This is a genomic window from Pseudomonas sp. TR47 (genome assembly GCF_044143025.1).
In the GTDB taxonomy this organism is placed as follows: Bacteria; Pseudomonadota; Gammaproteobacteria; order Pseudomonadales; family Pseudomonadaceae; genus Aquipseudomonas; species Aquipseudomonas putida_E.
Genome location: NZ_JBHFCS010000029.1, coordinates 1 through 54,312, shown reverse-complemented (window position 1 = coordinate 54,312; position 54,312 = coordinate 1). Strand labels below are relative to the sequence as shown.

The window sequence follows — 54,312 nt, the reverse complement described above, 5'->3', positions numbered from 1 at the left end:
GTACCCCGCTGCTCTCAAGCTCAGCTCAAACCCCAGTGGAAGCCGGCTTGCCGGCGAACGGGCTGCAGGGCAGCCCTCTGCCAGATCACTATCAGAAGATGCTGATCGGGTACTCGACGAATACGCGGACTTCGTTGCCGTCGTCGAAGTAGCCGTTCTGGCGAACGCTTTCCGATGTGCGCAGCCAGGAACCACGCAGCTTGACCGACAGGTCCTTGGCCGGCCCGTCCTGAACTACATAGCGAAGCTGGTTGAAGATTTCACGCTCCTTACCTTCGCCGTAGCCGTGAGTGTTGATGTTGTCACCACGCACGTAAGCGATCTTGTAGGTCAGGCCCGGAACGCCGTAGGCGCCAAAGTCCAGACCATAGGCAACCTGCCAGGAACGCTCGTCTTCGGCGTTGAAGTCAGACCAGTAGGAGTTGGCCAGGTAGATGGTCGAACCGCCATCACCCACGCCACCTCGGTCCTGGTACCAGCCATAGTTGTAGCCAGTGCTGCCGGTGCTGCGCTGGTGCGCCAAGGTCACCGAGTGCGGGCCGAACGCATAGGTGGCCGCAAGGCTCCAGATCGTGTTGTCGTCACCAGTCAGGTCGGCTTTTTGCACGTACTTGCTGTTGATATCCGACTTGTAGCCGTTGAAGTCCAAGGTCAGGGATTGGTCTGCCGCGATCGGGAAGACGTAGTTCAGGCCCAGGTAGTGCTTCTTCATCACGTCTTCGATGTTGGACGTGTAGGCGGAGGCCGTGAAGTTGTCGGTGAATTTGTAGCTGCCACCGAACACATCAATCGATTTCAGGTGGCCGCTGTCACGCCCCTCGGCACTCTTGCGCGCCTCTTGGGTGAAATGACCGGCATTCAGTTCCAGGCCCTCGATCTCCTTGGAGGTGATGAAGGTACCGGTGTAGCTCTCAGGCAGCAGGCGGCTGTCGTCGTACTGCAGCACCGGCAGAGCAGGCATCATGTCACCGTACTTGAGTACAGTGTTGGATACGCGGAACTTGATCGCGGCGCCAGCACGCGCCAAATTGTGCGGCGAGTTCTTCGGCGCGGTGTCACTGGCCTTGAAGAAGTCGACGCCGGCAGCGCCGTTACGGCCTTTGCCACCGTCCAGGCGCACGGCATACAGGCCGAAAGCGTCAACGCCGACGCCCACGGTGCCCTGGGTGAAGCCGGAGGAGAAGTTGCCGATGAAAGCCTGGCCCCACTCGCTCTGGTCCTTGGTGCCGTGTTTCTTGTCGCGATCCATGTAAGCGTTACGCAGAAGAACGTTTGCGTGGCTGTCTTCGATAAAGCCCTTGCTCTCGGCCTGCTCATTGGCCTGGGCCTGGGTCGCGGCGATCATCGCCAAAGCGACCAGGCTGATCCTGGTTTTCAACATCTTGTTTTCCTTATTTCGTAATCAAAAACGCTCTGCAATATGACGCCAGGAACCAACGCCCCTTCGTAGGTTCGACGCTATGCGGATCCGAACTGAAAGGCCCGCCAATGGTCGTGTGGCGGGCCTTGTGCAGCAGCATGGCCAGGTCATGGCCAGCAGGCGTTGGCCGAATCCTAGCCGCGTGCGATTACAAATGTCAAAAACTCGTGAAATGCAGGTCGATATAACCAAAATAATGCCGTGACACAGGGCATTTCCATTCGCCTTACCAAGAACGACGGATAATTTTTCTGAAAGTAGCTAAGTCTTAGCACCGTGTAGGGTGTTTCAGCGAATGCGAGGCCGCGCCAATGACTAGTTACAAAGCGATACACATGTAAAGGCGAGCCTTTACAAATAGGTGAGCAAAGGCAAATAGCAAGCATTACCATTCGCACCACCTTATCAACTGCCTTAGGTCCGGATGCCTTCATGCTTGCCCCCTGCCGCCTTTCACCCCTGACGCTTGGCCTTTCGTTGCTGTTCAGCGCCAGCCTGGCCAGCGCCACAACCACCACCCTGCCCGAGTTGACGGTGACCGCAGACAGCGAGCGCGAAGAAGACAACCCTCGGATCAAGGAAGTGAGCACCGCCACCCGCACTTCCACCCCCGTGCGCTACGTTCCCCAAGCTATCGACACAGTGAAGACCGCCAATGTTTTGGACTATGGCAGCGACTCGCTGGGCAAGGCCCTTGAAGGCATACCCAACGTCAGCAGTGGCGCCGATACGCGCTTTGACAGCGTGCGCATCCGTGGCTTCGAGGCAAGCAACGATTTCTACCTGGACGGCATTCGCGACGACAGCCAGTACACGCGCGACCTGCACAACATTGAGCGTGTCGAAGTGCTCAAGGGGCCGGCAGCAGTGCTGTATGGCCGTGGCAGCCAGGGTGGCATCGTCAACCGGGTGAGCAAGGCGCCGGAACGTGGCCGCCGCTCCTCCATCCAAGCCCAGGGCGGTAGCGAAGACCTGCGCAGCCTGTATGCCGACCTTAGCGCCGACCCCAGCGACAACATCAGCCTGCGCCTGAACATGGGCAACCAGGACAACAACAGCTTCCGTGACGGCATCGATGGCAACCGCCAACTGTTCGCGCCGTCGATGAGCTGGCAGCTCAGCCCCGACCTCGACTGGCTGGTGCAGTACGAGTACAGCCGTTACAACCGTACCCCCGACCGCGGCATCCCCGGCGTGAATGGGCGCCCGGCGGATGTCAGCCGCAGCACCACCTACGGCGATACCCAGCGCGACTACATCGATGATCGTGCGCAGTCTTTGCATTCACGGCTCAACTACCAGCTCAACGACACCTGGCAACTGCGCCATACCCTGGGCCTGTTCAAGCTCGACAGCGAGTTCGACAACACCTACCTCACCGGCTACAACGCCAGCAACAACACGGTGACCCGCCAACGCTGGCAACAAGACCTGAACACCCGCAACCTGTTCAACAACCTTGAAGCCGAAGGCGATTTCGCCACCTGGGGCGTGGAGCACAAACTGCTGCTGGGCCTGGAGTTCGGCAACCAGCGCCGCGACCCAACCCTGTACACGGCTGCCGCCGCATCGGCCGGCGGCCGTCCGGTACCGGGCCTGGACCTGAACAACCCCAACCGCGCCCTGCAGCACACCGGGCCGATGGTGCTGTCGAGCAACAACCATACCGTGGTCGACAGCCGTGGCCTGTACCTGCAGGACCAGATTCGCCTCAACGATCAATGGCAGATCCTGGCGGGGGTGCGCTTTGACCAGTTCGAGGTAAAGACCACCAACAAGATACGCAACCTGTCAGAACAACAGGACAGCAACACCACCAGCCCGCGCCTGGGCGTGGTCTATACGCCGTGGCGCGACCACTCGTTCTACGCGTCGTGGAGCAAGACCTTCTCGCCCGTCGGCGGAGGCCTGATCGGTATCACGCCGGGCGCAGCCGGCAATACCAACGACACCAGCCCGGAGCTGACGCGGCAGAAGGAGCTTGGGGTAAAAAGCGACTGGCTCGACGAGCGCCTGACCACCACCCTCGCTGTTTACGAACTGGAGTTGTACAACCGCCGCACACGTGACCCGAACAACCCGGAAATCACCTTGCTGAGCGGGCTGCAACGCTCGCGTGGCATCGAACTGACTGCGACAGGCAACGTCGTCGGCAACTGGTACGTTCGCGGTGGCATCGGCTTGCAGGACGCGACCATCGTCAAAGACAACAACAACCTTGAAGGTAACCGCATCAACGACGTGGCCAAACGCAATGCCAGCCTGTTCGTAACCTGGAAACCGGAGTTGGGCTGGTACGCCGAAACAGGGCTGACGCTGGTGGGTGAGCGTTATGCCGACAACCAGAACACCACGGTAATGCCAGGATATGGGCGCTGGGATGCGCTGGTGGGGTTGCGCACCCGTGACTGGGACGTACGTGCGGCGCTGAGCAACATCACTGACAAGACTTACTACAGTTCGGCGACCAGTGCGGCGCAGATTCAGATCGGCGACCCACGCAGCCTGGTGGTCACCGGGACTTACAGCTTCTGAGGCTTCAAGGCCTGCAAATGAAAACGCCACCGCAAGCACGGTGGCGTTTCTCGGTGCGGGCTCCTGCCCTGTTCAGTGCCACACGCCCAGCAGCGCTTCCAGCTCCGCATCGCTGATCAGGCCCTGCGGGTAGCGGCCATCCAGCAAACGTCGTGGGTCGGTCGTCCTGACCCGATTGCTTCCATGGTGTTTCAACCAATGTGCCAAGGTTTTCAGCGCTTGGTGATTTACTGCCGATGGGCGCAAAGCCGTCTCACTTGCTGTGTTCATGTCTACACGTACTCCTTACCCCGTGAGCGGCTAATCTACGTCTTGATTGTTACAGAACGGAGTGACCGTACTGCTGAGTTAACTCCCTGAAAACAATACAAAACATATGCCATTTCGACATGCCGGACGTCGCGGCCCAAAAAAAACCCGTCAGGCGACGGGCTTTTTCTGCAGCGTTGCTTCAGCGCTTGACCGGCGCCGGTTGCTGCTGAGTCAGGCAGTGGATGTTGCCACCGCCCAGCAGCAGCTCACGCCCGGGGATCATCACCACTTCGTGGTCCGGGAAGACCTTGGCCAGAATGGCTCTGGCTTGGGCATCTGCCGGGTCATTGAAGCTTGGCGCGATGATGCCGCCGTTGACGATCAGGAAGTTCACGTAGGACCCGGCCAGGCGTACCGACGGGTCTCGCTCCTGGCTACCGACCACGTGATCGACACCGGCGCACTCTTCTTCAGTGGCGAACAGCGGGCCAGGAATGGGCATCTTGTGCACCACAAACTCGCGGCCTTTGGCATCACGGCTGTTTTTCAGCACGTCATAGGCAGCATGGCAGCGCGCATAGTTGGGGTCGTTGGAATCATCGGTCCAGGCCAGTAACACTTCGCCTGGGCTGACGTAACAGCAGAAGTTGTCGACGTGGCCATCGGTTTCGTCGTTGTACAGGCCATCGGGCAGCCAGACGATGGTCTCCACCGCCAGGTGCTCACGCAGGATCTCTTCGATCTGCTCACGGTTCAGGTGCGGGTTGCGGTTGCGGTTGAGCAGGCACTCTTCGGTAGTGATCAGGGTGCCCTCACCGTCCACATGGATCGAGCCGCCCTCAAGCACGAAGCCTTCGGTCTGGTAGCGCTGGCAACGCTCCATCTCCAGCACCTTGGCTGCCAGCTCCTCGTCGCGGTTCCACGGCGCGTACAGGCCGCCGTCGAAGCCGCCCCAGGCGTTGAAGCCCCAATCCACACCGCGCACCTCGCCCGAATCGTTGATGACGAAGGTCGGGCCGGTATCACGCACCCAGGCGTCGTCGTTGCTGATTTCCACCACACGGATGTTGGGCAGGTCGAGTTGACGGCGGGCGTTTTCGTACTGGCCGGCAGAAACAGCCACGGTAACCGGCTCGAAGCGGGCGATGGCCTTGGCCAGGGTGACGTGGGCAGCCTGGGCAGGCTTGCCTCCCAGGCGCCAGTTGTCCGAACGCTCGGGCCAGACCATCCACACCTGGCTTTGCGGCGCCCATTCGGCGGGCATGTGGAAACCGTCGGCGCGGGGGGTGGAGTTGAGGGTTTTCATGGGTAACCTCTGCAAAGGCCCTAGGCCGATGGTCAATTTGGATGCCGATTTTATAACCGATATATATCGGTATTAAAAGAATGAAAACGCTGAACGGCTGATAAAAATGCCGCTCAGGCCGATAACAATCGACATGAGCGGCATCGCTGATACTTACAACCCTTCGGACAGGATGCGGTCCACACTGTTCACAAAGTAGTCCACGCTGGCGCGCGTGGTGCACATCGGCGGCTTGATCTTGAGGATGTTCAGGTAGTCGCCGGTCGGCTGCATGAAGATCCCCAGGTCACGCAGGCGGTCGCACAGCACCATGGTTTCCTCAGTGGCCGGCTCCAGCGTCTGGCGGTCACGCACCAGCTCCAGCCCCAGATAGAAACCCGAACCATGCGTGGCACCGGCAAGCGGATGTTTATCGACCAACGCTTGCAGGCGCGCTTTGAAATACCGCCCGGTTTCGCGGGTGTTCTGCCACAACCCCTCCTCGTCCATCACGTCCAGCACCGCCATGCCGATACGGCAACTCACCGGGCTGCCGCCAGCCGAGGAGAAGAAGTAGCCCTGCGCCTCCAGCGCCTCGGCAATCTCGCGCCGGGTAATCACCGCCCCCAGTGGCTGGCCGTTGCCCATACCCTTGGCCATGGTGATGATGTCGGGCACCACACCCTGCTCCTCGAAGCCCCAGAAGTACTCACCCAGGCGGCCATAGCCCACCTGCACTTCATCGGCGATGCACACACCGCCGCGGGCACGGACCTTGGCATACGCCTCTTTCAAGTAACCCGCAGGCAGCGAGATACCACCGGCGTTGCCGTAAACCGGCTCGCAGATCATGCCGGCCAGCTGACGGCCACGGGCATCGAGGTCGGCAAGCTTGGCATCGACGTCACGCATGTAGTCGCCGGCACTGTCTGCGCCACGGTAGCGGCCACGGAAGGTATTCGGCGCCTCGACCGGGTGCACCCAGTCGGGCCGGGTTTCCAGGGCTTGCGGGTTGTCGGCAATGGACGTGGAAATGGCATCGGTCGCCACCGACCAGCCATGGTAGGCCTCCAGCACGCTGAGCAGGTCGCGCCCGCCGCTGTAGGCCCAGGCCAGGCGAATGGCCAGGTCGTTGGCCTCGGTACCACTGTTGACCAAGAACACTCGGTCAAAGCCCGCCGGCGCCAACTTGAGCAGGCGCTCGGAAAACTCGGCAATGGCCGCGTAATGGAAGCGCGAGTTGGTATTGAGCAACGACCATTGCCGTGCCGACTCGGCCACCATGCGAGGGTGACCATGGCCGAGTACCGCGACGTTGTTGAGCATGTCGAGGTAGGAGCGGCCTTGCATGTCGATCAGGTAGTTGCGCCAGCCGCGCTCGATGTGTGGTGGCTGTGCATAGTAGTGCTTCTGCGAGCGGGCAAAGCTGGCGTCGCGGCGGGCCAGCAATGCCTGGGGGTCGACCAGCGGCTCGGCATCGCAGTCGAAACCCAGCAAAGCTGCAGGCGAGGGGCACAGCGCCAGCCAGGCGGCAGCCTGGGAAGGTGCAGCGAACAGTGGCGGCTGGATGCCGGCGTCCAGGCACAGCTGCACACTGAGAAAACCACAGCTGCTGCCCAGCGCCTGTCCCTTGGCCACGGCCTGCCCGTCTGCGGGGGTATCTTCCAGGCCACTGAGCCACAAGGCCCACTGTGCCGTGCGCAAGCAGCCACGGCCATCGCCGTGGCGCTGCCAGGTCCCGGCTTGCGGGGCCTGTACCGCACTGCCGTTGGGCACATGCAATTCGACGCCCAGGGCGCAGGTGGCCGGCTCGTCAGGGCGGTCGATATGGGTTTGCGACAGGCGATACTGGCCATGCAGGCTGCAAGCAGGCGCGGGCTGGGCCGTCAGCTGACGCTGATCGAAGCCGGGCTGCTCCCAGTTACCGGCCTGGCAGTGGGGGCTGAGCACACCCAGGTCGACGCGCGTTACCGCCTCGCGGGCGAGGTCCGGCAGCAACAGGGCACAATCGGCGAGGTCCGGTCGGCTCGGTTCGATGCCGGCGGCCTGCAGAATGGCCGCTTCCATCAGGGCAAAAGGCACGGCGGTAGCGGTATCGAAGATCTCCCACTCATGGGCGATGTTGTCACGGATGTACTGGTTGCCCGGGTCCACGGCCAGTTGTTGCTCACTGCTGAGCACCAGCACCGCAGCGCGGTTGAGCACAAGCGGCCACAGGGCGCGCAACTCGGTTTCGCTCAGCGGGTTGAGGGCCTGGTAAGCGCGCACGGCCGGCAGGATGCGCAGCGGGTCGCCTTCGGCATGGTGCAGCAAGGCCGCGCAGGTCACCGACAAGTCGGCAATGCGCCAGGTACGCACCAGGTCACCGAAATCGATGATGCCCTGCAGTTGCCACTGGCGCTGCTCATCGCGGGCCCAGACGGCATTGTCATCGGTGATGTCCAGGTGCACGGCCTGGCTCGGCAAGGCGTCCACCAGCGGTGCCAGGTGTGCGGCGGCCAGGCCAGTGGCCTGCTCCAGGCAGGCGCGCTGCCCGGCATCCTGCAGCACTGGCAACAAATGCTCGATCAGCGCCTGGGCGTGTTGCGGGTCCCATTGCAGGGTGCGCACCAGGCCTGGGTGGTCGAAATCGGCCAAGGCTTTGTCGACCCGGGCGCACAGCGCGCCCAGTTCGGCCATCAGGCGAGGCTGCATGTGCTTGAGGCGGGTCAGCGGCTGCCCTTCTATATAATCGAGCAGGCGGGCGCGCAGCGGTTGGCCATCGATGTCCAGTGCCAACAACGACTGGCCGTCGCGTGCCGGGCGTACGGCAGGTACCGGCAACCCTTGCCCGCGCAGGTAAGCCAGCGCCGCATGCTGCGCCTCCAGTTCCATCTGGGCATAATTGCCGTGGCAAACCTTGAGCACAAACCGCTCCTGCCCCGTATCCAGACGCAAGTTCAGGTCTTGCTGGCTGCCAAGCGTAGTCAGGCTGCCGGCCAGGTCGTAATGCGCCTGAAGCAAGGCATGCGCCTGGGCTTCGCTGAGCGAAGGGCTTGGCAGGCTGGAACGCTGGATCAGGGTGCTGAGGGGCATGAAGATGGAACCTCTTTTACTTTTCGCTTATCTCGCCACTGCCAAGGCCGATACACAAGTGGCAATGATGAAATGATGATCGTGCGTCCACGCTCGGTCATGATGGCAATCCGGGCTGCAAAGCGCCAAGGCGGCTACATTGAACGAGGCCGGTACGGTCCACCCCTGAGTACACTGGTCAGAAAATTGCCATGAACATAATCGCAACAGACATACCCGACGTACTGATCATCGAGCCCAAGCTCTTCGGTGACAGCCGCGGCTTTTTCTTCGAAAGCTTCAATGCCCGCGAGTTTGCGCGGCTGACAGGCTTTGACGCCCATTTCGTCCAGGACAACCACTCCCGCTCACAGCGCGGCGTGCTCCGCGGGCTGCACTACCAGATCGATAACCCTCAGGGGAAACTGGTGCGGGTTGTGCTGGGCGAAGTGCTGGATGTGGCCGTGGACATTCGCCGCAGCTCACCGACATTCGGCCGCTGGGTAGCCACCCGCCTGTGCGCCGAAGACCACCGCCAGTTCTGGATCCCGCCAGGGTTCGCCCATGGTTTCCTGGTGCTGAGCGAATCGGCGGACTTCCTGTACAAGACCACCGACTACTACAACCCCGCCGCCGAGCGCTGCATCCGCTGGGATGATCCACAGCTGGCCATCGACTGGGGCGTGGAAGCGCCGCAGCTGTCGGCCAAGGACCAGGCCGGCGCACTGCTGGCTGACGCGGACCTGTTCCCATGAGGGTGCTCGTGTGTGGCCACAATGGCCAGGTCGCCCAAGCGCTGAAAACACAGCTGGCCGGCCTGGGCGAGATACACCTGCTGGGCCGCGACCAACTGGACCTGGCACAGCCCGAGGCCTTGCGTGAACCGCTGCGCCAGCTTGCCCCCGGGCTGATCATCAATGCTGCCGCCTACACCGCAGTGGACCAGGCCGAAACCGAGCCGGACACCGCCTTTGCGATCAATGCCCAAGCCCCAGGCGTGCTTGCCGAAGAAGCGCTGCGCCTTGGCGCACCGCTGATTCACTACTCCACCGACTACGTGTTCGACGGGGAAAAGGCCACGCCATACAACGAGCAGGACGTACCCAACCCGCTCGGTGTCTACGGGCGCAGCAAGCTTGCCGGTGAGCAGGCCGTCGCTGCCGTGGGCGGCGCACACCTGATTCTGCGTACCAGCTGGGTGTACTCGCTGCACGGGCGCAACTTCCTGCTGACCATGCAACGCCTGCTGCAGGAAAAACCGCAACTGCGAGTGGTCGACGACCAGATCGGCGCGCCAACCTGGGCCACGACCATCGCCCTCAGCACCCGCGTGCTGATCGAGCGCTGGCAGGCTGGCCGGGCCGGTGCCTGGGGCACCTATCACCTGGCCGCCCAAGGCCAGACCTCGTGGTTCGGCTTTGCCCAGGCCATCGGCGAGCAGCTCAAGGCCCGCGGCCTGCCCTGCGCCGAGCTGCTGCCGATCCCCTCCAGCGAATACCCCACGCCCGCGCGCCGGCCGGCCAACTCGCGCCTGGACTGCTCACGCCTGGCCCGCGAGTGGGGCGTAACGCTACCGCACTGGCAGCAGGCGCTGATCGACTGCCTCAAGTAGCGCATAATTGCGCCAGACCCTTCTGGCGCATTTACGCGATGATTGCAAAACCCACGCACCCACGCCGTCCCCGCTGGCGCAGCCTGGCCCTGTTGGCCCTGTGCCTGGCCCCTTTGCTGTGGCCGCTGCATCACCTTGCCGAACGCTATTATCAGGACGAACTGGCGTCGCAGAATCGCCAGACCCTGGACCTGTACGTCGCCAACCTGCTCGGCACCCTGCACCGCTACGAAACCCTGCCGCAGATTCTTGGCGAATTGCCGGCGCTGCGCGGCGTACTGGCCGACCCGTTCAAGCTCGAAGCGGTGACCAACGCCAACCGCCTGCTCAAAGACATCGCCCACCAGACCGGTGCCGAGGTGATGTACCTGATGGACGTCAGCGGCAATACCCTGGCCGCCTCCAACTGGGACAAGCGCGACAGCTTCGTGGGCCGCAATTTCGCCTTCCGCCCGTACTTCAACGAGGCCATGGCCGGGCAACTTGGGCGCTTCTTCGGCCAAGGCACCACGTCGGCCAAGCGCGGCTACTTTTTTGCCGCTGCCGTGCATGACCGTGAACGCATCGTCGGGGTATTGGTGGTCAAGGTCGACCTGGACCACACCGAGACCCTCTGGGGCAATACGCCCGAGCAATTGCTGCTGACCGACCACAACGGTGTGGTGATCCTCACCTCGCGGCCCGACTGGCGCTTTCGCGCCACGCGCGAGCTGACCGAGGCCGAGCGCCAGGCGATCATCGCCATCCAGCCCTACCCGACCCAGGCGCCACAGCCGCTGGTACTCAACCAGAACGCTTGGCTGACCCAGACGCGTGACATCAAGGAGACCGGCTGGCAGGTCAGCATCCTCGCACCACGCATGCTGGTCGACCGTTCGGTGCAAACCGTCATGGCCATTGGTGGCGGCGCACTGCTGGTGCTGATGCTGCTGGCCGGCCTGGTGATGCAACGCCGCCGGCACTATATCGACCGTATCGACTTCGAAGCCCGGGGCCGCCAGGAGCTGGAAAATCGTGTGGCCCAGCGCACCGCCGACCTGGAAGGCCTCAACAACCGCCTGAAAAGCGCGGTACTGGAGCGCGAGAATGCCCAGCAGGAGCTGGTGCGCGCACAGGACGAGCTGGTGCAGGCGGGCAAGCTGTCGGTGCTCGGCACCATGTCGGCGAGCATCAGCCACGAACTGAACCAGCCCTTGGCAGCCATCCGCAGTTACGCGGAAAACGCCGAGATCCTGCTCGATCACCAGCGCACTGAAGATGCCCGCGGCAACCTCAAGCTGATCGGCGAACTGACCGGGCGCATGGCCTCGATCATCGCTCACTTGCGGGCCTTCGCCCGGCGGGACCGCCATGCGCCGGAAAGCGTGGCCCTGCAGCCGGCGCTGGACGACGCCCTGGCGCTTCTGGCCAAACGCCGCCGAGCGATGGCCGTTGAGCTGATCCGTGACCTGCCCGATGCCACCCTGTGGGTACAGGCCGGGGAGACACGCCTGCGCCAGGTGCTCGGCAACCTGCTGGCCAACGCCCTCGATGCCCTGACTGAAAAAGCCAACCCGCGCCGCCTGTGGCTGAGTGCCGAAAAGCGCGATGACTACGTCTACCTGTTCATCCGCGACAATGGCCCGGGCTTCAGCCGGCAGGCCCTCGAGCACGCCAAGGAGCCGTTCTTCACCACCAAGACCCGCACCCAGGGCCTGGGCTTGGGCCTGGCCATCTGCGAAAGCCTGATGCGTGCCCTGGGCGGTGAACTGCTGCTGGCCAACCACCCGGAAGGCGGCGCCCTGCTCACCCTGCAAATGCGCGTGGCAGCGCCCGGCGCCAACCTGCAACCATCGGAGGACCCCTCGGCATGACCCCCGAGATACAGATCGACAGCCAAGCCCAGGTGCTGCTGGTCGACGACGACCCACACCTGCGCCAGGCCTTGAGCCAAACCCTCGACCTGGCGGGGCTGAAGGTGGTTGCCCTGGCCGACGCCCAAGGCCTGGCCGAGCGCCTGGAGCCCGACTGGCCTGGCGTGGTGGTCAGCGACATCCGCATGCCCGGCATCGATGGCTTGCAACTGCTCGAACAATTGCACGGGCGTGACAAGGAACTGCCAGTGCTGCTGATCACCGGCCACGGCGATGTGCCCCTGGCGGTGCAGGCCATGCGTGCCGGCGCCTACGACTTCCTTGAAAAACCTTTTGCCAGTGAAGCCCTGCTCGACAGCGTGCGCCGCGCCCTGGCCCTGCGCCGGCTGGTGCTCGACAACCGCAGCCTGCGCCTGGCCTTGAGCGACCGCCAGCAACTGGCCACCCGCCTGGTCGGCCATTCGCCCGCCATGCAGCGCCTACGCGAACAGATCGGCGCCTTGGCCGGCACCCGCGCCGACGTGCTCATCCTCGGCGAAACCGGCGCTGGCAAGGAGGTGGTGGCCCGCGCCCTGCACGACCTGTCCAGCCGCCGCGATGGGCCATTCGTGGCCATCAATGCCGGCGCCCTGGCCGAGTCGGTGGTCGAAAGCGAGCTGTTCGGCCATGAGCCCGGCGCGTTCACCGGCGCGCAGAAGCGCCGCATCGGCAAGTTCGAGTTCGCCAATGGCGGCACGCTGTTCCTCGACGAAATCGAAAGCATGAGCCTGGACGTGCAGGTGAAGTTGCTGCGCCTGCTGCAGGAACGGGTGGTCGAGCGCCTGGGCGGCAACCAGTTGATCCCACTGGACATCCGCATCATTGCCGCAACCAAGGAGGACCTGCGCCAGTCCGCCGACCAAGGCCGCTTCCGTGCCGACCTTTACTACCGCCTGAACGTGGCACCGCTGCGCATCCCGCCGCTGCGCGAGCGAGGGGATGACATCCTGGTGCTGTTCCAGCATTTCGCCGATACCGCCAGCCAACGCCACGGCCTGCCACCGCAAACCCTGCAGCCAGCGCACCGGGCCATGCTGCTGCGCCATGCCTGGCCAGGCAATGTGCGCGAACTGCAAAACGCCGCCGAGCGTTTCGCCCTTGGCCTGGAGCTGGCGCTCGATAACCAGGCGCCCGCTGCCGCAGCGCCCACAGCCCCGCTTCAGCTGGGCAACCTCAGCGAACAGGTCGAGCAGTTCGAGCGTTCGTTGATTGCCGCCGAACTGGGCCAGCCGCACAGCTCCATGCGCAGCCTGGCAGAGGCACTCGGTATCCCGCGCAAAACCTTGCATGACAAGCTGCGCAAGCACGGCCTCAGTTTTGACGGTGGCCACAGCGGGCCTGACGACCACGAGGACAACCGCCCATGAACAGCGACAGCCAGTACCTGCAGGGCGTCCTGCACAGCGACATTCCCCTGACCCGTGAAATGGGCCTGCAGGTCATCGATTGGCAAGGGCAGAGCCTGCGCCTGCAGCTGCCGCTGGCCGCCAACGTCAACCACAAAAGCACCATGTTCGGCGGCAGCCTGTACTGCGCCGCCGTGCTGGTGGGCTGGGGCTGGTTGCACCTGCGCCTGCGCGAGCTGGGCATCGACGACGGGCATATCGTCATTCAGGAAGGGCAGATCAGCTACCCGCTGCCGGTCACCGGCACGGCAGTGGCGCGCTGCGCCGCACCGGACGAAAAAACCTGGGAGCGCTTCGTTGCGATGTATCAGCGCCGTGGCCGTGCGCGGCTGACGCTGGACACCACGGTTTGCAATGCTGGCAGCGACGAGCCCGCCGTGAGGTTCAGCGGGCAGTATGTGTTACATCGCTGAGGCGAGCTGGATCAGCGCCTGACGCCAGCTGGCAGCCGCGGGAAGTGCCAGGAAGAAGGGGTTGAGCAGGGATTCGCGTGGCGGGTAGCGGAACGGCTGGCCATCCACGCCGATCACTTCGCCGCCTGCCCCTTCCAGCACACCTTGCGCCGCAGCGGTGTCCCACTGCGAGGTCGGCGCCAGGCGCGGGTAGCAGTCGGCGCTGCCTTCGGCCAGCAGGCAGAACTTGAGCGAGCTGCCGATATTGGCCAGCTCCAGCTCACCGACAGCAGCGCCAAGGCCAGACAACAACGCTTCCTGCTGTGGGCTGGAATGGCGACGGCTGGCCACCACGGTGAAACGACCATCGGCAGGTGGCGCGTTACGGACCTGGACCGGCTGGGGCTCGCCGCCCGCCTCTGCCCGCCAGGCACCCAGGCCTTGGCCACCGAAATAACAGCGGCCGCTGGTGGGCATCGAAACCACGCCAAACACCACTTCGCCGTTTTCGATCAGCGCGATATTGACGGTGAACTCTTCGCTGCCCGCGATGAACTCCTTGGTACCGTCCAAAGGGTCGACCAGCCACCAGCGCTGCCAGCCCTGGCGCTCGGCCAACGGAATATTGCAGTCTTCCTCGGACAGCACGGGGATCTGCGGCGCCATTGCCTGCAGGCCGTCAGCGATAACCCGGTGTGCGGCCAGGTCGGCGGCGGTCACCGGCGAATCATCCGCCTTGTTGGTCACCGCCACGTCGGCGCGCCAGAACGGCAGGATCGCCTGCCCTGCCAGGCCGGCCAGTTTCACCACTTCATGCATCAGTTGCTGGTCGTTCATACGTCGAGCAGCCCCCGCTGAATCAGCAGGTCACGCGCCAGGTACAACGCCGCCAGCGCCCGCCCCTCGCTGAACTGGGGGTGCATGGCCAGCGCCGAGAGTTCGCGAAGGTTGACCTTGTCGACCCGCATCGGCTCCGGCTCGTCGCCCTCCAGCCGCTCTTCGTAAAGGTCGGTGGCCAGCACCACCTGGATCTTCTGGCTCATGTAGCCGGGGGACAGCGACAGCTCGGTCAAGTGTTCCAGCTGGCGCGCGCCAAAGCCGGCTTCTTCCTTGAGTTCCCGGTCAGCCGCTGCCAGCACATCCTCGCCCGGTTCGATCAGGCCTTTGGGCAGGGACAGTTCGTATTCATCTGTGCCACCGCAATACTCCTCCACCAGCACCGCGTGTTCGGCATCGAGCATGGCCACGATCATGACGGCGCCGTATCCATTGCCGCGCCCGACCAGGCGCTCGTAGGTGCGCTCGTTGCCGTTGCTGAAACGCAACTGCACGGCCTCGACGCGGAACAAGCGGCTGCTGGCGACGATCTCGCGGCTGAGAACGGTGGGTTTCTGGCGCATGGGGCGGCTCCTTGGCGTGAACGGGTTACTATACCGTGGCTTGCCGACTGAACGAGAGTTTCCCATGCCTGTTCTTCCCTGGTCTGCCATCGATACTGTCCTGCTGGACATGGACGGCACGCTGCTCGATTTGCACTACGACAACCGCTTCTGGCTGGAGCACCTGCCCCAGCGCTACGCCCAGGTGCACGGCGTAAGCCGGGCGATGGCCGAAATGGAGCTGCAGCCGCTGTTCGAACGCAATGCCGGCACGCTCAACTGGTACTGCCTGGACTTCTGGAGCCGCGAGCTGAACTTGCCGATCCGCGAACTCAAGCGCGAGATCGCCGACCTGATCGCCCTGCGCCCAGACGCCGATACCTTCCTGGCAGCGATCCGCCAGGCCGGCAAGCGCGTGGTCATGATCACCAATGCGCACCGCGATTCGCTGTCGTTGAAGCTGGAGCGGGTGGAACTGGCGCCGTATTTCGAGCGGCTGATCAGTTCGCATGATTACGGCTACCCGAAAGAAAGCCCGCAGTTCTGGGATGCGTTGCAGGCCGATATCGGGTTCGAGCCTGGGCGCAGCCTGTTCATCGACGACACCTTGGCCATTCTGCGCAGTGCCCAGCGGTTTGGCGTGGGGCATTTGCTGGCCGTGCGCCAGCCCGATAGCCAGGCGGCGCCGCGCGATACCCAGGAGTTTGCGGCAGTCGAGGATTACCGGGAGTTGCTGGTAGGTCTTTAAGGCCAGATCGCCGGCAAGCCGGCCACAGGTACTCCACACCTATTCAGAGCGGTGCTTGTCCTGTGGCCGGCTTGCCGGCGATTGGCCGGAGCAGACGATAGAGATCTGTCAGTCCGGAATCCGCAGCACCTGCCCCGGATAGATCTTGTCCGGGTGCTTGAGCATCGGCTTGTTGGCTTCGAAGATCTTGTTGTACTGGCCGGCGTTGCCATACACGACCACGGCAATGGCTGACAGCGTGTCACCCTTTTTCACGGTTACGAACCGCGCAGCCTGAACGACCGGCCCAGTTACAGTGATCTGATCATCAACGCTGGCCACACCACTTATGTTGCCGGCCGCGAGGATGATTTTCTCCTTCTCCTCCTGGCTGGCCACCTCGCCCTTGAGGGTGATCTTGTCACCCTCTACCGTAGCGGTGATGTTCGGGTTACCCAGGCCGACGCTCTCCACGTGTTTCTTCAGCTGCTCCTCGGCATTGGCATTGCCTGGGGTCAGCAGGTCGATCAACTTCTCGCCGGCTTCCTTCACGAAACTGAAAAGGCTCATTGCGTTCTCCATGTTGACGATAACCTCGGAAACACGAGTCTAGGCCAGGATTTCCTCCCCCGCCCCACTGCGACCAATCGACGCGGTCTATCAAGGCATAGACCCTAGCGATTAGACGTGACCGGCCCGCAGGCCTAGGCTGGTGCTATCAAAAAGCCGCCGGTAGTCAGCGCCGATGAACAACCAGCCCCGATGAACAGCAAACCTCCGGTCTGCGCGGCCTCGACGCCTCTGGCCTTGCCTGCCGCCAGCAACACCTACGATTACGTCCAGCTCGACGACGCTGCGCGTGCCAGCACGCCGCTGGCCGAAGAAGTCGCCCTGGCTATCGTCTACAACGGCCTCAACCAGGCCGTGATGCTGGTCAGCCCCACCGACCTTGAAGACTTTGCGGTCGGCTTCAGCGTTGGCAGCGGCATTGTCGATGGCACCGCAGACATCTACGACCTGAAGCTTTCCGGCAGCGGCTCGGCGTTGTACGCCGACCTGGAGATTTCCAGCCGCGCATTCTGGAACCTGAAAAACCAGCGCCGCCAACTGGCCGGCACCAGCGGTTGCGGCCTGTGTGGCGTCGAAGCCCTGGAGCAGGCGCTGCCGGAGCTGGCCGAGCTGCCTGGCGCGCCATTGCCACCGGCGCAGTGGCTGGTGGGCCTGCGTGAGCGCATCGATGCCTTCCAGCCGCTGGGCCAGCACTGTGGCGCCGTGCATGCGGCATTGTTCATGAACGCCCAGGGCGAACTGCTGCTCGGCCGCGAAGACATTGGCCGCCACAACGCCCTGGACAAGCTGATCGGCGCCCTGCTGCGCCAGGGCGTCGCCACCGAAGGTGGCCTGGCGATCGTCACCAGCCGCTGCAGCCTGGAACTGATCCAGAAAGTCCTGCGGGCCGGCATCCAGACGCTGGTCAGCCTCTCGGCCCCTACCGGCCTTGCCCTGCAATGGGCGCGCAAGCACAACCTCAACCTCATTCATCTGCCCAAACACAGTGCACCGCGGGTCTATAGCCCTGCGGCGGAGTCGTAATAGCCGTGACCTCGTACCAGCCTCTTCCAGACAACGCCCCAGCCTCCCCTCCACGCTACAAGCCCTACCACGGCCCCGCCGGTGGCTGGGGCGCCTTGCGCAGCGTGGCCAAGGCCTGGGTTGGCAGCGACAATGCGCTGAAGAACCTTCGCGCCCTGCTCAAGACCAACCAGAATGGCGGCTTCGACTGCCCCGGTTGCGCCTGGGGCGACTCGCCCGAAAGCGGCATGGTCAAGTTTTGCGAGAACGGCGCCAAGGCGGTCAACTGGGAAGCCACCAAGCGCCGAGTCGATGCGGCCTTCTTCGCCCGCTACAGCGTCAGCGCGCTGCTTGAGCAGAGCGACTACTGGCTGGAATACCAAGGCCGCCTGACCGAACCGATGGTCTACGACCCGGCCAGCGACCGCTATCAGCCGATCGCCTGGGATGCAGCCTTTGCCCTGATCGCCCGTGAGCTGAACAACCTGGCAAGCCCCGATCAGGCCGAGTTCTATACCTCCGGGCGGGCCAGCAACGAAGCGGCGTTCCTGTACCAGCTGTTCGTGCGTGCATACGGCACCAACAACTTCCCCGACTGCTCGAACATGTGCCACGAGGCCAGCGGGGTAGCCTTGGGGCAAAGCATCGGTGTGGGCAAGGGCACTGTCACCTTCGATGATTTCGAACACGCCGATGCGATCTTCGTCTGGGGCCAGAACCCCGGCACCAACCACCCGCGCATGCTCGACCCGCTGCGCGATGCCGTGAAGCGTGGCGCCCAGGTGGTGTGTATCAACCCGCTCAAGGAGCGTGGCCTGGAGCGCTTCCAGCACCCGCAGAACCCGCTGGAAATGCTGACCAACAGCGACCGGCCGACCAACACGGCGTTCTTCCGCCCGGCCCTGGGCGGCGACATGGCGCTGCTGCGTGGCATGGCCAAGTTCCTGCTGCAGTGGGAGCGTGAGGCGCAGGCCAAAGGCGAGCCGGCGGTATTCGATCACGTATTCATCGCCGAGCATGGTCACGGTGTCGATCAGTACCTGGCTGCAGTGGACGCCACCTCGTGGGCGCACATTCAGGAGCAGTCGGGCCTTGAGCTTGCGGACATCGAGCTGGCTGCACGCATGTACTGCCGCGGCAAACGGGTGATCATGTGCTGGGCGATGGGCATCACCCAACACCGCCACTCGGTGCCCACCATCCAGGAAATCGTCAACCTGCAGATGCTGCGCGGCAACATCGGTGTGCCTGGCGCAGGGCTGTGCCCGGTACGCGGCCACAGCAACGTGCAGGGCGACCGCACCATGGGTATCAACGAACGCCCGCCGGTGGCGCTGCTCGATGCCATCGAAAAACGCTTCAATTTCCCGGTACCGCGGCACAATGGCCACAATACCGTCGAAGCGATCCACGCCATGCTCGACGGCCGCGCCAAGGTGTTCATCGGGCTGGGTGGCAACTTCGCCCAGGCCACCCCGGATACCGAGCGTACCGCGCAGGCCCTGCGCAACTGCGCGCTGACCGTGCACATCAGCACCAAGCTCAACCGCAGCCACCTGGTCCACGGCAAACAGGCGCTGATCCTGCCGTGCCTGGGCCGCACCGATATCGACCTGCAGGCCGACGGGCCGCAGGCGGTCACCGTTGAAGACTCTTTCAGCATGGTCCATGCCTCCAACGGCCAGCTCAAGCCGCTATCGACCCACATGCGCTCGGAGCCGGCAGTGGTTGCCGGCATCGCCGCTGCCACACTTGGCAAAAACCCGGTCCACTGGCACTGGCTTGTGGCCGACTACAACCGTATCCGGGACTTGATCGGCGACACCATTGCAGGCTTTGCCGACTTCAACCAGCGCCTGAGCCACCCAGGCGGCTTCTACCTGGGCAACAGTGCAGCCAGCCGCCAGTGGAAGACCACCAACGGCCGCGCCAACTTCAAGGCCAACCTGCTGCCGGACACCCTGCTCGACGAGCGGGTACGCGCCAGCGGCCAGGTACCGGACCTGATCATGCAGTCCATGCGCTCGCACGATCAGTACAACACCACCATCTATGGCCTGGACGACCGCTACCGTGGCGTGCGCGGCCAGCGTGACGTGTTGTTCGTCAACGAGGCCGACATCATCCGCCTGGGCTTCCAGCCGGGGCAGAAGGTCGACATCGTCTCGTTGTGGGGCGATTCGCATGTGCGCCGTGTACAGGGCTTCACCCTGCTGGCGTTCGATATCCCGGCTGGGCAGGCGGCGGCGTACTACCCGGAAGTGAATCCGCTGATCCCGTTGGAAAGCATCGGTGAGGGCAGCCATACACCGACCTCCAAGTTCGTCGCCATCAAGTTGGAGCGGGCGCGCGACGACGGGCGAATCGTGTAATCGAAGCGTATGGGTAAAAACGAAAAAAGCCCTGTTCCACAGGGGTTCAGGGCTTTGTCACAATTACCTCAGACACACGAAAATCGATAAAGTTTCATCGATAAAACAGTAACTTAGAGAATTGTGTACAACTCGTGCTACTCGTCGGATTTTCGTTGCCAGCCGCCTCAAGGAACTGCAAATTCGCCCTCGTCATCCTTATGAGGCTCTCTTGATGAAGAAGTACTCCTCGATTCTGTTGTTGTCTTTCAGCTTGCTCAGCGGCGTTGCCATGGCCGGTGGCAATACCGAGGCCGGCATTGGCGGCGCATTGGGTGGGGTACTCGGCTCCGTAGTGGGCAACTCCATCGGTGGTAGCACTGGCGGCGCCATTGGTGCCGGCCTGGGCGGTGCGGCCGGAGGTGCCCTGGGGTGCCGACAAGCGCCAGCGTGGTGAGGCCGCTATCGGCGGCGCACTGGGCGCTGCAGGCGGTAACGTGGTCGGTCGCTCGGTGGGTGGTACCACCGGCAGCTACATTGGTGCAGCCGCAGGCGGCGGCGCCGGTGGCGCGCTCGGTAACTACCTGGGCAACAAGGCCGATGATGACGACCGTCACGACGACCGCCGCTACCGTCGCGGCTACGACGACCGCCGTCATTACGACCGTGGCCGCCACTACGGCCACCGCAAGCACAAGCGCCACTGGCGCGACTGATACCTGAGACCATCCTCAGGCAGCAAGAGCCCCGCCCTCACCCGCGGGGCTTTTTCATGCCTGCGAACCGAGCTGCAGGCCCGACAAAATGACTTGCAGCGCCTCCGGCAGCGGTACCGGCCGGCCGCTGGCGCGCTCGATGAACACCTGCACCACGGTCCCTGCCGCACAAGCATCGGCCTCTCCCGGGCGATACAGCGCCAGCCGGTACTCCACCGTGCTGCCTGCAAGGCGAGTGACGCCCAAACCCACCTCTAGCAGGGGCGAATAGAGAAAACGGAAAAAATCGTACGCTAAGGTTTTCCGGGCAACCGTAGCGGCCTGAACTTCCCGTCTTCAAGCCGGCGGCTCTGCCGCCAGACGTAATCGCCGGTTAGGTTGATGTGTTCCCAACCCAGCGGCGACAGGTATTGCAGCAGCTCGCCGTCCACCGGCTTACCAGCCTCGACCAGCCCCTGGGTGGCGCGTTCCAGATACACTGTGTTCCACAGCACGATAGCCGCCGTCACCAGGTTGAGGCCGCTGGCCCGGTAGCGCTGCTGCTCGAAGCTCCGATCCCTGATTTCGCCGAGGCGGTTGAAGAACACCGCCCTGGCCAGGGAGTTGCGCGCTTCACCCTTGTTCAGGCCGGCATGCACGCGACGGCGCAGCTCGACGCTTTGCAGCCAGTCGAGGATGAACAGCGTGCGCTCGATCCGGCCCAGCTCGCGCAGGGCCACGGCCAGTCCGTTCTGGCGCGGGTAGCTGCCGAGCTTGCGCAGCATCAGCGAGGCGGTGACGGTGCCCTGCTTGATCGAGCTGGCCAGGCGCAGGATGTCGTCCCAGTGGGCACGCACGTGCTTGATGTTCAGGGTGCCGCCGATCAGCGGGCGCAACGTCGGGTAGGCTTGCACGCCCTGCGGCACGTACAGCTTGGTTTCGCCGAGGTCGCGGATGCGCGGCGCGAAGCGGAAGCCTAGCAGGTGCATCAGGGCAAAGACGTGATCGGTGAAGCCGGCCGTGTCGGTGTAGTGCTCCTCGATCCGCAGGTCGGACTCGTGGTACAGCAGGCCGTCGAGCACATAGGTGGAATCGCGGACGCCGACATTCACCACGCGGGTGCTGAACGGCGCGTACTGGTCGGAGATATGGGTGTAGAACAGCCGTCCCGGCTCGCTGCCGTACTTCGGGTTGACGTGCCCGGTGCTCTCGCCCCGGCCACCCGCGCGGAAGCGCTGGCCATCGGAGGATGAGGTCGTGCCGTCGCCCCAGTGGGCGGCAAAGGCGTGGCGATACTGGTGGTTGACCAGCTCGGCCAAGGCCGCCGAATAGGTTTCGTCGCGGATGTGCCAGGCTTGCAGCCAGGACAGCTTGACGTAGGTGGGGGTTGGGGAGCAATGGAACTGAAAACCAACGTAAGCCGAATTAGAGTTCGTTTTACTCGTCAGCGACTGCGAATTAACGAACTTTGATTCGTGAGAAAGGTTTATTGCACTGATTTTCGGGTGTTGGTGACCTTTCCTCGCGATAGCGGAAACGGTTTCATAAAACGGTGGTTTTATCGTACTCCCCAGACAGAGCGCTGGTTTGCGGGCAGGTACTGGGCTTAAGTGCGTTTACTGTTCCATTGCTCCCCGAACCCCTGATCCTGATCACCCTGCCGATTTTCGCCAGGCGCACCTGGGCGCTCACCGCCCTGCGGCTGGGGGATGACAAGGCGGCCAGCTTCGGTATCAACGTGCGCAGCCTGCGTTTCCAGACGCTGATCATGGTCAGCCTGCTCGCTGCGTTTCCCGTGGCCTTCGTCGGCACCATCGGCTTTATCGGGCTGGTCGGCCCGCACATCGCGCGGATGCTGATTGGCGAAGACCAACGTTTCTTCCTGCCGGCCTCGTTGCTCACCGGCGCACTGATCCTGTCGGCGAGTTCGGTGGTCAGCAAAACCCTGATCCCCGGCGCGATTTTCCCCATCGGCGTGGTCACGTCCCTGATCGGCGTACCGTTCTTTATCTCTCTGATTCTCGGCGCAAAGAAAAACTCATGGTAACGATCCAGCTGCAAGACCTCGGCGCCAGCTATGGCCAGCGCACGATCATCAGCGGTGTGACCACCACCGAGTTTGTCGGCGGCCAGGTGGTCGCCGTGGTCGGGCCCAATGCCGCAGGTAAATCGACCCTGTTCAAACGCATGGCAGGGCTGATCGACGGGCCCGGCGAGGTAAAGCTGCAAGGCGCGGAAAAAGGCATGAAAGGCATCAGCTACATGCCCCAGGGCCTCAACGCCAGCGCCCGTTTGACCGTGTACGAATCGGTGCTGCTGGCGCGCAAGCAACTGACACCGGGTTGGGTGGTCCACGATGACGAACTGAAACTGGTCGATGAGATCCTCGACGCCCTGGGCATTACGCCGCTGTCATTCCGCAACCTGGGTGAACTCAGCGGCGGCCAGCAACAACTGGTCTCAATCGCCCAGACGCTGGTGCGCGAACCGCAGATCCTGCTGATGGACGAGCCCACCAGCGCCCTCGACATGCACCGCCAGGTCCAGGTGCTGAACTTCATGCGCGACCTGGCGCGAAAGCGCGAAGTCATCGTGTTCATCGCCATCCATGACCTGAACCAGGCCTTGCGCTTCGCCGATCAGGTGCTGGTCATCGCCGATGGCACCGCTCAGGGCAGCGGCCCGAGCCATGAAGTGATCAACGAGCAGATGCTGCGCGCGGTGTACAAGGTCGAGGCGCGCATCGAACGCTGCAGCCGTGGGCAGCACCATATCCTGATCGACGATATCGTCTGAACCGCTACGGCTGCAGCCCTTCCAGCGCCGTGCCGACCGCTTCCAGTAGCAAGTGCGCATGCTCCTGTTCGAAGGCCAGCAGCGGGCGAATCTTCAGCACGTTTTCCAGCGGCCCGGCAGCACTGATCAATACGCCCTGCTCGCGCATCGCGTTGACCACCTGACGGGTCTGCGTGGCGGCAGGCGCTTTTGTGGCGCGATCGGTCACCAGCTCGACCCCCAGGAACATCCCGGCACCGCGCACATCGCCGATGATCGGGTAACGCTCGGCCAGCTCCCGCAACCCCGTCAACAGACATTCACCCAGGGTGTGCGAGCGCTGCTGCAACTGTTCGTCACGGATGACGTCCAGCACGGCCTGCCCCGCTGCGCAGGACACCGGGTTGCCGCCAAAGGTGTTGAAGTAGCGCATGTTCTGGCCAAAGTGATCGACCACTTGCGCTCGACCGACCAGGCCGGCGATGGGGTGGCCGTTGCCCATCGGCTTGCCCAGGGTCAGGAGGTCGGGGCGCACGTCGTGCCGCTGGAAACCCCACATGTTCAGGCCAGTGCGGGCGAAGCCGGACTGGACTTCATCGGCGATGTACAACAGGCCTTCGGCCTGGGCCAATGCGATCCCTTCGGCGATGCAGCCGGTTGGGCCCGCAAAGACGCCATCGCTGGCGAAAATGCCGTCGAGCAGGATCGCCGCCGGACGAATGCCGTGTTTGCGCAGGTCATCGATGGCCGCACGGACGTCAGCCACGAAGGTCGAGGCCACTTGATCCGCACCCAGCCGATAAGCATCGGGGGCGCGAACGGTGCGCACGTGGGGTGGCAGAACCATGCTCGGGCCGAGCGACGGAGAAAGCTCGGCGATATCACCCGTGACGCCATGATACGCGAAGCGGGTGATGATCACGCCGGTGCCGCCGGTAAACTGTTTGGCGATGCGCAACGCCAGATCGTTGGCCTCGCTGCCGGTGCACGTAAACATGACCCGCTCGAGGTACTCGGGAAAGGTGCCCAGCAGTTGCTCGGCGTAATCGAGCATGCCCTCCTGCAAGTAGCGAGTGTGGGTGTTGAGTTGCCCGGCCTGCCGGCTGATCGCCTCGACCACCCGGGGATGACAATGCCCCACCGACGCCACGTTATTGTAGGCATCCAGATACCGCCGGCCTTGTTCGTCGTACAGCCACACGCCCTCGCCGCGCACCGTGTGCAAGGGGTGTTCGTAGAACAGTCGATAGGCCGGGCCGAGCAACCGTGCCCGGCGTTCGACAAGGCGTTTTTCCTTGTCTGACAGGCGATCGGCATCTTCAGAAGTGAAACCGTTGATCATGCTCATGCGCCAACCTCCTGGGTGCAAGCGGCAAGGATTCTGTCGTGGATCTCGGCGGGTGCCATTGCGGACAATCCCGCCAGGGCATCCTGGGCGCGGTATGAGTTGCGCAGGATGTACTCGCGATTGTCCGGGTGCAGGTCGGCCCGCCAATAATTGATGCACAACGACAACGCCAGGCGTGTGGAGATCAGCACCGGCAGCAGTTGCAATTCTTCGCCGGTGAGGGGATTGACCTGGTGATAGGCGCGGATCATGTCCAGCGCCGGGGCCAGGACGTCGCCCGCCACCCCCAATTGGTACGATGCCGCGACCGCGACCTCGTTGACCAACGGCGCGTGGACCATGTCGCCAAAATCCAGGATGTTGCGCAACACATCGGGCTGATCCGGATCGACGATGATGTTGTGCGGGTTCATGTCGTTATGGATCACCTGGTGGCGCAGCGTGGCGCACTTGCCCAGTACCTGGGATTCGAAGCGGTCCAGGCTGTGTTCGATCCGGTCGCGACGAACGCCCGGCTCGATGTGTTTCAGCCGGGGCCTGAGGCGCTGGGCGTGTTGCATGTCCCACAGCAGGACGTGCCCGGCAGCGGGATGGCTGAAGCCGTCCAGGGCCAGGTCGAACCGGGCGAGCGCTTGGCCCAGGTTCTGCCTGAAATTCACCGATGTGTGGGCGACGCGGTGCAGCGGCAAGCCGTCAACGAAGGACAGGAGACGGACCAACATGCGCTGGCCTTCGATTTCGACCGGCTCCACGAATCGCCCGCCGAGTGATGCAAAGACACGCTGCACCGGCAACGCCGGATCGTTACGCTCGATCTGGAGCATGGCCTGGTTATGGAAGTCCACGACCTGCGGGTTTTCCAATGGATGCGACAACTTGAACAGACGCGACGTACCGTCCGCGAGCATGACCCGGAAATTGAGGTCGCGCTCGCCGCCCAGTTGCTCGAGTTTTCCGCTGATCGCGTAGTGCTGCGCAAGGACCCCAAGGACCTGCCCGTCACTGACACGGGCAGGGGCCGCCTCCAGCAGACAGGGTTGCGCCGATACTTTCTCAAGCGGCATTGTTCATGACTCCTCGCTTCGGTGATGTGGCCTGCTCGCGCAGGCCCCTTGCATTACTTGTTGGCCCAAGCGATGAAACGCTCTTCCAGGTCTTCGCCGTGGTCGATCCAGAACTCGGCATCCGTGGCCCGGGCGTTCTTCAGGTTATCCGGTGAAGTCGGCAGTTTGCTGCCCACCGCCTCATCGACCAGTGCCACGGTTTTGGTGTTGCTTGGCCCATAAGGAATGGCCTCGACAAAGTGCTTCTGCTGAACCGGTGCACTGGCAAACGCGATGAAGTTTTCCGCCAGGGCCTTCTTCGGCGAGCCTTTGACGATGGCCCAGTGATCCAGGTCGTACAGGCTGCCATTCCACTGCATTTCAAACGATTGTCCCTCCGCCTGCGCCGAGGTGACACGCCCGTTATAGGCCGAAGTCATCACCACGTCGCCTGCCGCCAGCCATTGCAACGGCTGCGCGCCGGATTCCCACCACTGGATGTCGGGCTTGATCTGATCCAGTTTGCGGAAGGCCCGCTGCACGCCCTCCTCGGTGCCGAGCAAGGTGTAGACATCTTCCTTGGCCACGCCATCGGCCAACAGGGCGAACTCCAGGGTGAACTTGGCGCCACGGCGCAGGCCGCGCTTGCCGGGGTATTTCTTCACGTCCCAGAAATCCGCCCAGCCCTGTGGCGCGCTGGCGAGTTTTTTCGGGTCGTATGTCAGAACGGTAGACCAGATGAAGATACCCACCCCGCAATCGCTGACGGCGGCCGGGATGAAATCTTCTTTCTTGCCGATGCGCGACCAGTCCAATGGCTCGAACAGGCCTTCGCTACAACCGCGCAACAGCTCGGGGGATTCGACCTCGACCACGTCCCAGCTGGTTTTCCCGGTGTCGGCCATGACCCGGATCTTGGCCATTTCGCCGTTGTAGTCATCGGCCGTGATCGCCACTTTCTTTTCCGAGGTGAAGGGTTTGTAGAAGGCTTTTTCCTGGGCCTGGCGGTTGTTGCCGCCGAAGGACACCACGGTCAGTTTTTCAGCGGCGCTCAAAGGGGTCGTTTGCGGGAGGGGGCGGAATCCTACGCTAAGGCTTTGGCCAGCGATATTCTCCGGTGAGATTGATGTGTTCCCATCCGAGCGGCGAAACATGGGCCAAGAGATCGGGCGATAGCAGCTTTCCATCGCGTTTCTGGTTTGCAACGACCTCGCCGAGCTTCATGGTGTTCCAGAAGATGATGATGGCGGCGAGCAGATTCATGCCGGCGATGCGGTAATGCTGGCCTTCGGCGGAACGGTCGCGGATTTCACCGCGGCGGTGGAAGCTGATTGCCCGCTTCAGCGCATGATGAGCTTCGCCTTTGTTGAGCCCGATCTGGGCACGCCGTTGGAGTTCGGCATCCAGAATCCAGTCGATCATGAACAGGGTGCGCTCGACGCGACCGACTTCCCGCAGGGCTGTCGCGAGCTCGTTCTGCCGCGGATAGGAGGCGAGTTTCCGCAGAATCTGGCTTGGCGCGACGGTCCCGGCAGCAATGGTGGCGGCGATGCGCAGGATGTCGGGCCAATTGCGCTCGATCATGGCTTGGTTGACCTTTCCGCCGATCAACGCTCGCAGGTGCGCCGGGGCGGCCGACGGATTGAACGCGTAGAGCCGTTTGGATGGCAGGTCGCGGATGCGCGGAGCGAACCGGTAGCCGAGAATGGCACATGCGGCAAAGACGTGATCGGTGAAGCCGCCCGTGTCGGTGAACTGCTCGCGGATATGGCGTCCAGCATCGTTCATCAGCAGGCCATCGAGGATGTAAGGCGCTTCGCTTGCCGTTGCAGGAATCACCTGGGTTGCGAACGGCGCATATTGGTCGGAGACGTGGCTATAGGCTTTCAGGCCCGGGGTATTGCCATATTTCGCGTTGACCAGGTTCATGGCCTCACCTTGCTCTGTAGCGACGAAGAACTGTCCGTCGCTCGAAGCCGACGTGCCCATGCCCCAGAACCGGGCCATGGGTAACGCTGCCTGTGCCTCGACCACCATGGCCAGCGCCCGGTCATAGGCTTCGCCCTCGACATGCCACCGTCCAATGCGGATCAATTCCCAGAAGGTGTGGGTGTTTGTCGCATCCGCCATTTTGCGCAAGCCGAGGTTGATCCCTTCCGCCAAGATAACGTTCATTAGCCCGATCCGGTCAGCGCAGGGTGCTCCTGTGCGCAGATGGGTGAACGCTTCGGTGAAGCCGGTCGCCGCATCCACCTCCAGCAGGAGATCGGTGATGCGCGTGGGCGGGATCTGCTTGTAGAGATCGAGCACCAGATCTTCGGCGCCTGTCGGCGCGGCGGCTTCGAGTTTCTCGATATGCAGAACGCCGTTTTCAATCGACCCGCCCGGGATCGTGCCTGCGCGAGCGGCACGGCCAAGCTCGCGCAACCGCATGTCGAGGCGATCTTGCCGGTCTGCCAGCCATTCCTCCGGCCGCAATGGCACAGCGAGACGACCGCCTTCCGCGATGGCTTGTGCCGGAACGAGTGCGTGTTTCAGATCGCCATAGCGCCGGGACCTAGTAAGCCAGACATCTCCGGAGCGGAACGCATCGCGCAGATGGAACAGCACCGCGATCTCCCATAGGCGAGCGTCGCCAGCCCTCTGGGCCCGAAGGTGGCGATGCCATTTCGAGCTGGGCCGCAAGAAGCTGGTCATCGCGGCATCGTTCAAACCGGTACGAAGGGCCGTCACCGCTTCCAGAAGCGGCAGTGCAACGGGCGCAGCTCGCAGATCGAGCAGGCGCAACATGCGTGGAGCGTATCGGCGGAAGCGGTGATAACCGTCGAGCACATGATTGAGCGGATCGTCGGCCATGGTGGCGGTCAGCCTGGTTGCCATTGCAACAAGGGTTTTTAAGCCGTCCCACCCTGACCCACTCGCGATGACATCGCCCAGCGGCTGGCCATCATCCTGTGCATCGACCAGGGCGCCCCCGATCTCGGCGAAGGATTTCAGGGTGTCACGCACCACCCCCGCTTCGTCTGCGACCTTTGCATGGCAAATACGCTCCGAAGCACGGTAGAGACGGCCGACGATCCGGTCGTGGGTTTCGACCACTGCGTCGGCCAACATCGCCTGCCATTCCGAGACGCAAACAGCCAAGATCGCAAGCCGCCTGTCCTCCGGGAGATCGCGCATGCCGTCGGCATAATACCGTTCACCCTGCCTGCGCAGACGAGTCACCCGATGGGCAGGAACGCCGGCAAGCAGATCCTCGGGGAGATCGACGCGTTGCAGATATTCGAGCCGGTCGAGCAGCCGGTTGGCCGACGAAGAGTTCGAGCCAGGCTCGAACTGGCGCAGCCACACAAAACGGGTCACCCGATCATCAGCCGTCTCCTCGAGCAATGCCAGCAACTGTTCTCGGATCGACATAGGCAGCCGACTGGCGATCCTCGTCTCGATGCGTCGCTCGGCATCGACGAGAGCCGCGGCACAAAGCCGCTCGATCGTGGATGTCGCGGGAAGGACAGTGCGGGTGCGTCGGCACTCGGCTACGAAGCGACGGGCGATATCCTCGTTCGACACCGCCATCTCGGCTTCTCGGAACAACCATTCCTTCAGCTCGCTCGCACCACGTCCGGAGAAGGTGCGGAAGCCGTAGAGCCCCCGTAACTCGGCAAGATGCTCGTGCCGTGTTTCCTCGCGGGCAGCATAGTCTACGAGATCGTCGGCACCCAGGCCAAGCTGCGCTCCGATAAATTCGATGACCTCTGCAGGGATCAGTTCGCCTGGAGCCAGCACCCGGCCGGGATAGCGCAGGACACACAATTGCAGGGCGAAGCCGAACCTGTTGTGAGCGCGCCGACGCAGCCTGATATGCCCAAAGTCTTCATCACTCAGCGTATAGTGCTTGAGCAAATCCGTCTGTGAAGTCGGCAAGCGCAACAGCGCGTCTTTCTGCCGATCGGTTAGAGTGACGCGACGCGGCATACATGTTCCTTTTTCAAAATCTGATAGCGTTCAAGACGCTTTGTTTATGAAGCTGGTTGAGATACATTTCCAGAGGTCAATGCAATCGTGGCCGAAGCGCCGCCTCAAACCAACGTTTGTGATACATGCTGATCGGATATGCCCGCGTCTCCAAAGCCGATGGCTCGCAGTCTCTCGACCTGCAGCACGACGCCTTGCGCGCCGCAGGTGTCGAACGGGACAATATCTATGATGATCTTGCTTCCGGCGGTCGTGATGATCGCCCTGGCTTGACTGCCTGCCTCAAGTCATTGCGTGACGGCGATGTGCTGGTGGTCTGGAAGCTCGATCGCCTCGGACGATCGCTTGCCCATCTGGTCAACACGGTGAAGGAGCTGTCAGACCGCAAGATCGGCCTGCGGGTTCTGACTGGAAAGGGCGCTCAGATCGACACCACGACTGCGTCCGGTCGCATGGTGTTCGGAATCTTCGCCACCTTGGCCGAGTTCGAGCGGGATCTGATCCGAGAGCGCACCATGGCGGGTCTCGCCTCCGCGAGAGCGCGCGGTCGCAAGGGCGGACGAAAATTCGCGCTCACCAAAGCTCAGGTGCGTCTCGCGCAAGCCGCCATGGCCCAGCGCGATACTTCAGTTTCCGATCTCTGCAAGGAACTCGGCATCGAGCGCGTCACTCTCTACCGATATGTCGGTCCCAAAGGCGAGCTCAGAGACCATGGAAAGCATGTTCTCGGACTTACGTAGCAACTCGTTTCTTTTCGCAGGTTGAGCCACCTCCGCGCTTCATCAGAAAACTGAAGGAACCTCCATTGAATCGAACTAATATTTTTTTTGGTGAATCGCATTCTGACTGGTTGCCTGTCAGAGGCGGAGAATCTGGTGATTTTGTTTTTCGACGTGGTGACGGGCATGCCTTCGCGAAAATCGCACCTGCTTCCCGCCGCGGTGAGCTCGCTGGAGAGCGTGACCGCCTCATTTGGCTCAAAGGTCGAGGTGTGGCTTGCCCCGAGGTGATCAACTGGCAGGAGGAACAGGAGGGTGCATGCTTGGTGATAACGGCAATTCCGGGAGTACCGGCGGCTGATCTGTCTGGAGCGGATTTGCTCAAAGCGTGGCCGTCAATGGGGCAGCAACTTGGCGCTGTTCACAGCCTATCGGTTGATCAATGTCCGTTTGAGCGCAGGCTGTCGCGAATGTTCGGACGCGCCGTTGATGTGGTGTCCCGCAATGCCGTCAATCCCGACTTCTTACCGGACGAGGACAAGAGTACGCCGCAGCTCGATCTTTTGGCTCGTGTCGAACGAGAGCTACCGGTGCGGCTCGACCAAGAGCGCACCGATATGGTTGTTTGCCATGGTGATCCCTGCATGCCGAACTTCATGGTGGACCCTAAAACTCTTCAATGCACGGGTCTGATCGACCTTGGGCGGCTCGGAACAGCAGATCGCTATGCCGATTTGGCACTCATGATTGCTAACGCCGAAGAGAACTGGGCAGCGCCAGATGAAGCAGAGCGCGCCTTCGCTGTCCTATTCAATGTATTGGGGATCGAAGCCCCCGACCGCGAACGCCTTGCCTTCTATCTGCGATTGGACCCTCTGACTTGGGGTTGATGTTCATGCCGCCTGTTTTTCCTGCTCATTGGCACGTTTCGCAACCTGTTCTCATTGCGGACACCTTTTCCAGCCTCGTTTGGAAAGTTTCATTGCCAGACGGGACTCCTGCAATCGTCAAGGGATTGAAACCTATAGAAGACATTGCTGATGAACTGCGCGGGGCCGACTATCTGGTATGGCGCAATGGGAGGGGAGCAGTCCGGTTGCTCGGTCGTGAGAACAATCTGATGTTGCTCGAATATGCCGGGGAGCGAATGCTCTCTCACATCGTTGCCGAGCACGGCGACTACCAGGCGACCGAAATTGCAGCGGAACTAATGGCGAAGCTGTATGCCGCATCTGAGGAACCCCTGCCTTCTGCCCTTCTCCCGATCCGGGATCGCTTTGCAGCTTTGTTTCAGCGGGCGCGCGATGATCAAAACGCAGGTTGTCAAACTGACTACGTCCACGCGGCGATTATAGCCGATCAAATGATGAGCAATGCCTCGGAACTGCGTGGGCTACATGGCGATCTGCATCATGAAAACATCATGTTCTCCAGTCGCGGCTGGCTGGTGATAGATCCCGTCGGTCTGGTCGGTGAAGTGGGCTTTGGCGCCGCCAATATGTTCTACGATCCGGCTGACAGAGACGACCTTTGTCTCGATCCTAGACGCATTGCACAGATGGCGGACGCATTCTCTCGTGCGCTGGACGTCGATCCGCGTCGCCTGCTCGACCAGGCGTACGCTTATGGGTGCCTTTCCGCAGCTTGGAACGCGGATGGAGAAGAGGAGCAACGCGATCTAGCTATCGCGGCCGCGATCAAGCAGGTGCGACAGACGTCATACTAGATATCAAGCGACTTCTCCTATCCCCTGGGAACACATCAATCTTACCGGAGAATATCGTTGGCCAAAGCCTTAGCGTAGGATTTCGCCCTCTCCCGCAAACGACCCCTCAAAGGGCCGGCAAGCATTCCAAGCATCAGTACAGTTGCGATTTTGCTGTTCATGCGTCTCTCCGAATTCGCTACGTGCGTGAGCGGCAGCTAAGGGATGGCAGGTGGTTTTTTTGTTTTTGGCAGCAATATTTCGGTCAGCGCCGGGTGTCTTGCACCTAGTGGCCGGCGCACGGCGATGATTCCGAGGCGCAGCTCATTAGTAACATATTTAGAATATGATGCATCATAATTTTTACTGGTATAGTCTCACCACTCCACCCCTTCCTCAGGAGCGCCTGCATGACCGAGCAACGAACCCTCCTCCTCACCGGTGCGAGCCGTGGCATCGGCCATGCCACGGTGAAGCACTTCAACGCTGCGGGCTGGCGCGTGTTTACGGCCTCGCGACAGAACTGGACCGAAGGCTGCCCCTGGGCTGAAGGCGAGTTGAACCACATCCACCTGGACCTGGAAGACATCGACGAAGTGCGCCGCAGCCTGCCATTGATCCGGGAGAAACTCGGCGGACGCCTCGATGCCCTGGTGAACAACGCCGGCATTTCACCCAAAGGCGAAGCCGGCGCACGATTGGGCGTGCTGGAATCCGATTACGCCACCTGGCTCAGCGTGTTCAACGTCAACCTGTTTTCCACGGCGTTACTGGCCCAAGGGCTGTTCGATGAGCTCAAGGCGGCGCAAGGCTCGGTGATCAACGTCACCTCGATTGCAGGTTCCAGGGTGCACCCGTTTGCCGGGGTCGCCTACGCCTGCTCGAAAGCTGCACTGGCCGCACTGACGCGGGAAATGGCCCATGATTTCGGGCCACACGGTGTGCGGGTCAATGCGATTGCACCGGGTGAGATCGAGACGTCGATCCTGTCTGCCGGGACCGAACTGATCGTCGATCAGCAGATCCCCATGCACCGCTTGGGCAAGCCGGAAGAAGTCGCATCCCTGGTGCATTTCCTCTGCACCCGAGGCGCGTCGTACATCAACGGTTCGGAGATTCATGTCAACGGTGGTCAGCACGTCTGAAATAATCTGGAAATCCCGGCCGGAAACTTCCATCATTCGGGCCGGGCATCCGCCGCAGATGAGCGATCAATGAGCAACCCCTACCCTATTCAAACCCTCAATCACTCTTACCTGGGCAGTGGCATCTACGAGTTGCTGCGCGAGGCACTGATCACCGGGCGTTTCCAGCCCGATGACCGCCTGCGCATCCGCGACCTGGCCGAACAACTGGGCACCAGCGTCACACCGGTGCGCGACGCGATCCTGCAACTGGCCAAGGAACAGGCGCTGATCCTCAAGACCCCGCGTGACATCCGCGTACCCATCCTCACCGCCGCGCAATACGGCGAGATCCGCAGCATCCGCCTGGCGCTTGAAGGCCTGGCTGCGGAGACGGCCGCCGCGCTGGTGACCGACAGCGAACTCGCAGACCTGCAAGCCTGCATCGAAAACAACATCGCCGCGATCAACGCCCAGGACTTGCAAGCCGCTCTCAAGTGCAATCAGCAATTTCACTACGCGCTGACCACCATCGCGCGCATGCCGGTGCTGGCGGGTTTGCTCGATAGCCTGTGGATGCGCACCGGCCCACTGATCGCCCGTGCCTATGGCAACTTCAACGAGCGCATGGCCATCGACCATCACTGGGAAGTGCTCGACGCACTCAAGCGCCGCGATGGCGCGGCGGCACGGGCGGCCATCTGCCGTGACATTCTCGATGGCAACGAGAAGATGCTCGAGTACATCGAGATGGCGCAGGCGGACTGATTGGCAGTCAATTCGACTGTTGACGAAACATAGATGACCAGTTAGTTTATTAAAACTTTCTCATCACTGGATGTCTCTGTCATGGCTCGCCCGGTCAACCTCGAAGTCAGATCCCGTTTGCTGTCGATTGGCCGCCAGGTGGTTCACAACCGTGGCTTCAACGGCTGCGGCGTCCAGGACATCACCGCCGCTGCCGAGATTCCCAAGGGCTCTTTCTACAACTACTTCGCCAGCAAGGAAGACTTCGCGGCAGAGATCCTCGAGGAATACTGGACCTCGATCGAAACCCGCCACGGGCCGATCTTCTACGACGCCCGGGTCAAGCCGCTGGAGCGCATCGGCCAGTTCTTCCAGGCCCTGGTGCTCGAGCACGGCGAGCATGAATACAGCCTGGGTTGCCTGATTGGCAACCTGTCCCTGGAAATGTCCAATGGCAGCGAACAAACCCGCAAGCGTCTGGCCGATGTGCTGGCGCGCTGGGAAGGTTTGCTCGCGAGCTGCCTGCGTGAAGCGCAGCAGCGCCGCGAACTCTCTGAAACTCACGACGCCGAAGCGCTGGCCAGTGTCATCGTCGAAGGCTGGGAAGGTGCGGTCATGCGCGGCAAGGTCCTGCGCGACGGTGCACCTCTGCAGCGTTTCGTATCGATGGTCTTGCCTCGGCTATTGGAGTGAGTTTTTTTTCCTCATTAATAAGACGACTGGTCATTTATATAAAGCAACATTCACGTCTCATCCACGCAAGCACCCAAGAGGTAAATCGTCATGAGCCATCTGTACGCCGACCCCGCCGAACCCGCACTGCCTGCCACTGGTTTCAAGCTCGACCTGAGCAAAGCCGCCCTGGTGGTCATCGACCCACAGAACGACTTCCTCAGCCCTGCCGGCGCCAGTTGGGCGGTGTTCGGTGAGAGCATCGTCGAGAACAACACCGTCGAAAACCTGGAAAAACTGTTCAAGGCCTTCAAGGCTCACGACCTGCCCGTGGCCGTGTCGCCACACTATTACTACCCGCACGACCACGACTGGCATTTTGGCGGTCCGCTGGAAAAGGTCATGCACAGCATCTGCATGTTCGATCGCAAGGGACCGAACACCCTGGAAAACTTCGAAGGCTCCGGCGCCGATTTCCTCGAGATCTACAAGCCGTACATTCTCGACGGCGAGACCATCATCGCCTCGCCGCACAAGGTCTACGGCCCGGAAACCAACGACCTGGCGCTGCAATTGCGCAAGAAAGGCGTGTCGCAGATCATCCTCGCCGGCATGGCGGCCAACCTTTGCGTGGAATCACACCTGCGCGAACTGCTCGAACAGGGCTTTGAAATAGTCGTGGTACGCGACGCCACCGCCGGCCCGCGCCTGCCGGATGGCGACGGCTACCTGGCGGCCATCATCAATTACCGCTTCCTCGCCCACGGGCTGTGGACCACCGAAGAGACTATCGCGCAACTGCAACCGGCTTGATCGTGCCCGAGCGGCCGGGCATCGCGCCCCCCCGCTCTTTCTCGAGAACCCCCGATGAAAATCCCCGCCCGTTATGAGCATTTCGTTTTCGGCGTCGTTCAATCCGGCCTGACCTGCGCGGTCGCGGCCGCCATCGCCACCACACCCCATGCGCTCGACCTGGCCTTTGCCGGCCGCTGGTTGAACGCGTGGGCGCTGTCGTGGGTATCGATGTTGCCGGTGGTGGTGCTGGCGGCGCCGATGATTCGGCGCGTGGTGAGGCGGATGACGGTGGGCTGAATGACTTGGCTATGACTCACCCAACACACCGCCATCGCGAGCATGCTCGCTCCTACCGGGGGCTTCGGGGCTGCTCGCGACAGGCGCGCAAGCCCGCACCCGACGCACGAAATACTGTGCCCGTTCGCATTTTCGCAATAAACCACTTTTCATCCGCGCATTTGTAGCCGCTTCGTTCACGGACAAGCCGGTACATTAGACCTCCATGGTCCCGCAGAGCGACCGACAACAAAACCTACAGCTCGCCCAAGAAAATCTGCCAACCATTCGGAGTCTTTCCATGAGCACATTGCGCACTACAGCTTTCCAACTCGCGAGTCTGGCCCTGTTCATCGGTAGCGCCACCCAGGCCATGGCCGAGGACATCACGTTCGTATCCCAGGGCGGTGCTTATCAGGAAGCCCAGAGCAAGGCGATCCTGGAGCCTGCGGCGAAAAAGCTCGGTCTGACGCTCAAACAGGACAGCTCGCCCAAGGCCTACCCGATCATCAAGACCCAGGTCGAGAGCGGCAAGGTCACCTGGGACGTGGTGGACCTGCCCACTGGCGACTGCATCCGTGGCGAAGCCGAAGGGCTGTTCGAGAAGCTCGACCTTGCGCTGATTCCCAATGCCGCGCAAATACCCGACAGCCTCAAGGACGAATACAGCGTCGGCTACATCAGCTACTCCACGGTGCTGGCGTATCGCACGGACGCGTTCAAAGGCGCGGACGTACCCAAGACCTGGGCCGACTTCTGGGACACCAAAAAATACCCGGGCCAGCGCTCCCTACGTAACCTGCCACGTCCAACCCTGGAAATCGCGCTGCTGGCCGATGGCGTGCTGATGGACAAGCTCTATCCGCTGGACGTCGATCGCGCCTTCCGCAAGCTTGAGCAGATCAAGCCCGACATCGCCACCTGGTGGACGTCCGGCGGGCAGTCGGCGCAGCTGATCAGCGACGGCGAAGTGGACATGATCCAGGCCTGGAACGGCCGTATCACCGCCGTACAGGCCGCCGGCGCACCCGTGGCATTCGACTACAACCAGGGTGTGCTGGAAACCAACTCGTTGTGCGTCCTCAAAGGCTCGCCGCACAAGGTGGCCGCCATGAAATTCGTCAACGAGGCCATCGATGCCAAACTGCAAGCGGCGTTGCCGATGATCATCGACTACGGCCCGCTCAACCCCGAAGCCTTCAAGACCGGGGTAATCCCGGCCGAGCGCGAGGCCAAGCTGCCTTCCGCACCCGGCAACATCTCGCGCCAGGCCCTGCTCTCGGCGCAATGGTGGGCCTCCGAAGCCGGGGTCAAGGCCGAAGAACGCTGGTTGTCCTTCGTCCAGAAAAAATAGCCATCGGCCGTTGCTGCGCCGCAGGCCAGAGGCCTCGGCGCAGGACATGCCGTCTGCCCCCGCGATTTCGACATAAAGCGCTTGCGCACCGGTCAATTGCGTCCACTTCATTCGTTGGCATCCCGGTACATTAGGCCTGAGGGTCCCGCAGAGTGACCTGTGCAGACAACTCGCGCTCGCCTCAAGTACCTGCCCACCATTGGGAGTTCTTCACATGACATTACCCGAGCACCGCACCCTGCTGTCCGCCAGGACGACTGCCACCGCCAGCGCTACCCGTCAGTGCTGGATACCCTCCAGCACTGCGCAGTGACGAGAGGTCATCATGTCCAACGCCTATCTCGCCAAATCCATGCCCGACTCCAGCGACCAGCAGCACCAGCCGCCCATGACCAGCGAAGACGCCCTGGCCCGTGAAGAAGGGGTTCGGGGAGCAATGGAACAGTAAACGCACTTAAGCCCAGTACCTGCCCGCAAACCAGCGCTCTGTCTGGGGAGTACGATAAAACCACCGTTTTATGAAACCGTTTCCGCTATCGCGAGGAAAGGTCACCAACACCCGAAAATCAGTGCAATAAACCTTTCTCACGAATCAAAGTTCGTTAATTCGCAGTCGCTGACGAGTAAAACGAACTCTAATTCGGCTTACGTTGGTTTTCAGTTCCATTGCTCCCCAACCCCCGATCACCACACAGATCACGCCCAGCTTGGGCCAGGTCGCCTTGGTCAGGCTGCCCATGGTCCAGAACACGACGGCGGCCACGGCTTGCTCGGTGGCAAAAAACTGCACGAGTGCGAGCAACGCGTTGAACGTGAACACCAGGGCAATGCCGAGCAGCACGATGGTTTCGGCGGTGACGCCACGGCGCAGGCTCAAGAAGTGGATCAGCAGGGCGCAGAGCATGGCCATGATGAACGCGTTGGCCGGCACCATGTACTGCGCTGCCAGCGGAAACAGCGCCACACCGAACGCCAGCCCCATGGCGGCGCCGAAACTGGCTGCCGCGGAAATGCCCAGGGTGAACGGGCTGGCCAACGGGTTGTTGAGGATGGTCTGCATCTGCGCCCCGGCCAGCGATAACGCCGCGCCCACGGCGACCGCCATCAGTGCCACGGGCAGGCGAATATCCCACATCACCACCCGCACCTGCGGCGCGGCGCTGTCCGGTGAAAGCAGCGCACCGAGCACTTCGCCCAGGCTGTAGCTGGCCGGGCCCAGGGCCAGGTCAAGCAACACACTGCCCAACAACAGCAGCGTCAGGGCGCCGAGGATCAGGCGTTTGCGCACCACCAGGCGGCGGTAGGTGTCGCGCTGGACCATCGTATCGTTGATCGCATTCATGGCTTGATCTCGGGTTCGCCCAGGCTGACGAAATAGCCAGGCTCGTAGGGCACCGGCAGGAAGCGCTCATGCAACTCGCGAAACGCGGCTTGCGGATCGAGGTCTGCAAACAGCGTCGGATGAAACCATTTGGCCAGTTGCTGGATGGCCACGAACTGATAGGGGCTGTTGTAGAACTGGTGCCAGATGGCGTGGAAGGCCTGGCTGTCCTGCGCCTTGATTCCGGCATAGGCCGGGCGACCGGTGTACCAGGCCAGTTTGCGTCGGGCCTCGGCCATGTCCGCGCCCGGACCCACACCCACCCAATGCCCGCCCGGGGCGAAGGCTTCCCAGTTGGCGCTGGTCACGACAATCTGGTCAGGGTTGGCGACGATCACCTGCTCGGCGTTCAACTGGCCGAAGGTCGTGGGGATGATGTCCCTGGCGATGTTGTCGCCGCCGGCCATTTCGACGAAGCGGCCAAAGTTCTCGTTGCCAAAGCTCAGGCAGCAATCGTCGGTGTAGCCGCCGATGCGCTCGATGAACACCTTGGGGCGCGCAGGTTGGTGCGCGGCAATCACGTCGGTGACCCGGCGAATCTGCTGGTTGCGGAACGCGATGAACGCTTCGGCGCGTTGCTCCTTGCCGAACAATTGGCCGAACAGGCGCATGGTCGGCTCGGTGTTCTGCATCGGGTAGTTGCGAAAGTCGACGTACACCACGGGAATGCCCAGGGCGTCGAGCTTCTCGATGTAGCGCGCATCTTCGGTCGCGTGCTGGGCCTCGATATTGAGGACAATCACATCGGGGCGCTGCGAGATCGCTTGCTCGATGTCGAAGGTGCCGTCTTCAAACCCGCCGAAGGTGGGGATGTCGGCAATGCCCGGAAACTTGCGCAGGTAGGCGTTGTAGGTGTCGGGATCGGACTGGATGAGGTCCTTGCGCCAGCCGACGATACGCTCGATGGGGTTTTGCGTGTCCAGCGCCGCCACCAGGTACAACTGGCGGCCTTCGCCGAGAATCACCCGTTTGACTGGCAGGTTTACCTTGACCTTGCGCCCGAGCAAATCGGTCACGGTGCTGCGTGTGTCAACCGCTTCGTTGGCCAATGACGCCAGTGAAACCCCCAGCAATCCAGCAAACAGCAGCGCGGCCAGGGCGTGGCTGCGTCGAACAATGGTGAGCATGATCAAGGCCTTTGCATGTGTCAGAAATCGACCGTGGCCGACAGGAGCAGGGTGCGTGGTGAACCCTGGGAAAATGCGCCGTAGGAGGCGACTCCCGACCAATATTCACGGTCGAAAACGTTTTGCACCGTGGCGCGAAAGGTCGTGGGTCGCTGAGCGATACGCGTGGCGTATCGAGCGCCGACATCGATGCGCGTCCACGGGGCCAGTTCCTGGGTGTTGGCCTGGTTGACGTATTGGCTGGCGGTGTAGATCGCGCCGCTGGTGAGTGTCAGCCCTTCGGCCCAGGGCGTGTCCCACTCGGCCCAGAGGTTGGCTTGCACGTCGGGCACGCCCACCGGTTTGTTACCACGGTTGGCCGCCACGCTGGTCCTGGTCAGTTGTCCGTCCAACAGCGTCACGCCACCGAGCAGGCGCGTGCCTTGGGCAATTTCGCCCGACATGTTCAGCTCCACGCCGCGATTGCGCTGTTCACCCTGGACGGCGAACACCCCGGAAGACAATTCGCCGCTGGGCTTCTTGATCTGGAACAGGGCCAGGCTCGACATGAAGCTGCCGTAATCGAGCTTGACCCCGACCTCCTGCTGGCGCGACACGTAGGGGGCAAAGATTTCGCCGGCGTTCGAAGCGGTGCTGGGGGCGACGTCCCCCTTGCTCAGGCCTTCGATGTAGTTGTAGTAGAACGACACGTGATCCCAGGGCCGCAGCACGGCCCCGAACAACGGCGTGGTCTTGCCATCGTCATAGGCTGAAGTGACTGCACCGGCGGCGTTGTAGTTGTGGGACTGGATGTTCTGCTTGCGCAGGCCCAGGGTCACTTGCACGCGCTGGTCGAGTATCGACAGGGTGTCGGCCAGGGCGATGCCGGACAACTCGGTCGCCGACACTTTGGGCGTGGCCGGCTCGGCAATCGCGGGTTTGGGGCGATGGACCGGGTGGTAAATGTTCGACAGCACCGCAGGCCCGGACAAAATGCCCCGGGATAATTCATCGCGATAACGCGTCACTTGCAGGGCGGTGCTGTGGCTCACGGGACCGGTGTCGAATCGCAGGCGCGCACCGGCGTCGACCGTGTAGCGCCGGACTTCGAACTTGTAATAACCGGGGATCGACGAGGTGTCGCCTGCGGCGTTGATGATCGTGGGCGTCTGGTCGGACATGCGTGCGACCTTCGACTGGCCACCGCCTGCATGGGCGAACACCGTCAGTTGGTCGTTGAGGTCGTATTCACCGCTGAGCAGGGCCGACTTGTCGCGGGTGCTGGACCAGCCCCAGTCCTGGCTGACGCTGGTCCGGCCGTTGGCGGCAGAAGGGATTTGCACGCCCGACGCGATCAGGAACGGTCGGGACGCGGCGTCAAACCGTTCTTCCTGGCTCACCAGGTCCAGGCTGGTGCGCAGGCGATCTCCTTGATAATCCAGGGACAGCGCGCCGACGCCGACCTCGCGGTCCTGATCGTCGATCACCGTGTCACCTTGCTGCACGCTACCGTTGAGGCGCATACCGAATCGGCGCTCCTCGCCAAAGCGTCGACTGAGGTCCAGGTGACCGCCCAGTTGGGCGTCCTGGGCGTAACTGGCGGTGAATCGGGTCAGGTCTTCATCGAGAGAACGCTTGGGCACCACGTTGATCACGCCGCCCACGGCACTGTTGGGCGACATGCCGTAGAGCAGCGCGCCGGGCCCCTTGACCACTTCGATGCGTTCGGCGTATTCGGTGAACACCCGGTAGTTGGAGGCCACGCCATAGACGCCGTCGAAGGCCAGTTCGCCCAGGTTGCCTTCACCGACGGGAAATCCCCGGATGAAGAACGAGTCGACGATGCCACCGGTCTGGCCGGTGGAGCGCACCGATGAGTCGCGCTCCAGCACATCACCCACGGTCTTTGCCTGTTGATCCTTGATCAGCGCGGCGGTGTAGGTGCTGACGCTGAATGGCGCATCCATCACGGCGGTGTTGCCGAGCATGCCCAGACGGCTGCCAGTCGCCACCTGGCCGCCCGGATACACCGGTGGCAGGCTGTCACTGCGTGTGTCGATGCCGTCGATGGTGGTTTCCTCGAGGGTGACCCGACGTTGCACCAGTGTGTAACTGCCGTCGCTGCGCAGGACCATGTCCAGGCCACTGCCGGCGAGCAAGCGGGTCACGGCTTCGCGGGTCGAGCAAGATCCGGTTAGCCCCGGGCTGATCAAGCCCTCGGTCAGTGAAGGTTCGAACGACAGGGCGATGCCGGCATCCACGGCGAAGCTCGACAGCGTTGCGCCCAGAGGTCCGGGGGCGATGTTGTAGGCATGGACCACGACCGAATCCAGTTGCACCGGCGCGGCTGCCATCGCCAACGGGCAGGCAGCGCTGATCAGGGTCAGGCTCAGCAGCGCGCGGCAAATGACAGGCATGGATGGATGACCCTGTGGCGAGAGGCAATGGAGGTTTCTGTACAGGCCAGCCGAGATCGAAAAAAGTATCAGCCAGCGGCAGATTTTTTTTGGAGGCTCAGGCCGGGGACAAGGTGACCCAGTACCCTCGCAGATGAGCGGTGGCGGTGACCGGGTAGGTTTGCACCAGCATGTTCAAGGTGCGCTGGCTGTCGCTGATCGGAAAAGCGCCGGAAATGCGCAGGTCGGCAATCGCCGGGTCGAACCTGACGAAGCCGTGGCGATAGCGGGTGACCTCAGCGACGAAATCCGCCAGGCGCATCTTGTCCGCCATCAGCATGCCCTGGGTCCAGGCGCTGGCGTTACGGTCAGTGGGGTTCGCCGCGCCAAAGGCCTGTGCGGTGAATGCCATGCGTTGTCCGGCATTGACGATCAGGGACTCGGCCTGGCGGTTCTCGGCCAGCACCACTTTGACGGCGCCTTCCAATACCGCAAGGTGGGTGAACGGGCTCAATTGGCGGACGATGAAACGCGTGCCCAGGGCCTGCATGTGGCCCTGTGCGGTACTGACCAGGAAGGGCCGGGCCAGGGGGGAATTGTCCGTGGCGGTCTGCACCAGGATCTCGCCTTCGCGCAGGCGGATCAGGCGCTGCTGGCTGTCGAACAGCACATCGACGGCGGTATTGGTGTTCAGGGTGATGCGAGAGCCATCGGCCAGGGTCCACTCGCGTCGTTCGCCGACGGCGGTGCGGTAATCGGCCGTCCACTGCTGCGATTGCGCCAGTTTCCAACTGCCCCAGCCTACCGGCATCACCGCCAGCAACAATGCCAGCTTGCCGAGGGCCGCACGGCGTTCCGGGTTGCTCGGTCGATCCAGCGCTGACATCGCCAGCGAAGGTGGCAGGCCGCCCAGTTTGCTTTGCAGCAACTGCGCCCGAGCCCAGGCGCGATCACGCTCGGGGCTGCTGACCTTCCAGTGTTCCCACTCGGCGCGTTCGCTGTCGCTCAGGTCGTTTTCACTCAGGCGCATCAGCCATTCGGCGGCTTCTTCGAGGACTTCAGGGGGCAGCGGCGGGTCTTTGCGCAGGATGAGCATTCATTCCACCAGCATCAGGCACTGCACGAACGCCTGCTTCATGTAGCGCTTGACGGTGATCAGCGACACGTCCAGTTGATCGGCGATGTCCTGGTATTTCAGGCCATTGAGCTGCGACAGCAGGAACGCCCGCTTGACCAGCGGCGGCAAGGCATCGAGCATCGCGTCGATTTCGTGCAGGGTCTCCAGCACCACGAAATGGGCTTCCGGGGAGGGGGCTTCCTGCGGCGGCAGGTTGGCGAGGGCGTCAAGGTAGGCGCGTTCCAGTGCCTTGCGCTGGTACCAGTTGATCAGGATGCCCTTGGCCACACAGCTGAGGTAGGGGTCGTCTCAGAAAACGGAAAATAAAGCACGCTAAGCGTGCGTGGAGGCTGGCACCCAGCGGTACAGCGTCGGAATGGACACGCCGAGGTTCTTGGCCACGTCCTTGGGCGGCATCCCGCTGGCCAGCAGCTTCTTGGCCGACTCGATCTTGCTGTCGGTCATCTTCGGCTTGCGGCCGCCTTTGCGGCCGAGCTGCTTGGCGACTTCCAGCCCGGCGCGGGTGCGCTCGACGGTCAGCTCGCGCTCCATTTCGGCAAGGCTCGCCATGACGTGGAAGAAGAACCGCCCGGATGGTGTGCCGGTGTCGATGGAGTCGGTGAGGCTCCTGAACTGGACACCGTGCTTGTGCAGATCGCCGACCAGATCGACCAGTTGCTTGACCGACCGGCCCAGCCGGTCGAGCTTCCAGACGACCAAAGTATCGCCTTCGCGCAGCATTTCGAGCGTCTTGGCCAAGCCAGGCCGGTCTGCCCGCGTGCCACTCACCTTGTCCTCGAAGACCTTTTTACATCCGGCCTTGCTCAAGGCTTCGCGTTGCAGCTCCAGGTTCTGATCCTGCGTCGAGACGCGCGCATAGCCAATCAACATGGCTTGTCTCGCGCCCGGTCGATGCGTTCCTGCATCGCCTGCATCACTTCTTCGTGGGTGTACGATCTGGCGTTGGCGTCGGTGGCTTGCCGCAGGGCTTCCTCAACCTCGCGCGTCATCCGCTCGTAATCCTCCGGCCACAGCGCTTGCTCCATGCGCAGCGACGCCTGACCCAGCAGGTGCAGCAGGCTGAACAGCCGCATGTCGTTGGTGGCGACGATGCGCTCCCGAATCTGCTCCTGAATAGCTTCGCTAGCCCGATGCGCTTGTGGTGTGGCAGTCCCCTCGTAGTCAGCGGGGAATTCCGCTTCCTCGGCAATCCTTGCCCAGGCGCTGGCCAGCGCCTCGATGGTTGACGTGCTCATTTCCGCCGCTCCTGTGCTCTTTGGCGAATCAACCGGCCAAGGGGCCTCGACGCGAAAACCAGCAGCATCACGCCTATCGGATACCAGGTCGAGAAGACCACCAAGGCATCGAAGGCTGGCCGTCCGGTGTTGGTAGGCAGTACGGCGGTCACAGCCATCAACCCGCCGACCGTCCAGATGATGCGCCACACGTAGGGCATCACGCGGGGCACGTAGCCGTCATCGAAAGCGGTCTGGTAGTAGCGGCGCAGGCCGCGCTCGGCAAGCGCCTGGCGCTGCCGCTCCGACAGCGCATCCGTCCGGCCATACCAGCGCCGGAATGGTGGACAGCGCAGCAGCAAAGGGGTGAAGAGGATCATCACCGCCACGATCGCGACACCCCACGCCATGACGGCGCCGGCATCGGGCCGCTTGGCGTTCTCGATCACGGGCGCGAAGACGCCCGGAGCACCGATCATCCAGAACAGCGCAATGTGCTGATGGAAGGAGAGCTTCATTTGCTCATCCACTTGCGCAGCAGGCGCTTTTTCAGGGAGGCGCGTTCTTGCGGGTTGCGTCCCTTGTGATTGGCGATGCGATCCGCCGTGGCGGCCTGGCGCTTGACGGGCCAGTAGGAGCGGCCATCCTTGCCCATCGACCAGACGCTGCTGGCCTGGTTTTCCAGCAGGGGCAGATGGGCGCTCAGGGCTTCGGGCGACGCGCTGGTCAGCGCCGTGCGCTCACGGGTGCGCCAGCGCTGATGCCAGAGCTTCTTGTCCTCGCGCTCGCTGCCGCAGGTCGTGTGCCCGACGATGGGTGTTTTGCGGCGGCTGCGGCTCATAACGTAGTGGTCTCCAAGAACATTCAGGACTGATCCCAGGCGTCGATGGTCAAGACCTGATCGGCAGGACAGGCGGCTACGCGGTCGGGAACTGGATGGTGTTCAGTCTCATGCCGACCCCATTCGATTGATCGCGTCGCTTGCGGCACGCTGCGACGCAAGGAGGTTTGCGACCTGGTTTAGCAGCCGTGTCCGCTGCATGTCTGTTACCTATCTCCCCGACCGCTCATTGGACCAACTCCAGAGATTGGGCTCTATCGCTCAGCCAATACGAAACCGGCATTGGCTGATGCCACAACCGAGACGAACACAAATGGCTCGGTACCTGTATTTCGCGCCCCGTGCACTTGGCCCGGTCTTGCCACGGCTATCTCACCTTCCCTGAGGGCACGAACAATCCCATTGCCCTGAAAGTAATCAGCCATTCCCGACAAAACAGTCCACGTGTCTTGGCCGTGAGGATGAATGTGAGCCGCAATTTCCTGCCCGGGATGGACATGCCAAACCACGATAATTGAGTCTCGGGTTTCAAGCACAACGGAACGAATAGGCTCGCCTTCGGACGGCTGAACATACTCGGCTACAGAAAATATTCTCGATTCAACAGTCATCGGAGATCCCTCTTTCACAGTGCCCCCAGACAGGCTGGATATGAGTTCTAACTCGAATTTGAACGGGAGGCTGGTCGTGCGGTCGTGCAGTTGCCGATGAGCGTGTCGGCTGCTGCCTCCTTGCCCACCAGCGAACTCACGTCCGTTGCGGCCATCCAGAAGGTCTTGCCCGAGCGCGGCTCATAGGTCGCGGGATCGAACACGCCAGAGGGGCCGAACATCGGCGGCTTGATTGGTCATGGCTCCATGCCTTTGTCGTTACGGTCTTCATCGTCGGCATCCTGACGCACGGCGGGCAATTGCTGGAGCAACGCCGGCAGCCATTCCTGTACCGTCTCCCACACCACATCGAGGTTGATGTCGAAATAGCCGTGAGCCATGCGATTACGCATATTGCGCATGCTGCGCCACGGCACGTCGGCATGCGCCTGGGTGAACTCGACGTAGCCATCCATCACCTTTGTGGCCGCCTCGCCGATGACGATCAGGCTCATGATGACGGCCTGCTGGGTGCGCTTGTCGGCCAAGAAGTCGTCCTTGGCCATCCCTTCCACGAAGCTGCGCGCATCGGTTGCGGCCTGCTGAATGTGGTCGAGGTAATCGGGCAGGCGGTTCTCGCTCATATCGGTTGCGCCTCCGCGAGCACCTTGGCCCGGAACTTCGGCGGCAGGTCGCCGGGAGTCAGCAGATCGACGTCAACGCCGAGCAGCGATTTCAGTTCTTCTTCCAAATCGCCCAAGTCCAACAACGTGGCACCGGGCAGCGCATCGACCAACAGGTCGAGGTCGCTGCCATCCCGGTCGGTGCCATGCAGCACCGAGCCGAAGACGCGCGGGTTCGCGGCGCGAAAGCGGCCTACCGCTTCACGCACTGCGCTTCGCTTCATGTCAAGCACAACAGACGGTCGCATGGGCATCCTTTCTTATCGAAACTCGTTGAGATGATATGCAATCAAGAATAGAATTTCAAGAACTATTTTCGAGAATCGCAATGCCTTGATTCCCGTGCCGCGCCGGTTGCCTTGGCGGGCTTGTCACAAACCTACGTTTTCAAGAAGAAGGAAACCGCATGCCCCGCCGTTCGATCCTCTCCGCCGCCGAGCGCGAAAGCCTGCTGGCGTTGCCGGACACCAAGGATGAGTTGATCCGTCACTACACGTTCAGCGAAAGCGACCTCTCCATCATCCGGCAGCGGCGCGGCCCGGCCAATCGGCTGGGCTTCGCGGTGCAGCTCTGCTACCTGCGCTTTCCCGGCGTCATCCTTGGCGCTGATGAGCCACCGTTCCCGCCATTGCTGAGACTGGTCGCCAACCAGCTCAAGGTCGGCATCGAAAGCTGGGACGAGTACGGGCAGCGTGAGCAGACCCGACGCGAGCACCTGGTCGAGCTGCAAACGGTGTTCGGCTTCCAGCCGTTCACGATTGGCCACTACCGGCAGGCTGTCCAGTTGCTGACCGAGCTGGCCATGCAAACCGACAAGGGCATCGTGCTGGCCAGAGCCTTGATCGAGCACCTGCGGCGGCAGTCGGTCATTGTGCCCGCCCTCAACGCCGTCGAGCGGGCGAGCGCCGAAGCGATTACCCGCGCCAACCGGCGTCTCTACGACGCCTTGGCTGAGCCGCTGACGGACGTGCATCGCCGTCGCCTCGACGATCTGCTCAAGCGCCGCGACAACGGCAAGACGACGTGGCTGGCCTGGCTGCGGCAATCCCCGGTCAAACCGAACTCGCGGCACATGCTGGAACACATCGAACGCCTCAAGGCGTGGCAGGCGCTCGACCTGCCCTCCGGCATCGAGCGGCTGGTTCACCAGAACCGGCTGCTCAAGATCGCCCGCGAGGGCGGCCAGATGACGCCCGCCGACCTGGCGAAGTTCGAGCCGCAGCGGCGTTACGCGACCCTGGTGGCGCTCGCCATCGAGGGCATGGCCACCGTCACCGACGAAATCATCGACCTGCATGACCGCATCCTGGGCAAGCTGTTCAATGCCGCCAAGAACAAGCATCAGCAGCAGTTCCAGGCATCCGGCAAGGCGATCAATGCCAAGGTGCGGCTGTTCGGGCGCATCGGCCAGGCGCTGATCGAGGCCAAGCAAGCGGGCCGCGATCCGTTCGCCGCCATCGAGGCCGTCATGTCCTGGGATGCTTTCGCCGAGAGCGTCACCGAAGCGCAGCGGCTCGCGCAACCCGAGGACTTCGATTTCCTGCACCGCATCGGCGAGAGCTACGCCACGCTGCGCCGCTACGCGCCGGAATTTCTCGACGTGCTCAAGTTGCGGGCCGCGCCCGCCGCCAAGGACGTACTCGACGCCATCGAGGTGCTGCGCAGCATGAACAGCGACAACGCCCGCAAGGTGCCCACCGACGCGCCGACCGAGTTCATCAAGCCGCGCTGGCAGAAGCTGGTGATGACCGACACCGGCATCGACCGGCGCTACTACGAACTGTGCGCGCTGTCGGAGCTGAAGAACGCGCTGCGCTCCGGCGACATCTGGGTGCAAGGCTCGCGCCAGTTCAAGGACTTCGAGGACTACCTGGTGCCGCCCGCGAAATTCGCCAGCCTCAAGCAGGCCAGCGAATTGCCGCTGGCCGTGGCCACCGATTGCGACCAGTACCTGCATGACCGGCTGACGCTGCTGGAAACGCAGCTCGCCACCGTCAACCGCATGGCGCTGGCCAACGAGCTGCCGGACGCCATCATCACGGAGTCGGGCCTGAAGATCACGCCGCTCGATGCGGCGGTGCCCGATACCGCACAGGCCCTGATCGACCAGACGGCGATGATCCTACCGCACGTCAAGATCACCGAATTGCTGCTGGAGGTAGACGAATGGGCGGGCTTCACCCGGCACTTCGCCCACCTGAAGTCAGGCGACCTGGCCAAGGACAAAAACCTGTTGCTGACCACGATCCTCGCCGACGCGATCAACCTGGGCCTGACCAAGATGGCGGAATCGTGCCCCGGCACGACCTACGCCAAGCTGGCCTGGCTGCAAGCCTGGCACATCCGCGACGAAACCTACGGGGCGGCACTGGCCGAGCTGGTCAACGCGCAGTTCCGACATCCCTTCGCCGAGCATTGGGGCGACGGCACCACGTCATCGTCGGACGGCCAGAACTTCCGAACCGGCAGCAAGGCAGAGAGCACCGGGCATATCAATCCGAAGTATGGAAGTAGCCCTGGGCGGACGTTCTACACCCATATCTCCGACCAGTACGCGCCGTTCCACACCAAGGTCGTGAACGTCGGCGTGCGCGACTCGACCTACGTGCTCGACGGCCTGCTGTATCACGAATCCGACCTGCGGATCGAGGAGCACTACACCGACACGGCAGGGTTCACGGACCACGTCTTCGCGTTGATGCACCTGCTGGGCTTCCGCTTCGCCCCGCGCATTCGTGACCTGGGCGACACCAAGCTCTACATCCCGAAGGGCGATGCCACCTACGAGGCGTTGAAACCGATGATCGGCGGCACGCTCAACATCAAGCACGTCCGCGCCCATTGGGATGAAATCCTGCGGATGGCCACCTCGATCAAGCAGGGCACGGCGACGGCCTCGCTGATGCTCAGGAAGCTTGGCAGCTACCCGCGCCAGAACGGCCTGGCCGTCGCCCTGCGTGAGCTGGGACGCATCGAGCGCACACTGTTCATCCTGGACTGGCTGCAAAGCGTCGAGCTGCGCCGCCGCGTGCATGCCGGGCTGAACAAAGGCGAGGCGCGCAACGCGCTGGCCCGCGCCGTGTTCTTCAACCGCCTGGGGGAAATCCGCGACCGCAGCTTCGAGCAGCAGCGCTACCGGGCCAGCGGCCTCAACCTGGTGACGGCGGCCATCGTGCTATGGAACACGGTCTATCTGGAGCGGGCCGCGAACGCCTTGCGTGGCCACGGTCAAGCCGTCGATGACGGCCTGTTGCAGTACCTGTCGCCGCTCGGCTGGGAGCACATCAACCTGACCGGCGATTACCTCTGGCGCAGCAGCGCCAAGATCGGCGCGGGCAAGTTCAGGCCGCTACGGCCGCTGCAACCGGCTTAGCGTGCTTTATTTTCCGTTTTCTGAGACGACCCCAACCAGCGCTGCCATCGCATCCAGAATCTCGCCCTGCTCATTCATGTCGGGCGTGCCGTAGATCGACCGCGTGAACATCAGCTCGTGGTGGATCGACACCGCCTTGCGCTTGAAAACCATGATATCGAATGCCTTGGGATCGTCGATCAGTCCGAACCGTCCTTGTGGGGCGATCAGTTCGGCGATGTCGGCGACATGTTGCTCGGTATGTGTGGTCGAAAAGACGAAAGCGGGAGCACCGATGCCGAGTTCGGCGATCTGTGGCGCGAGCGGACGAGAATGGTCGATGACGTGGTGAGCTCCAAGCCCTCTTACCCACTCTTGGGTTTCCGGTCGAGAGGCTGTGGCGATGACGGTGAGGTCCGTGCGCTGTCGCGCGATCTGGACGGCGATCGACCCAACCCCGCCCGCGCCACCGATGATGAGGATCGCCTCCGCCGCACCGGGTACGGGCTTCGCCACGTCCAGGCGGTCGAACATCGCCTCCCAGGCCGTCAACGTCGTCAGCGGCAGCGCCGCCGCTTCCGCCCAGGAGAGCGACGCAGGTTTGTGACCGACAATCCGGGCGTCGACGAGATGGAACTCCGCATTGGTACCGGGCCGTGTGATCGATCCGGCATAATAGACCTCGTCGCCTAACTCGAACTGCGTGACGTCGGGGCCGACCTCGCGCACAATCCCGGCGGCATCCCATCCCAGCACCTTCCAATCGCCATCTGCCGGCGGCGTGCTGTTGCGGACCTTGTAGTCGACCGGGTTGACCGAGACGGCCTTCACCTCAACCAGGATATCGTATCCTGCAGCGACAGGCCGAGGCAGATTGATGTCGACCAGCGCGGCATCCGCGGCGATGGGTCCCGGAACCTTGTAACCAATGGCTTTCATAAATGTCTCCAGCTTGCTTGATCGGATGACGCGAATGCTCGTTAGTCAACTTCTTCTACATTGAGGTCCCGACTCTTGAACTGGGTCGCGGTAGCAGATTTCATCGAACACGTCGATCAACAGGCCCTTATGCTCGGTCGCCGGATCGGTGATCGCGTAGAGGGTGGAGGCGTTATCGCCATCATCACCGCTTCCGAGGCGAAACGCCGCGTCGACGCAGATGCCGCACGGACCGATGGTTGATCCTGGCTCGAGATCGACGAGATTGCTGTCCTTGACGCGCTATTCGCGGTCTTAGCCCTTGGCGATGAAGGACTGAACTGCTTGTAGAGCGTCGGTCAGCTGCTATGTCATGGACGCACCTTCATCTTGAGTTGGATTGGACAAGCTTCCGTATAAGGCCCGCTGTAACCGTCAGATGACGGCGAAGAAAACGATGGGCAGTATTCACAGCCACTTAGCCTTCTTGAAGCGCACAAATAGGAAAACGCACGATATCGCTATCACTCCGAGCACGACAAAGTATCCGTAGGCCGTGTCCAGCTCCGGCATGTGCTTAAAGTTCATGCCGTATATTCCAGCGATCGCCGTCGGGACTGCCAGTATTGCCGCCCAAGCCGCCAGCTGGCGGGTGATCACCCCCGTCCTTTGCGCTTCAAGAAGGCTGCTGGCCTCAAAGACCGTGGACAGGACAAGCAGGAGGCCGTCGACCATGGACTGCACGCGGTGGACATGGTCCGCGACGTCGTGGAAATATGGTGTCATTTCGGCGCTGATGCAGGGAAAGTGGCCGCGAACGAGCTTTCGCACCAGCTCGGCCATAGCCCCGAGCGTGCGCTGGAACCGCGTGAGTTCGGACCTTAGTTCGAAGATTCGCGCCACCTCTTCTGGCCCGAGGAAATCGTGCAGCGACCGTCGCTCCATCGCCAGGACGTCGTCCTCGATCATTTCGAAGATGGGCAGATACTGGTCGACCACGCGATGCAAGATCGCGTGCAGCACATAGTCGACACCCTTGCCGAACTGCGTCGGCGATGCCTCGAGTTGCTCCCGAAGTTTGCCCAGCGCTCCGGCATTGCCGTGCCGCACGGTGATAAGGTGATTGTGACCGGTGAAGATCGCCATCTTGCCGTAGCTGATCCGGTCGCCGACCAGCTCGGCGGTCTGCGCGACGACGTACAACTCATCGTTGTAGACCTCGAGCTTGGGCGGGCACAGCGGGTGCATCGCGTTGTCGATCGCCAACGGATGAAGATTATATGTCCTTTGGATCGCGAGTAGTTCCTCGGGGGTGGGTTCGCTAAGCGCGATCCAGCAGAAGCCCGAGCGACTCTCGCCCAACTTGACGTGCTCATCGAGCGCGATTTCGCGAACTCGCTTGCCTTCGTTGTAATAATAGGCGGCGATGATGCTCATGCTGGCCTCGCGGGAATGTGGAGGCCACGCTGGACGGCCGGTCGAGCCAGCCCGCGTCCAAGCCATGCGCGGACGTTCGAAAAGCTGCTGAGGCCAAGGATGTCACCCGCAGCGTAGAATTCCACCAGCGCATTCACCCAGCCGAGCGTCGCGATGTCCGCGATCGAATAGTCGTCGACGATCCAGTCGCGGCCTTCCAGCCGGCGATCCAGAATCCCCAGCAGACGCGTGGATTCGTCGATAAAGCGCTGTTGCGGCCGCTTGTCCTCATAGTCCTTGCCGCCAAATCGCAGGAAGAAGCCGAGCTGACCGAACATCGGCCCGATGGCCGACATCTGAAAGAACACCCACGCTAGGGTCTCGTAACGCTGGCCTGGTTCGGTGGAGATGAACTGACCCGTCTTGTCGGCCAGATAGAGGAGGATCGCACCGGATTCCCATAAGGCGATGGGTCTACCGTCAGGGCCAGCCGGATCGATGATCGCCGGTATGCGTCCGTTCGGGTTCAGCGACACGAACGCCGGATCCTTCGACTCGTTGTTCGAGATGTCGATCAGGTGGGGCTCGTACGCCAGGCCAGTCTCCTCAAGCATGATCGAGACCTTGACGCCATTGGGCGTAGGGGCTGCGTAGAGTTGCAGGCGATCGGGATGAGATGCCGGCCAGCGCTGCGTGATCGGAAAGGACGAGAGGTCTGGCATAAATCTGCGATCCTGGTGTTGCGATGGCGACTGACTGGAACGAGCCGTCACTCTGAAGTAGGGTTCGATGACCGCGTCGCTGAACGACGCGGTCACGAAGATTGCGGACCGGATCGGCGCAGTGGCAACGGCAGTGAAGCCTATTCCGCCGCGGTCCCGGCCGCTGGCTGTACGTCGTCAACCTTTTGGCGCTTCGGAAGCACCCAGCCGGGACGGACGAAGTGGCAGGTGTAGCCGCCCGGGCGCTTCTCCAGATAATCCTGGTGATCGGGCTCGGCCTCCCAGAACTCGCCGACCGGCTGGACCTCGGTCACCACTTTGCCATCCCACAGCCCCGAGGCATCCACATCGGCGATCGTATCCTCGGCGACGCGCTTCTGCTCCTCGTCGACATAATAGATGCCCGACCGGTAGGAGAGCCCACGATCATTGCCCTGGCGGTTCAGCGTCGTCGGATCGTGGATCTGGAAGAAGAATTCCAGGATGTTCCGGTAGCTCGTCACTGTCGGGTCGAAGACAATCTCGATCCCCTCGGCATGCGTGCCGTGATTACGATACGTGGCGTTCGGAATATCGCCGCCCGTGTAACCCACACGGGTCGAGATGATGCCGGGCCGCTTGCGGATCAGATCCTGCATGCCCCAGAAACATCCTCCTGCGAGAACAGCGCGCTGATGCATGTTAAGCCTCCTCTACTTGATCGAGATATTCACCGTATCCCTCGGACTCCATCTCGTCGCGCGGGATGAAGCGAAGGGACGCTGAGTTGATGCAGTACCGCAGACCGCCGCGGTCGGAAGGACCATCGGGGAACACATGGCCGAGATGACTGTCTGCGTGTACTGACCTGACCTCCGTCCGGACCATGCCGTGTGCGCTGTCCCGCACCTCGTTCACGTTTGCCGAAACGATCGGCTTGGTGAAGCTGGGCCAGCCAGTACCCGAATCGAACTTGTCCGTCGAAGCGAACAGTGGCTCTCCCGACACTATGTCGACGTAGATGCCAGGCTCCTTGTTGTCGTTGTACTCGCCCGTGAAGGGCCTTTCGGTGCCCGCCTCCTGGGTAATTCGGTGTTGCTCGGGAGTCAGGTGGTCGATTGCTGTCTGTGACTTTTCAAACTTCATTACAGTCTCCAATACTTATCTAGAGGGCCAGGCACGCTACCGCTAATTTTTTATGTCTCCTGATTTGCTCCTACAATGGTAGTGGGATGGCAAACGAGGTTTTACTAAGTGTTGGAAAATTAGAGATTTAAATTTCGCGTCTATTAATTCTAGCGCAACTGAGTGGTTAAGCAAGTACGTAATCAGTAAATATTAAAAAAATAACACAAAAGCACGATTATATAATACAGTGTCAGTGTTTTATGATAATCAACAACGCCTGTTTAGATGCTGGTAGATGCGAATTTTTTGGCGTACAGTCAAAATTTTCTGATGGTTGCTTAGT

The 54,312-nt window shown here is 62.2% G+C and carries 47 protein-coding genes and 7 pseudogenes; 24 read left to right on the top strand and 30 right to left on the bottom strand.

Annotated features, from left to right (window positions below; translation table 11 throughout):
- Positions 1-91: 91 nt before the first annotated feature.
- The gene (locus ACEWE8_RS23220) at positions 92-1,381 is read right to left on the bottom strand and encodes an OprD family porin (RefSeq protein WP_125924681.1); all 1,290 of its coding nucleotides are present in this window, start codon (positions 1,379-1,381) and stop codon (positions 92-94) included.
- 471 nt (positions 1,382-1,852) lie between these two features.
- Here ACEWE8_RS23220 and ACEWE8_RS23215 point away from each other — a divergent pair, with 471 nt between their 5' ends.
- Positions 1,853-3,955 carry a TonB-dependent siderophore receptor gene (locus ACEWE8_RS23215; RefSeq protein ID WP_046788246.1) on the top strand — a complete coding sequence of 701 codons (2,103 nt, stop codon included), beginning with the start codon at positions 1,853-1,855 and terminating at the stop codon, positions 3,953-3,955.
- A gap of 72 nt (positions 3,956-4,027) precedes the next feature.
- On the opposite strand, the gene ACEWE8_RS23210 is transcribed toward ACEWE8_RS23215, so the two are convergent.
- The 3 genes from ACEWE8_RS23210 to ACEWE8_RS23200 form a co-directional block, all read right to left on the bottom strand.
- Positions 4,028-4,225, bottom strand: coding sequence for a hypothetical protein (locus ACEWE8_RS23210; RefSeq protein ID WP_012316698.1), 198 nt, complete (start codon positions 4,223-4,225; stop codon positions 4,028-4,030).
- A 181-nt stretch (positions 4,226-4,406) separates the two neighbouring features.
- Positions 4,407-5,513, bottom strand: coding sequence for an agmatine deiminase (aguA, locus tag ACEWE8_RS23205; RefSeq protein ID WP_046788245.1), 1,107 nt, complete (start codon positions 5,511-5,513; stop codon positions 4,407-4,409).
- 153 nt (positions 5,514-5,666) lie between these two features.
- Positions 5,667-8,567: an aminotransferase gene (locus ACEWE8_RS23200; RefSeq protein ID WP_046788244.1), complete on the bottom strand. Its 2,901-nt coding sequence runs from the start codon at positions 8,565-8,567 to the stop codon at positions 5,667-5,669.
- 191 nt (positions 8,568-8,758) lie between these two features.
- Here ACEWE8_RS23200 and rfbC point away from each other — a divergent pair, with 191 nt between their 5' ends.
- Genes rfbC through ACEWE8_RS23175 form a run of 5 tightly spaced genes read left to right on the top strand, consistent with a single transcriptional unit; the run spans position 8,759 to position 13,869 of the window.
- Positions 8,759-9,301 carry a dTDP-4-dehydrorhamnose 3,5-epimerase gene (gene rfbC, locus ACEWE8_RS23195; RefSeq protein ID WP_046788243.1) on the top strand — a complete coding sequence of 181 codons (543 nt, stop codon included), beginning with the start codon at positions 8,759-8,761 and terminating at the stop codon, positions 9,299-9,301.
- Entirely contained in the window at positions 9,298-10,158 is an 861-nt protein-coding gene (gene rfbD / locus ACEWE8_RS23190; protein ID WP_046788242.1) for a dTDP-4-dehydrorhamnose reductase, read from the top strand. Before rfbC ends, rfbD begins: the two co-directional genes overlap by 4 nt.
- Before the next feature lie 38 nt (positions 10,159-10,196).
- Positions 10,197-12,011, top strand: a complete 1,815-nt coding sequence (locus ACEWE8_RS23185) for an ATP-binding protein (protein ID WP_046788241.1) — start codon at positions 10,197-10,199, stop codon at positions 12,009-12,011.
- Positions 12,008-13,417 (top strand): sigma-54 dependent transcriptional regulator, encoded by a 1,410-nt coding sequence (locus ACEWE8_RS23180; protein ID WP_046788240.1) that lies wholly within the window; start codon positions 12,008-12,010, stop codon positions 13,415-13,417. Before ACEWE8_RS23185 ends, ACEWE8_RS23180 begins: the two co-directional genes overlap by 4 nt.
- Positions 13,414-13,869: a YiiD C-terminal domain-containing protein gene (locus tag ACEWE8_RS23175; protein ID WP_039604210.1), complete on the top strand. Its 456-nt coding sequence runs from the start codon at positions 13,414-13,416 to the stop codon at positions 13,867-13,869. Before ACEWE8_RS23180 ends, ACEWE8_RS23175 begins: the two co-directional genes overlap by 4 nt.
- Here ACEWE8_RS23175 and cysQ read toward each other — a convergent pair.
- Both cysQ and nudE read right to left on the bottom strand, forming a co-directional pair.
- On the bottom strand, positions 13,858-14,685 hold the full coding sequence (gene cysQ / locus ACEWE8_RS23170; RefSeq protein WP_046788239.1) for a 3'(2'),5'-bisphosphate nucleotidase CysQ: 828 nt from the start codon (positions 14,683-14,685) through the stop codon (positions 13,858-13,860). The two genes, ACEWE8_RS23175 and cysQ, sit on opposite strands and share 12 nt — an antisense overlap.
- Positions 14,682-15,248, bottom strand: a complete 567-nt coding sequence (nudE, locus tag ACEWE8_RS23165) for an ADP compounds hydrolase NudE (RefSeq protein WP_046788238.1) — start codon at positions 15,246-15,248, stop codon at positions 14,682-14,684. Before nudE ends, cysQ begins: the two co-directional genes overlap by 4 nt.
- A 64-nt stretch (positions 15,249-15,312) precedes the next feature.
- Between nudE and yrfG the strand changes: the two genes are divergently transcribed.
- Entirely contained in the window at positions 15,313-15,975 is a 663-nt protein-coding gene (yrfG, locus tag ACEWE8_RS23160) for a GMP/IMP nucleotidase (protein WP_046788237.1), read from the top strand.
- 108 nt (positions 15,976-16,083) lie between these two features.
- Here yrfG and lysM read toward each other — a convergent pair whose 3' ends face one another.
- A complete protein-coding gene (lysM, locus tag ACEWE8_RS23155; RefSeq protein ID WP_046788236.1) occupies positions 16,084-16,524 on the bottom strand; it encodes a peptidoglycan-binding protein LysM in 441 nt (146 codons plus the stop codon).
- Positions 16,525-16,716: 192 nt separating this feature from the next.
- On the opposite strand from lysM, the gene fdhD reads away from it, so the two are divergent.
- The 3 genes and pseudogenes from fdhD to ACEWE8_RS23140 all read left to right on the top strand — a co-directional run bounded on the left by fdhD (position 16,717) and on the right by ACEWE8_RS23140 (position 20,593).
- On the top strand, positions 16,717-17,547 hold the full coding sequence (gene fdhD, locus ACEWE8_RS23150; protein WP_046788235.1) for a formate dehydrogenase accessory sulfurtransferase FdhD: 831 nt from the start codon (positions 16,717-16,719) through the stop codon (positions 17,545-17,547).
- A gap of 5 nt (positions 17,548-17,552) precedes the next feature.
- Positions 17,553-19,898, top strand: coding sequence for an FdhF/YdeP family oxidoreductase (locus tag ACEWE8_RS23145; protein WP_046788234.1), 2,346 nt, complete (start codon positions 17,553-17,555; stop codon positions 19,896-19,898).
- 214 nt (positions 19,899-20,112) lie between these two features.
- Positions 20,113-20,593, top strand: a pseudogene (locus tag ACEWE8_RS23140) (glycine zipper domain-containing protein).
- A gap of 54 nt (positions 20,594-20,647) precedes the next feature.
- Here the strand turns inward: ACEWE8_RS23140 and ACEWE8_RS23135 are convergent.
- Together ACEWE8_RS23135 and ACEWE8_RS23130 are read right to left on the bottom strand one after the other, a co-directional pair.
- Positions 20,648-20,857: pseudogene (locus ACEWE8_RS23135) on the bottom strand (acyl-CoA thioesterase); the annotation flags it as partial.
- A 29-nt stretch (positions 20,858-20,886) separates the two neighbouring features.
- Positions 20,887-21,963: pseudogene (locus ACEWE8_RS23130) on the bottom strand (Tn3 family transposase); the annotation flags it as partial.
- Positions 21,964-22,214: 251 nt separating this feature from the next.
- Here ACEWE8_RS23130 and ACEWE8_RS23125 point away from each other — a divergent pair.
- Positions 22,215-22,619 (top strand): annotated as a pseudogene (locus tag ACEWE8_RS23125) (FecCD family ABC transporter permease); the annotation flags it as partial.
- Positions 22,613-23,368 (top strand): ABC transporter ATP-binding protein, encoded by a 756-nt coding sequence (locus ACEWE8_RS23120; protein ID WP_016487051.1) that lies wholly within the window; start codon positions 22,613-22,615, stop codon positions 23,366-23,368. The pseudogene ACEWE8_RS23125 and the gene ACEWE8_RS23120, both read left to right, overlap by 7 nt.
- Before the next feature lie 4 nt (positions 23,369-23,372).
- Here ACEWE8_RS23120 and ACEWE8_RS23115 read toward each other — a convergent pair whose 3' ends face one another.
- From ACEWE8_RS23115 to ACEWE8_RS23100, 4 genes are read right to left on the bottom strand one after another with little or no spacing between them, the layout of a single operon-like run.
- A complete protein-coding gene (locus ACEWE8_RS23115; protein WP_016487050.1) occupies positions 23,373-24,695 on the bottom strand; it encodes an aspartate aminotransferase family protein in 1,323 nt (440 codons plus the stop codon).
- Positions 24,692-25,759, bottom strand: coding sequence for a phosphotransferase (locus ACEWE8_RS23110; RefSeq protein WP_016487049.1), 1,068 nt, complete (start codon positions 25,757-25,759; stop codon positions 24,692-24,694). Before ACEWE8_RS23110 ends, ACEWE8_RS23115 begins: the two co-directional genes overlap by 4 nt.
- Positions 25,760-25,812: 53 nt before the next feature.
- Positions 25,813-26,793 carry an ABC transporter substrate-binding protein gene (locus ACEWE8_RS23105; RefSeq protein WP_046788233.1) on the bottom strand — a complete coding sequence of 327 codons (981 nt, stop codon included), beginning with the start codon at positions 26,791-26,793 and terminating at the stop codon, positions 25,813-25,815.
- 34 nt (positions 26,794-26,827) lie between these two features.
- Positions 26,828-29,713, bottom strand: a complete 2,886-nt coding sequence (locus tag ACEWE8_RS23100) for a Tn3 family transposase (protein ID WP_032428972.1) — start codon at positions 29,711-29,713, stop codon at positions 26,828-26,830.
- A 125-nt stretch (positions 29,714-29,838) separates the two neighbouring features.
- Between ACEWE8_RS23100 and ACEWE8_RS23095 the strand changes: the two genes are divergently transcribed.
- From ACEWE8_RS23095 to ACEWE8_RS23050, 10 genes are all read left to right on the top strand, one after another.
- The gene (locus ACEWE8_RS23095; protein WP_000904906.1) at positions 29,839-30,453 is read left to right on the top strand and encodes a recombinase family protein; all 615 of its coding nucleotides are present in this window, start codon (positions 29,839-29,841) and stop codon (positions 30,451-30,453) included.
- A gap of 65 nt (positions 30,454-30,518) precedes the next feature.
- Positions 30,519-31,322, top strand: coding sequence for an aminoglycoside O-phosphotransferase APH(3'')-Ib (gene aph(3'')-Ib / locus ACEWE8_RS23090; protein ID WP_001082319.1), 804 nt, complete (start codon positions 30,519-30,521; stop codon positions 31,320-31,322).
- The gene (locus tag ACEWE8_RS23085) at positions 31,322-32,158 is read left to right on the top strand and encodes an aminoglycoside O-phosphotransferase APH(6)-Id (RefSeq protein WP_000480968.1); all 837 of its coding nucleotides are present in this window, start codon (positions 31,322-31,324) and stop codon (positions 32,156-32,158) included. The genes aph(3'')-Ib and ACEWE8_RS23085 overlap by 1 nt, the downstream gene beginning before the upstream one ends.
- 389 nt (positions 32,159-32,547) lie before the next feature.
- Positions 32,548-33,282, top strand: coding sequence for an SDR family NAD(P)-dependent oxidoreductase (locus ACEWE8_RS23080; RefSeq protein WP_016487047.1), 735 nt, complete (start codon positions 32,548-32,550; stop codon positions 33,280-33,282).
- A gap of 69 nt (positions 33,283-33,351) precedes the next feature.
- On the top strand, positions 33,352-34,029 hold the full coding sequence (locus ACEWE8_RS23075; protein ID WP_016487046.1) for a GntR family transcriptional regulator: 678 nt from the start codon (positions 33,352-33,354) through the stop codon (positions 34,027-34,029).
- A gap of 81 nt (positions 34,030-34,110) precedes the next feature.
- Positions 34,111-34,701 carry a TetR/AcrR family transcriptional regulator gene (locus tag ACEWE8_RS23070; protein WP_003465041.1) on the top strand — a complete coding sequence of 197 codons (591 nt, stop codon included), beginning with the start codon at positions 34,111-34,113 and terminating at the stop codon, positions 34,699-34,701.
- Between the two features lie 90 nt (positions 34,702-34,791).
- Positions 34,792-35,493, top strand: a complete 702-nt coding sequence (locus tag ACEWE8_RS23065) for a cysteine hydrolase family protein (RefSeq protein ID WP_003465039.1) — start codon at positions 34,792-34,794, stop codon at positions 35,491-35,493.
- Positions 35,494-35,547: 54 nt separating this feature from the next.
- Positions 35,548-35,772: a DUF2798 domain-containing protein gene (locus ACEWE8_RS23060; RefSeq protein ID WP_003465037.1), complete on the top strand. Its 225-nt coding sequence runs from the start codon at positions 35,548-35,550 to the stop codon at positions 35,770-35,772.
- A 280-nt stretch (positions 35,773-36,052) separates the two neighbouring features.
- Positions 36,053-37,105, top strand: a complete 1,053-nt coding sequence (locus ACEWE8_RS23055; RefSeq protein ID WP_046788232.1) for an ABC transporter substrate-binding protein — start codon at positions 36,053-36,055, stop codon at positions 37,103-37,105.
- Positions 37,106-37,430: 325 nt separating this feature from the next.
- Positions 37,431-37,553, top strand: a complete 123-nt coding sequence (locus tag ACEWE8_RS23050; RefSeq protein WP_016487045.1) for a hypothetical protein — start codon at positions 37,431-37,433, stop codon at positions 37,551-37,553.
- Positions 37,554-37,787: 234 nt separating this feature from the next.
- On the opposite strand, the pseudogene ACEWE8_RS23045 reads toward ACEWE8_RS23050, so the two are convergent.
- From ACEWE8_RS23045 to ACEWE8_RS22990, 12 genes and pseudogenes are all read right to left on the bottom strand, one after another.
- Positions 37,788-38,447: pseudogene (locus ACEWE8_RS23045) on the bottom strand (FecCD family ABC transporter permease); the annotation flags it as partial.
- Positions 38,444-39,613 carry an ABC transporter substrate-binding protein gene (locus ACEWE8_RS23040; protein ID WP_016487053.1) on the bottom strand — a complete coding sequence of 390 codons (1,170 nt, stop codon included), beginning with the start codon at positions 39,611-39,613 and terminating at the stop codon, positions 38,444-38,446. The pseudogene ACEWE8_RS23045 and the gene ACEWE8_RS23040, both read right to left, overlap by 4 nt.
- A 20-nt stretch (positions 39,614-39,633) precedes the next feature.
- Positions 39,634-42,009 (bottom strand): TonB-dependent receptor, encoded by a 2,376-nt coding sequence (locus ACEWE8_RS23035; RefSeq protein WP_016487054.1) that lies wholly within the window; start codon positions 42,007-42,009, stop codon positions 39,634-39,636.
- Positions 42,010-42,106: 97 nt separating this feature from the next.
- Complete coding sequence (locus tag ACEWE8_RS23030) at positions 42,107-43,084, bottom strand: FecR domain-containing protein (protein ID WP_016487055.1); 978 nt, start codon at positions 43,082-43,084, stop codon at positions 42,107-42,109.
- A pseudogene (locus tag ACEWE8_RS23025) lies at positions 43,085-43,405 on the bottom strand (sigma-70 family RNA polymerase sigma factor); the annotation flags it as partial.
- Positions 43,406-43,438: 33 nt separating this feature from the next.
- Positions 43,439-43,996, bottom strand: coding sequence for a recombinase family protein (locus ACEWE8_RS23020; protein ID WP_395589373.1), 558 nt, complete (start codon positions 43,994-43,996; stop codon positions 43,439-43,441).
- Entirely contained in the window at positions 43,990-44,361 is a 372-nt protein-coding gene (locus ACEWE8_RS23015; RefSeq protein WP_003100853.1) for a hypothetical protein, read from the bottom strand. The genes ACEWE8_RS23020 and ACEWE8_RS23015 overlap by 7 nt, the downstream gene beginning before the upstream one ends.
- Positions 44,358-44,858 (bottom strand): hypothetical protein, encoded by a 501-nt coding sequence (locus ACEWE8_RS23010; protein WP_003100856.1) that lies wholly within the window; start codon positions 44,856-44,858, stop codon positions 44,358-44,360. The genes ACEWE8_RS23015 and ACEWE8_RS23010 overlap by 4 nt, the downstream gene beginning before the upstream one ends.
- Positions 44,855-45,181 carry a hypothetical protein gene (locus tag ACEWE8_RS23005; protein WP_003100858.1) on the bottom strand — a complete coding sequence of 109 codons (327 nt, stop codon included), beginning with the start codon at positions 45,179-45,181 and terminating at the stop codon, positions 44,855-44,857. The genes ACEWE8_RS23010 and ACEWE8_RS23005 overlap by 4 nt, the downstream gene beginning before the upstream one ends.
- Positions 45,182-45,435: 254 nt before the next feature.
- Complete coding sequence (locus ACEWE8_RS23000; RefSeq protein WP_003465043.1) at positions 45,436-45,792, bottom strand: cupin domain-containing protein; 357 nt, start codon at positions 45,790-45,792, stop codon at positions 45,436-45,438.
- 236 nt (positions 45,793-46,028) lie between these two features.
- On the bottom strand, positions 46,029-46,415 hold the full coding sequence (locus ACEWE8_RS22995) for a DUF86 domain-containing protein (protein WP_003100872.1): 387 nt from the start codon (positions 46,413-46,415) through the stop codon (positions 46,029-46,031).
- On the bottom strand, positions 46,412-46,702 hold the full coding sequence (locus ACEWE8_RS22990) for a nucleotidyltransferase family protein (RefSeq protein WP_001247892.1): 291 nt from the start codon (positions 46,700-46,702) through the stop codon (positions 46,412-46,414). The genes ACEWE8_RS22995 and ACEWE8_RS22990 overlap by 4 nt, the downstream gene beginning before the upstream one ends.
- Before the next feature lie 158 nt (positions 46,703-46,860).
- On the opposite strand from ACEWE8_RS22990, the gene ACEWE8_RS22985 reads away from it, so the two are divergent.
- Complete coding sequence (locus ACEWE8_RS22985; RefSeq protein ID WP_016487058.1) at positions 46,861-49,827, top strand: Tn3-like element ISPa38 family transposase; 2,967 nt, start codon at positions 46,861-46,863, stop codon at positions 49,825-49,827.
- Positions 49,828-49,860: 33 nt separating this feature from the next.
- On the opposite strand, the pseudogene ACEWE8_RS22980 reads toward ACEWE8_RS22985, so the two are convergent.
- Positions 49,861-50,745 (bottom strand): annotated as a pseudogene (locus ACEWE8_RS22980) (zinc-binding alcohol dehydrogenase family protein); the annotation flags it as partial.
- Between the two features lie 75 nt (positions 50,746-50,820).
- Between ACEWE8_RS22980 and ACEWE8_RS22975 the strand changes: the two are divergent.
- Positions 50,821-50,988, top strand: a complete 168-nt coding sequence (locus ACEWE8_RS22975) for a hypothetical protein (RefSeq protein WP_016487060.1) — start codon at positions 50,821-50,823, stop codon at positions 50,986-50,988.
- Between the two features lie 204 nt (positions 50,989-51,192).
- Here ACEWE8_RS22975 and ACEWE8_RS22970 read toward each other — a convergent pair whose 3' ends face one another.
- The 4 genes from ACEWE8_RS22970 to msrB form a co-directional block, all read right to left on the bottom strand.
- Complete coding sequence (locus ACEWE8_RS22970) at positions 51,193-52,161, bottom strand: magnesium and cobalt transport protein CorA (protein ID WP_003464971.1); 969 nt, start codon at positions 52,159-52,161, stop codon at positions 51,193-51,195.
- Positions 52,158-52,862 (bottom strand): glutathione S-transferase N-terminal domain-containing protein, encoded by a 705-nt coding sequence (locus tag ACEWE8_RS22965; protein WP_003464969.1) that lies wholly within the window; start codon positions 52,860-52,862, stop codon positions 52,158-52,160. Before ACEWE8_RS22965 ends, ACEWE8_RS22970 begins: the two co-directional genes overlap by 4 nt.
- Positions 52,863-53,002: 140 nt before the next feature.
- Positions 53,003-53,542 carry a peptide-methionine (S)-S-oxide reductase MsrA gene (gene msrA, locus ACEWE8_RS22960; RefSeq protein WP_003464967.1) on the bottom strand — a complete coding sequence of 180 codons (540 nt, stop codon included), beginning with the start codon at positions 53,540-53,542 and terminating at the stop codon, positions 53,003-53,005.
- Position 53,543: 1 nt separating this feature from the next.
- A complete protein-coding gene (msrB, locus tag ACEWE8_RS22955; RefSeq protein ID WP_003464965.1) occupies positions 53,544-53,987 on the bottom strand; it encodes a peptide-methionine (R)-S-oxide reductase MsrB in 444 nt (147 codons plus the stop codon).
- Positions 53,988-54,312: the final 325 nt, after the last annotated feature.

What these genes read in the sequence shown, in the direction of transcription:
- ACEWE8_RS23220 (WP_125924681.1), bottom strand. Translation starts at nt 1,381, where the DNA reads ATGTTGAAAACCAGGATCAGCCTGGTCGCTTTGGCGATGATCGCCGCG.
- ACEWE8_RS23215 (WP_046788246.1), top strand. Translation starts at nt 1,853, where the DNA reads ATGCTTGCCCCCTGCCGCCTTTCACCCCTGACGCTTGGCCTTTCGTTG.
- ACEWE8_RS23210 (WP_012316698.1), bottom strand. Translation starts at nt 4,225, where the DNA reads ATGAACACAGCAAGTGAGACGGCTTTGCGCCCATCGGCAGTAAATCAC.
- aguA (WP_046788245.1), bottom strand. Translation starts at nt 5,513, where the DNA reads ATGAAAACCCTCAACTCCACCCCCCGCGCCGACGGTTTCCACATGCCC.
- ACEWE8_RS23200 (WP_046788244.1), bottom strand. Translation starts at nt 8,567, where the DNA reads ATGCCCCTCAGCACCCTGATCCAGCGTTCCAGCCTGCCAAGCCCTTCG.
- rfbC (WP_046788243.1), top strand. Translation starts at nt 8,759, where the DNA reads ATGAACATAATCGCAACAGACATACCCGACGTACTGATCATCGAGCCC.
- rfbD (WP_046788242.1), top strand. Translation starts at nt 9,298, where the DNA reads ATGAGGGTGCTCGTGTGTGGCCACAATGGCCAGGTCGCCCAAGCGCTG.
- ACEWE8_RS23185 (WP_046788241.1), top strand. Translation starts at nt 10,197, where the DNA reads ATGATTGCAAAACCCACGCACCCACGCCGTCCCCGCTGGCGCAGCCTG.
- ACEWE8_RS23180 (WP_046788240.1), top strand. Translation starts at nt 12,008, where the DNA reads ATGACCCCCGAGATACAGATCGACAGCCAAGCCCAGGTGCTGCTGGTC.
- ACEWE8_RS23175 (WP_039604210.1), top strand. Translation starts at nt 13,414, where the DNA reads ATGAACAGCGACAGCCAGTACCTGCAGGGCGTCCTGCACAGCGACATT.
- cysQ (WP_046788239.1), bottom strand. Translation starts at nt 14,685, where the DNA reads ATGAACGACCAGCAACTGATGCATGAAGTGGTGAAACTGGCCGGCCTG.
- nudE (WP_046788238.1), bottom strand. Translation starts at nt 15,248, where the DNA reads ATGCGCCAGAAACCCACCGTTCTCAGCCGCGAGATCGTCGCCAGCAGC.
- yrfG (WP_046788237.1), top strand. Translation starts at nt 15,313, where the DNA reads ATGCCTGTTCTTCCCTGGTCTGCCATCGATACTGTCCTGCTGGACATG.
- lysM (WP_046788236.1), bottom strand. Translation starts at nt 16,524, where the DNA reads ATGAGCCTTTTCAGTTTCGTGAAGGAAGCCGGCGAGAAGTTGATCGAC.
- fdhD (WP_046788235.1), top strand. Translation starts at nt 16,717, where the DNA reads ATGAACAGCAAACCTCCGGTCTGCGCGGCCTCGACGCCTCTGGCCTTG.
- ACEWE8_RS23120 (WP_016487051.1), top strand. Translation starts at nt 22,613, where the DNA reads ATGGTAACGATCCAGCTGCAAGACCTCGGCGCCAGCTATGGCCAGCGC.
- ACEWE8_RS23115 (WP_016487050.1), bottom strand. Translation starts at nt 24,695, where the DNA reads ATGAGCATGATCAACGGTTTCACTTCTGAAGATGCCGATCGCCTGTCA.
- ACEWE8_RS23110 (WP_016487049.1), bottom strand. Translation starts at nt 25,759, where the DNA reads ATGCCGCTTGAGAAAGTATCGGCGCAACCCTGTCTGCTGGAGGCGGCC.
- ACEWE8_RS23100 (WP_032428972.1), bottom strand. Translation starts at nt 29,713, where the DNA reads ATGCCGCGTCGCGTCACTCTAACCGATCGGCAGAAAGACGCGCTGTTG.
- ACEWE8_RS23095 (WP_000904906.1), top strand. Translation starts at nt 29,839, where the DNA reads ATGCTGATCGGATATGCCCGCGTCTCCAAAGCCGATGGCTCGCAGTCT.
- ACEWE8_RS23085 (WP_000480968.1), top strand. Translation starts at nt 31,322, where the DNA reads ATGTTCATGCCGCCTGTTTTTCCTGCTCATTGGCACGTTTCGCAACCT.
- ACEWE8_RS23080 (WP_016487047.1), top strand. Translation starts at nt 32,548, where the DNA reads ATGACCGAGCAACGAACCCTCCTCCTCACCGGTGCGAGCCGTGGCATC.
- ACEWE8_RS23075 (WP_016487046.1), top strand. Translation starts at nt 33,352, where the DNA reads ATGAGCAACCCCTACCCTATTCAAACCCTCAATCACTCTTACCTGGGC.
- ACEWE8_RS23070 (WP_003465041.1), top strand. Translation starts at nt 34,111, where the DNA reads ATGGCTCGCCCGGTCAACCTCGAAGTCAGATCCCGTTTGCTGTCGATT.
- ACEWE8_RS23065 (WP_003465039.1), top strand. Translation starts at nt 34,792, where the DNA reads ATGAGCCATCTGTACGCCGACCCCGCCGAACCCGCACTGCCTGCCACT.
- ACEWE8_RS23060 (WP_003465037.1), top strand. Translation starts at nt 35,548, where the DNA reads ATGAAAATCCCCGCCCGTTATGAGCATTTCGTTTTCGGCGTCGTTCAA.
- ACEWE8_RS23055 (WP_046788232.1), top strand. Translation starts at nt 36,053, where the DNA reads ATGAGCACATTGCGCACTACAGCTTTCCAACTCGCGAGTCTGGCCCTG.
- ACEWE8_RS23050 (WP_016487045.1), top strand. Translation starts at nt 37,431, where the DNA reads ATGTCCAACGCCTATCTCGCCAAATCCATGCCCGACTCCAGCGACCAG.
- ACEWE8_RS23040 (WP_016487053.1), bottom strand. Translation starts at nt 39,613, where the DNA reads ATGCTCACCATTGTTCGACGCAGCCACGCCCTGGCCGCGCTGCTGTTT.
- ACEWE8_RS23035 (WP_016487054.1), bottom strand. Translation starts at nt 42,009, where the DNA reads ATGCCTGTCATTTGCCGCGCGCTGCTGAGCCTGACCCTGATCAGCGCT.
- ACEWE8_RS23030 (WP_016487055.1), bottom strand. Translation starts at nt 43,084, where the DNA reads ATGCTCATCCTGCGCAAAGACCCGCCGCTGCCCCCTGAAGTCCTCGAA.
- ACEWE8_RS23020 (WP_395589373.1), bottom strand. Translation starts at nt 43,996, where the DNA reads ATGTTGATTGGCTATGCGCGCGTCTCGACGCAGGATCAGAACCTGGAG.
- ACEWE8_RS23015 (WP_003100853.1), bottom strand. Translation starts at nt 44,361, where the DNA reads ATGAGCACGTCAACCATCGAGGCGCTGGCCAGCGCCTGGGCAAGGATT.
- ACEWE8_RS23010 (WP_003100856.1), bottom strand. Translation starts at nt 44,858, where the DNA reads ATGAAGCTCTCCTTCCATCAGCACATTGCGCTGTTCTGGATGATCGGT.
- ACEWE8_RS23005 (WP_003100858.1), bottom strand. Translation starts at nt 45,181, where the DNA reads ATGAGCCGCAGCCGCCGCAAAACACCCATCGTCGGGCACACGACCTGC.
- ACEWE8_RS23000 (WP_003465043.1), bottom strand. Translation starts at nt 45,792, where the DNA reads ATGACTGTTGAATCGAGAATATTTTCTGTAGCCGAGTATGTTCAGCCG.
- ACEWE8_RS22995 (WP_003100872.1), bottom strand. Translation starts at nt 46,415, where the DNA reads ATGAGCGAGAACCGCCTGCCCGATTACCTCGACCACATTCAGCAGGCC.
- ACEWE8_RS22990 (WP_001247892.1), bottom strand. Translation starts at nt 46,702, where the DNA reads ATGCGACCGTCTGTTGTGCTTGACATGAAGCGAAGCGCAGTGCGTGAA.
- ACEWE8_RS22985 (WP_016487058.1), top strand. Translation starts at nt 46,861, where the DNA reads ATGCCCCGCCGTTCGATCCTCTCCGCCGCCGAGCGCGAAAGCCTGCTG.
- ACEWE8_RS22970 (WP_003464971.1), bottom strand. Translation starts at nt 52,161, where the DNA reads ATGAGCATCATCGCCGCCTATTATTACAACGAAGGCAAGCGAGTTCGC.
- ACEWE8_RS22965 (WP_003464969.1), bottom strand. Translation starts at nt 52,862, where the DNA reads ATGCCAGACCTCTCGTCCTTTCCGATCACGCAGCGCTGGCCGGCATCT.
- msrA (WP_003464967.1), bottom strand. Translation starts at nt 53,542, where the DNA reads ATGCATCAGCGCGCTGTTCTCGCAGGAGGATGTTTCTGGGGCATGCAG.
- msrB (WP_003464965.1), bottom strand. Translation starts at nt 53,987, where the DNA reads ATGAAGTTTGAAAAGTCACAGACAGCAATCGACCACCTGACTCCCGAG.